The organism is Stenotrophomonas sp. GW821-FHT09E08 (assembly GCF_059416125.1).
This window is the reverse complement of the sequence record NZ_JBWKOO010000002.1, coordinates 424,232-481,902: the sequence shown is the minus strand read 5'-3', so window position 1 is coordinate 481,902 and position 57,671 is coordinate 424,232. Positions and strand designations below refer to the sequence as shown.

The window sequence follows — 57,671 nt, the reverse complement described above, 5'->3', positions numbered from 1 at the left end:
AAGTTCCAGGCCGCCCTGGCCAGCGACACCATCACCGCGCCGGCCAAGTCGGTGGCGCAGATGAAGCAGATCGTGGTCAACGCCTACGTCAATACCGGCCTGACCGCGCTGTTCCTGCTGGTGGTCGGTGCGGTGCTGGTGTATTCGATCAAGACCATCCTGGCGGCACGCCGCAATCCGCAGCGGACTGACCGTGAAACCCCGTACGTGGCACTGAAGCCGCATGAAATGGTGGACCTGTGATGAGTACCCAACTGGTTCCCGTCGGCCAGTACCAGGCGCACCGCCGCATCTGGCGGCGCCTGGTGCAGACCGCACGACTGTGCTGTGGCATTCCTGATTACGACAACTACGTCCGGCACATGCTGGAGAAGCATCCGGACCAGCAGCCGATGGACTACAAGACGTTCTTCCGCGAACGTCAGGAAGCGCGCTACGGCGGACGCAACGGCGGACGCTGCTGTTGAGGATTGGGTGCCGGGCTTGCAGCCCGGCGCCCGCAGAGGCAACGGCAACGGCAACGGCCGAAGCGTCGGCTCTGGTTTTCCGTGGATATGGATACCCGTGAAATGCATCCACGCATGGCGTGGATCTACCTGGTGCAGGCAAAAAGAAAGCCGCGCGTGGGCTCGGCTCTACACGGGGAGCGCGGGTTCACGGCACTTGCCGTGAACCCGCAACATGTCCGTCAGGTCAGAACTCAGGCACCGGCCATCCACTTCAGGATCAGGCCGGTTACATAGGCCAGCCCCGTGCCTGTGGCATAGCCGACCGTACCCAGCAGCACGCCTACCGGCGCCAGTGTCGGATGGAAGGCCGCTGCGACCACCGGGGCAGATGCCGCCGCACCGATGTTGCCCTGCGAACCAATCGCGAAGAAGAACAGCGGTGCGCGCAGCAGCTTGGCCACCACCCACAGCACCAGCACATGGGTCGCCATCCAGATTGCACCAAGCAGGAACAGCCACGGCCGATCCAGCAGCGACAACAGGTTCATCTGCATGCCGATGCAGGCGATCAGGAAGTACAGGAACACCGTGCCCAGCCGCGATGCACCGGCGGCTTCCAGGCGGCGCGCGCGGGTGAAGCTGAGCGTCAGGCCCATCGCGGTGGACAGCAGGATCACCCACACGAACTGGCTGTCCAGGCTGAACTGGCTGGCCCAGCTGACGTTGGACTTGAACCAGCCCGAAAGCGGCGCGGCGATCGCATGCGCAAGGCCGACGCCACCCAAAGCCACACCCACAATCACCATCAGGTCGGTCATGCTGGGAATGCGTGCGTTCTGCGCCTCGTAGGCACTGATGCGTGCCTTCATTTCGTCGATGGCACGGGTGTCGGCACCGTTGCGGGTGTCGATCTGCTGCGCGCGGTTGGCCATGAACAGCAGGATTGCCATCCACAGGCTGGCGCAGGCCACATCGACTACGGCGAACTGGCCGAAGGTGGTGGCATCGGTACCGAACACTTCGCGCATGGCGACCATGTTGGCACCGCCACCGATCCAGCTGCCGGCCAGTGCGGCCATGCCGGCCCAGGTGTCACCGGCCACCGTTTCCGGATGGATCAGCTTCATCAGCTGGAACGAGACGATGGCACCGAGCATGATGCCGGCGGTGCCGGCGCAGAACACGATCAGCAGCTTGGGACCAAGCTTGGCGATGCCCTTCAGGTCGATCGACAGGGTCAGCAAGACCAGCGCGGCAGGCAGCAGCACATCACGCGCGACCGGGTTGTACAACGACGTGTTGTGGCCATCGATGACACCGGCGGTGTTGTAGATGGCCGGAACGAAGTAACACAAGAGCAGTGCCGGCACCCAGGCGAAGATCTTCTTCAGCAAGGGCGTCGGACCACTGGCAGCCCAGAAGATCAGGGCGAGGGTGGCGGCAATCAGGCCCAGGCCAACGATGTCGTTGCTGATCAGGGCAGTAGCGGGTTCGGTCGGCATGGGATCCTCTGTCGATCGAAAGAGCGGGAAAAAAAGCGCCGCATGAAGCGGCGCAGTATGAGATTAACATTGTCTTCACGCCGGGTCATGCTGCAGTGCCGACCACGACCACATCCCCTCAGGGAGCCCACTCATGCAGCTTGGCGCCTTTTCGGTCAGCCTCTCGGTGAAGGATCTCGCGGTTTCCCGCACCTTCTACGAGGCCCTCGGCTTTTCAGTCACCGGCGGTGACCCGGCGCAGAACTGGCTGGTGATGCGCAGCAACGTCACGGTGATCGGGCTGTTCCAGGGCATGTTCGAAGGCAATCTGCTGACCTTCAACCCCGGCTGGGACCAGCACAAGCAGGAACTGCCCCGCTTCCAGGACGTGCGTGAGCTGCAGGCCGCACTGGATGCCAAGGGTATCGAACTGGCGGTCCGCACCGATCCTGATGGCCAGGGTACGGGCTATCTGCAGCTGGCCGATCCCGACGGCAACGTGATCTTGATCGACCAGCACGTGGCGCGGCCGGCGGGCGGTGACGCGGACAGCATGCCAACCTAGATTGGCATCTACCGGGACACGGCCAGCCATTGCCTGGGTAGGCGTCGACCTTGGTCGACGGACAGCATGCCAACCCAGGTTGGCATCTACCAGGGCATCTGGATCAGGATGGGCGCGAGGCGCTGAAGTCCAGGCTCGCCCGCGTGCCACGCGGTTCGCAGGGTTGCAGTTGCAGGGTCCAGCCCAGGTGCTCGCACAGCCGCGCGATCAGGTCCAGGCCGATGCCGCCGCGGTCGGTTCGCTCGCCCCGCGCCATCCGCGCATGGATCGCCGCGATCTCCTCGGGGCTCATGCCATGACCGGGGTCCTGCAGGGTCAGCACCGCCGACGCGCTCAGCCGCAGTTCGATATGCCCACGCCCACTGTTCTCGATGGCATTGCGCAGCAGGTTGCCGATCGCCGCCTGCACCACCGCCAGCGGCGCAACAATGTCCACCGGCGCCGCCTGGATACCGATGCTCAGGTCCTTGTCGCCCAGCAGGTGTCGATGATCGTCGACGATCTCCGGCAGCAACTGGTCCAGCGCGATGCGCTCGGCACGCGAGGCCAGGCGATCGGGATCACGGGCCAGTACCAGCAGCAGCTCGATCAGCTGCTCCACGCCCTGTGCGGTGCGCAGCACGCGCTGGATCTGCTGGCGCGCACGCTCGGGCAGGCCCGGCTGCTCCAGCGCCAGCTCGGCGGCACCGGTCATCACCGCGATCGGCGTGCGCAGCTCATGGCTGGCCGTGCTGATGAACACCCGCTCGCGTTCGACGAACTGCTCGTTGCGATCCAGGTAGTCGTTCAGTGCATCGGCAATCGTGTGCAGCTCGGAGCTGCCGCGCGGATCAACATCGATGCGCTGGCCCTGCGCCCCCGGCCGCAACGTGGCAATGTGCTGGGCCAGCAGGCTCAGCGGGCGCACCATCCGTTCCATGCCGAACGAGGCCATCAGTACGGTAACGAAGATCATGATCACGCCCGCCAGCATCACCCAGCGGGTCGCGAACTGCTCCAGGTCGTGGAAGTCGGAGATGTCCAGCGCCAGCGCCACCCGTCCCATCGACTGGGTCTCGCGCACCATCACCGCCATCTCGCGGCCCTTCACCATCACCCCGTCATGCAGTCCGGGATGCAGGGTGCGCAGGCTGTCGGGCAGGTTGATCGCATCGAAGCGGTAGAGACTGAGCGTGTCCGAATCCTGCCAGCGGTAATGCGGCTCGTGTTCAACATGCTCGACGATGCTGTCCAGTTCGGAATTGAGCAGCGCGCGCCACGCCGCGTGCTCGGCATGCTCATGCACGTAGTTGCCAACGCTGAACACCGCCAGTGACAGCAGCGCCAGGTACCCCAGCAACCACCACAGCACGCGCCGGTACAGCGGGCCGGGCTTACGCACCTTCATCAGGATCCTTGCCAGCGTCGCTGCCGGCGGTCACAGCCAACCGATAACCGACCCGCGGCAGGGTATGGATCAGCTTTTCGCCAAATGGCCCATCGACGCTGCGGCGCAGTTCGTAGACGTGTGAACGCAGCAGGTCGCCATCCGGCGGCTCGTCACCCCACAGGGCAAATTCCAGCTGCTGGCGGGTGACCGCACCGGGACTGGCCCGCATCAGCACCTCCAGCAGTTTGCGGCAGGCCGGGTACAGGTGCAGCACCTGGCCCTCACGCTGGGCTTCCAGGGTCGCAAGGTCCAGCACGAGGTCGCCGACCTGCAGCCGCTTGCGCGGGTTGCGCCCCTGTGCGCGCAGCAGCAGGGCCTCCAGCCGTACCTCCAGCTCAGGCAGCGCGAATGGCTTGGTCAGGTAGTCATCGGCACCGGCACGGAAGCCGGCGATCTTGTCCGGCAGCTCGTCGCGCGCGGTCAGCATGATCACCGGCACCTCCGAAGCGTGCTCGGCGCGCAGCCGGCGCAGCACCTCGGGGCCCTCCATGCGCGGCAGCATCCAGTCCAGGATCACCGCATCGTAGGGGTGGCTGCCGGCCAGGTGCAGGCCGGTGATGCCATCCGGGGCCACGTCGAGCACGTGCCCGCGCGACTCGAAATAGTCGAACAGGTTGGCCACCAGCTGGCGGTTGTCCTCGATCACCAACAGACGCATGCACGAAACATCCACGGAAGTTCGTAGCATGGTAGCGCTGCTCATGTCGGAATGCGGTCGCCCTGCCCCGTTCTGACGCTTTTTCCACCTTTGTCACCTCAAAGTGGCTGTTTTGCTCCCGGAGCCTGCCGTGCCCGTAGCCTTTCCCCGCCAATGGCGCCTGCCCCTGTTGTGGCTGCTGATCATCGCTGCGCTGGCAGCGGGTATCGGTCTTCGGCAGCCACAGCCACCGGACGAGCCGCGCTTCGTGCTGGCGGCCAGAACCATGGTCGAGAGCGGGCAATGGCTGTTGCCGCACCGTGGCGTCGAGCTGTATGCGGAAAAGCCGCCGGTATTCATGTGGCTGCAGGCGGCCGCCTATGAAATTGTCGGCAGCTGGCAGTGGTCGTTCCTGTTGCCGTCATTGCTGGGTGCCCTGCTCAGCCTGTGGCTGGTGTCCGATCTGGCACGGCGGCTGTGGACACCGCGGCATTCCGTCTATGCCCTGGCCGCGCTTTTCTGCACCCTGCAGTTCGGGTTGATGGCCAAGCGTGCTCAGATCGACATGGCGCTGGTCGGTATGACCACCGTGGCCCTGTGGGGGCTGATGCGCCATCTGTGCGAACGTCGCAACCTGCCTGCACTGTGGCTGGCGGGGTTTGCCGCCGGGCTGGGTACCGTGACCAAGGGCGTGGGCTTCCTGCCGCTGCTGATGGTGCTGCCCTGGTTCGGCTGGTGGCTGTACCAGCGCCGTCGCGGGTACACCGTGGACGGCCCGCATCCTGCCACGCTGCTGTGGCTGATTCCCGCGTTCCTGCTGGGCGTGGGAGTGTGGCTGGCGCCGCTCGGCTGGGCCCTGCTGCATTCACCCAGCGCCGAACTGCAGGCCTACGCACATGAACTGTTGTTCAAGCAGACCGGCACCCGCTACGCCAATGCTTGGCACCACCGGCAGCCGGTCTGGTACTACCTGCAGGTGATTCTGACGCTGTGGCTGCCCGGCAGCCTGCTGCTGCCGATGTTGTTCAAGCCCTGGTGGCGCCGCCTGCGTCGTGGCGACCGTCGGCAGTGGCTGTTGCTGGGCTGGGCCGTACTGGTGCTGGTGTTCTTCAGCGCCAGCCCGGGCAAGCGCGAGGTGTACCTGTTGCCGATGCTGCCGGCGCTGGCCCTGGCCGTAGCGCCGCTGCTGCCGGGCCTGCTGCGCCGCCTGTGCGTACGCCGCTACCTGTTCGGCTACAGCATGGTGCTGATGCTGGCCACCGGCGTGCTCGGCGTGATGTTGATGACCGAGCATCCCTGGGCGGTGGCCCAGTTGGAACGCCGTGCAATGCCAGACACCCTGCTGCCGGTGCTCGGTGATGGCCTGCTGACCTTCGCCATCGCCCTGGCCACGCTGATCGTGTGGTTGCGGGTACGTCGTGCTGCAACGCTGGTACTGCTCACCCACGGCATGCTGTGGATGCTCTACGGCCTGGTGTTGATTCCGGCGCTGGATCCCTACGCCTCGGCCTCAGCGCTGATGCGCAGGGTTGGCGCGAGGATCGGCCCGGACGCCGAACTGGCCCTGGTCGCCTGGCGCGAGCAGAACCTGCTGCAGGCCGATCGCCCGGTGCGCGAGTTCGGCTTCAAGCGACCGTGGGCAGAGCAGTGGCACGACGCCGGCCCATGGCTGGCCGAGGCACCGGGCAAGCGCTGGCTGCTGGTGCTGGACGACGCGATGAGCCCCTGCGTGGATCCGGCCAAGGTGATCGACATCGGTGTTGCCAATCGCAATCGTTGGCAGCTGCTTCCCGGTACCGCGTGGGACGCGGAATGCCATGCCGAACGGACCGGGTCGACCGCCGAAGAAGACTGAACGTTGGCCCGTGCCGGGCAAGCATTAACCCGGCACGAACGAGCGTCCGACCCTTCTCCGACATCCAGGTGACGAGCATGACCGCGGATTCCCGAACCGCCCCTTCCCAGCATGCCCGTCCGTCCCCTTGATTCGGTAGCGCCGCTTGCGACATCGCCACTGGCGTCACGATTTTCCGTAACTCACCTCTGGCTGCCTGTCGCAATCGGTCTGCCCGTGTTTACGCTGCTGATGGGATTCGGCGGTGATCAATGGGTGGCCGACCACCTGTTCCGTCTTGAGGGCGGCCATTGGGCGTTGCAGGACGCCTGGGTCACCCGCACACTGGTGCACAAAGCCGGCAAATGGCTGAGCACGGCAGCAGCCCTTGTGGCGATTCTGCTGTGCTTCCACCACTGGCGTAAGGGTCGCGATCGCACCCTGCGGTGGGCGCTGCTTTATGTCGTAATTGCCATGGCGCTGGGCACGGGTGTGATCTCCCTGCTGAAGTCGCTGGTGCCGATGGAATGCCCCTGGGACCTGCTGCGCTACGGCGGCCACCAGCCTTTCATCGGGCTGTTCACCGTGCGCCCAAGCGGCATGTCGCCCCAGGCCTGCTTCCCCGCTGGCCACGCCAGCGCCGGCTACGCTTGGCTGTGCCTGTACTTCTTCGCACTGTTGTGGCGTCCTGCCTGGCGCTGGGCCGGGTTGTGGATCGGCCTCGGTGCTGGTCTGGTGTTCGGCATCGGCCAGCAACTGCGCGGCGCCCATTTCCTTTCCCATGACATTGCCACTGCAATGATCTGCTGGCTGCTTTCGCTGGGCCTGTACCTGATCGTCAAACGCGTCCTGATCCGCCGTCAGCTGGACCGTCCCAACCGCCAGGAGGCGAACGCATGAGTGCATCGGTCCAACGCCCCGCCCGCCTCCCTGCGTTGGCGGGTCTTCTTCGCTGGCGTCCACAGCTGTCCACCGAAGCATTGATCACGCTGACCAGCCTGTTCTTCGCAGTAGCCGGCAACGGCCTGTTCTGGCACAGCGCGATGGCCAGCCATCCGGGCAGCCTGCGTTACGCGCTTTCGTTGCTGCTGTTGCTGCTGGGCGCGCACGGCCTGCTGCTGGGCATCCTGGTCTGGCGCTGGAACGCCAAGTTGGTGATCAGCGTGCTGCTGTTGGTGACCGCGTTCGCTGCGCATTACATGAGCCGCTACCACATCTATCTGGATGCGGACATGCTGCGCAATGTGCTGGCGACCGATCCCAAGGAAAGCCGCGAGCTGATGACGGTGTCGCTGCTGTGGCCGGTATTGCTGCTGGCAGTGCTGCCGATGGTGGTGCTGTGGCGCGTGCAGCTGCGCCGCCGCAGCTGGGGCCGCAGCCTGTTGTGGCGCATCGGCTTCCTGGTGGTGGCGGCGGTGACCGCACTCGGCGGTGCGCTGATTTCGTTCCAGGATGTTTCGGCACTGATGCGCAACCAGCGCGAAGTGCGTTACCTGGCCACCCCGGCCAACGTACTGCTCGGCCTGCCGCGTGCACTGCGCGGCGACAACCCGGTGCAGCGCGCACCGAAGCTGCCGATCGGCACCGACGCCAAGGCCACCCCACGCGCAGCAGCCAGCAAGCCGCGCCTGCTGGTGATCGTCATGGGCGAGACCGTGCGTGCGCAGAACTGGGGCCTCAACGGCGGGCGCAACACCACCCCGGAACTGGCACAGGCCAGCGTGGTCAATTTCCCCGATATGCATTCGTGCGGCACCAGCACCGAAGTCTCACTGCCGTGTCTGTTCTCGCCGTGGGGCCGCCACGACTACGACGAGAAGAAGATCCGCGCACACCAGTCGCTGCTGCACGTATTGAACCGCGCCGGCATCGCCCCGTTGTGGCGTGACAACCAGTCCGGCTGCAAGGGCGTGTGCGAGGGCCTGGACTTCCAGTCGCTGTCCGACGCGACCACACCGGGCCTGTGTGCCGATGGCCGCTGCATGGACGAGATCCTGTTGCAGGATCTGGCCGCCCAGGTACGTGCGAAACCGGGCGACCGGGTGGTGGTGCTGCATCAGCTGGGCAACCATGGCCCGGCCTACTTCGAGCGCTACCCACCGGCGTTCCGACGCTTCACCCCGACCTGCGACACCCGTGACATCGGCCGCTGCTCGCGCGAAGAAATCACCAACAGCTACGACAACGCCGTGTTGTACACCGATCACTTCCTGACCAGGACCATCGGCACGTTGCAGGGCATGCAGGACTACGACTCGGCGATGATCTACCTGTCCGACCATGGCGAGTCGTTGGGCGAGAAGGGCCTGTTCCTGCACGGCGTGCCTTACGCGATCGCCCCGGCCGAACAGACCCGGGTGCCGATGACGATGTGGTTCTCGCAGGGCTTCGCCAGCAGCCGCGGATTGAACCTGCAGTGCCTGCGCACACGTTCGGCAGCGTATACCGACCACGACAACCTGTTCCCGTCGGTGCTGGGTCTGATGCAGGTGAAGACATCGCTGTACGAGCGCGACCGCGACGTGTTCGCCAACTGCGAGAGTTAGGGTTTGTCGGCAGGGCTGCGCCCTGCACCCGCAGAGGCAACGGCAACGGCCGAAGCAACAGCAACAGCGGGGTTCCTGTGGGTAGGCGGGGTGGGTCCGGTGGCGGGAGACGCCGTGAACCCATCCATGGGGGCTTGGCCGCGGCATCCATGCCGCGGACACTCCCGCCACCGGACCCACCCCGCCTTCGACAGATTTCCGCTGCTGTTGGTGGGTGCCGACCGTTGGTCGGCACGGGGTCGGATCCGAATTTGAGCCTCGATTTCTGACAGGTCTCATCCACGCATGGCGTGGATCTACTGCCATCACCGAATTGCGTCTGGGGCAAAGCCCCCTGAGTCAGGGGGGCGGCCGCGAAGCGGCGGGGGTCTGGAAGCTGATAAGCGGGGCCCGCGTTTCGCGCAGCGAAGCGTGGGAGCGACAGCGCGCATGCGATGTCGCGGTCCCCGGGCGCCGCCCGGCCGACTTCCGCCACTTGCGGTGGCAACGCCTGCCCACTAGCCTTCGGCGGTCGTTCACCACCCAAGGACCGCCCGTGAAACACCGTCATCTCCTGCTGGCCTCGGCAATCGCCGCCGCCACGCTGGCCCTGGCCGCCTGCAAGAAGGAAGCTGCGCCAGGTACCGACACCGCCAGCAGCAGCGCCCCGGCCGGCGAAACCGCCGACCAGTTCGTGGCCCGCATCAATGCCGAATTCAAGGCCGCCTACCCGGAGATGACCTCGGCGCAGTGGCTGTCCTCCACCTACATCAACAGTGATTCGGAACGCATCGCGGCCAAGGCCAACGAGCGCTCGCTGACCCAGCTCAACAGCTGGATCGAACAGGCCGCCAAGTTCGATGGCAAGCCGATGAGCGAGGACAGCAAGCGCGCGATCCACCTGCTGAAGCTGATGTCCTCGATGCCGGCACCGCGTGACCCGGCCAAGCTGGCAGAACTGACCCAGATCGCCACCCGCATGGAAGGCAGCTACGGTGCCGGCAAGTACTGCACCGATGCCAACGATCCGAACTCCTGCCGCCAGCTGGGCGAGCTGGAGCAGGTGCTGGCGCGCAGCCGCGATTACGACAAGCAGCTCGACGCATGGCAGGGCTGGCACAGCACCACCAAGAGCATGCGCGGCGACTACCAGAAGTTTGTCGGCCTGGTGAACGAAGGTGCCAAGGGCATGGGCTTCACCGATGCCGGCCAGATGTGGCGCAGCGGCTACGACATGCCGCCGGAGCAGATCGGCCCGGAAACCGACCGCCTGTGGGAGCAGGTCAAGCCGATGTACGAGCAGCTGCATTGCTATGCACGCGGCAAGCTGGACAAGACCTACGGCAAGGACAAGGCCGAAGTGGGCAACGGCCTGATCGCGGCGCATCTGCTGGGCAACATGTGGCAGCAGGACTGGTCGAACCTGTGGGACCAGCTGGAACCGTACCCGGGTGCCGGCAGCCTGGACATCACCGCTGCGCTTGAAAAGCAGTACCAGACCAACCTTAGCGCGGCGCTGGCCAAGGCCGGCAAGGATGCCAACGTAGCGGCGCAGTACAAGGCGCAGCGCGAGGCCGAACTGCGCACCGCCAAGCAGATGACCGAGCGCGCGCAGGACTTCTACGTGTCGCTGGGCATGCCGTCGCTGCCGCAGTCCTACTGGGAAAAAACCCAGTTCATCAAGCCCGATGACCGCGATGTGGTCTGCCACGCCAGCGCCTGGGACATGAACATGGAAGGCGACGTGCGCACCAAGATGTGCATCAAGCCGAACGAAGAGAACTTCACCACCATCTACCACGAGCTGGGCCACATCTATTACGACCTGGCCTACAACCCGCTGCCGCCGCTGTTCCAGGGCGGTGCCAACGATGGCTTCCATGAAGCAATCGGCGACACCATCGTGCTGGCGATGACGCCCAAGTACCTCAGCTCGATCGGCCTGGTCGATGCGCCGACCGAAAGCCGCGAGGCGGTCATCAACAACCAGATGCGCATGGCGCTGTCGGGTGTGTCGTTCCTGCCGTTCGGGCTGATGATCGACCGCTGGCGCTGGGGCGTGTTCGATGGCTCCATCACCGCCGACAACTACAACAAGGCGTGGTGGGACCTGAAGGCCAAGTACCAGGGCGTGGCCCCGGCCAGCACCCGCGGCGAAGAGTTCTTCGATCCGGGCGCGAAGTACCACGTACCGGGCAACACTCCGTACACCCGCTACTTCCTGGCGCGCATCCTGCAGTTCCAGTTCTACAAGGGCCTGTGCGATGCCTCCGGCTACAAGGGCCCACTGCATGAGTGCACCTTCTACGGCAACAAGGAAGCTGGCCAGAAGTACTGGGCGATGCTGAGCAAGGGTGCCAGCCAGCCGTGGCAGGCCACGCTGAAGGAACTGACCGGCACCGACAAGCTCGATGCCGGCCCGATGATCGAGTACTTCAGCCCGGTCAACGAATGGCTGAAGCAGCAGAACGAAGGCCAGATGTGCGGCTGGCAGGCCAACGCGGCCCCGGCGACGAAATGAAAAAAGGGGCGGATCCGCGAGGATCCGCCCCTTTCTGGTAGTGCCGGCCGCTGGCCGGCAACTACGCGATGAAGACCCAACGGGCAGCCGGCCAGCGGCCGGCTCTACCGAAATGCCTGTCAGCTGTTCTTCTTCGCGGCCATCGCTGCGGCCAGTTCGGCCTTGAATTCCTCGAAGGTCTGGCCCTTTTCCTTCGCTTCGGCCTGCGCAGCATCACGCAGTGCATCCGAGTACACCAGGCGCACCGGCGTGCCGTTGCGTTCGTGCAGTTCGCCGGCCTGCATGATCAAGGCCAGCACCTGGGCAGCACTCTCGCTCTGGCCGGCAATGCGGCCATCCATGCCCAGCACCCATTCGCCATCGCGCCGGACGATACCGGCCAGCAGCGTGCGCTGCGGGTCGCGCAGTTCGGCATGCGGCTCCACCGGCGAGGCCTGCGCGGCTGCCTTGTTGGCGGCCTGCTTTTCCTGGCGACGGCGCTGGTCGCGGCGGATCTTGGAGCTGGTGGACATGATGCGGTACCGCTGCGAGGGGGGCGCAAGGATAACGCACCCCGCCCGCAGCACCGCTTCACGCCACCGCTCAGTCCAGCACTTTGCCGTGCCGCCAGTAGCCCATGAAGGTGATGGCCCGGCGGTCCAGCCCGCAGTCACGCACCAGATGGCGGCGGATCGCCATGACCGCACCCGCCTCGCCGGCCACCCAGGCATACAGCGGTCCGGCCACGCTGGCATCGGCCTGCTCCCACAGGATCTGCGCGTCGACATCGATCTCTTCCAGCGCATCGCCGGCAGCCACGCTCGAGGTCGCTGCCAGCCGTTCCTGGACCGCCTGCAGCAGCGGCTGGCCATAGGCGGCCTGCCCACGCGGCAACCACACCAGCTCGGCGGTGCCCGGCGCTTTCAACGGCACCGCGTCGCCGGCCTGGGCCACTTCCAGCAATGCCAACGTGCGCGGCGGATCAGGCATGGCCGCCAGTTCCTCCAGGATGCCCGCCACCGCAGGCAACGCCGTCTCATCGGCCACCAGCAGTACCTGGCCGACACCGGCCGGCGGCTTCCATTCCCAACCTTCGCTGCTGTCGGCACAGTCGGCATCGGGGGCCAGCAGCACGACACGGTCACCCGGCCGCGCATGCATGGCCCAGCGCGAAGCGGGCCCGGTCACGCCGTGGATGACGAAATCAACGTCGACCTCGCCCTGCTCGGCACGCAGCTGGCGGATGGTGTAGGTGCGCATCGGCGGCCGCAGCTCATCAGGCAGGGCCCGGTAGCGCGGATACCAGTCCTCGCCGCTGGGCACCTGTGGCACCTCCTGGCCGGGCAAGGGGAAGAACACCTTGATCCGCTGGTCCGGGCCTTCGGTCTTCATCCGCGCCACGTCGGCACCGGTGAACACCATGCGGTCCAGGGAAGGGGAAAGAACGCGGCGCTCCTTCAGCGCCACCTCGAACAGGCGGTAGGTCTGCTGCGCAGCCATGGGGGTACCTCATGCGACGACATCGGATTGGCTGGCTGTCGTGCATCCACGCACCGGCTGGCTGGAATGCCCAGCCTAGTCCGGTTGTCCGCGGCTGCAAGGATGTGCCGGCATCCCCGCCAACCCTACCCCTGCACGCTGCTCAATGGCCCGTGCAGGCTGCCTGCGCCGCGCGCTCGCGCTGGTGTTCCCAGTACCAGAACACGAAGCCGGCGCCGAAGAACGCGGCCTGGCCCAGCGCCAGGTGCAGCGGGCTGGCGCTGAGCAGCGGCGACACCACGCCGGCCACCACGGTACTGATCATCAGCTGCACGAACGCCTGCAGCGACGAGGCCAGGCCGCGCTGGTGCGGGTACATGTCCAGCACCGCCAGCGCCAGGATCGGGAAGATCAGCGCCATGCCCATGCCGCCCAGGAAGATCGGCATCACCGCCCACGGCAGTGCGAACTGCGGTGCCAGGCCGACGTAGCCGATGTTCAGCAGCACCGACAGCGCGCACAGGCCGAAACCGATGGCGACCTGTCGCGTAGGGCTGCTGTGCCCGGCCATGCGCCCGGACAGGAACGAGCCGGTGGTCATGCCGCCGATGGTGGGAATGAACAGCCAGGCGAAGCCGCCCTCGCCCAGGTGCAGGTGCTGCATCACGAACACCGGCGCCGAGGAGATGTACAGGAACACGCCACCGAAGCCGATGCTGCCGGCCAGCGCCAGGCGCAGGAAACGCGGATTGAAGCCAATGCGCACGTAGTCGCGCAGCAGCACGCGCGGTGACAACGGCACGCGCGCCTCGACCGGATGGGTTTCCGGCAGGTAGCGTGCAGTGGCCGCCAGCAGCACCAGCGCGAACACCACCAGGAACCAGAAGATCAACGGCCAGCCAGCGCCGCTGAGCAGGATCCAGCCACCGATGATCGGCGCGATGGCCGGGGCGATACCGAACAGCATCGACACCTGGCTCATCAGCCGCTGCGCGTCGTGGCCGTGGTACAGATCGCGGATTACCGCGCGGCCGACGATCATGCCCACGCCGGCGGACAGGCCCTGCAGTGCGCGGAACGCCAGCAGCGTGGTCAGGTCGGTAGACAATGCACAGCCCACCGAGGCGCCAACGAAGATCACCAGACCGCCGAGGATCACCCGCTTGCGGCCCCAGGCGTCGGACAGCGGTCCATGGGCCAGGCTCATCAGGCCGTAGAACAGCAGGTAGACGCTGATGGTCTGCTGCACCGCCACTTCGTCCACCGCCAGGCGCTGGGCCAGCTGCGGGAACGCCGGGAAGATGGTGTCGATCGAGAACGGACCGAACATGGCAAGGCCAGCAAGCAGCAGGGCCATGCGGCGGGTGGAAGGAGCAACAGCGGCGGTCATGGAGAGGCGTCCGGCAGGGCCATGCGCGGCACGCACGGCGGGCGCCAGTCCCCTGAAACAGGGACAGCGCCAGATGAATTCGGGTATCCGCCCATCATAGGTGGGGATTGCGCCCCGCGCCATGCACGGATGCACAAAACGCACGGCCGGGCCATCGGCCATTCAGGCGCAGCGGCGCCTCCCGGGAGCGGCCGGCCGGCGCGCAACGGGCTATAATCGGCGGGCAACACGGTGGGAGAAGCGGAACACCGCTGCCGAAGGCGCAACGCCCGTAATCGCTCAGGCCCGATACCACCCGTAACAGAACTCTGGAGAGACCGGTTCAATCCGGCGCCGAAGGGGCAAGAAGCAGCGGTCCGCCGCGCTTTCAAACTCTCAGGCAAAAGGACAGAGGGGCGCCCCGCAGACCGCCGACCGGCGGCTTGTGCCCGTGCGTGTGCCCTTTCCTGACGGATCCTTCGCCATGTCCCAGAACACCCCTTCCCTGCGTGAGCTCGAGCATCATTCGGCCTTCGTCGAGCGCCACATCGGCCCCAACGATGCCGAGATCGCGCAGATGCTCGGCGTCATCGGCCACGCCTCGCTGGATGCGATGACCGATGCCATTGTGCCGGCCAAGATCAAGTCGCCGGCACCGCTGGCGCTGCCGGAGTCGATCACCGAAGTGCAGGCGCTGGCGAAGATCCGCGCGATCGCCGACAAGAACACCGTACTGCGCAGCTTCATCGGCCAGGGCTACTACGGCACCCACACGCCGAACGTGATCCTGCGCAACATCCTGGAAAACCCGGCCTGGTACACCGCCTACACCCCGTACCAGGCGGAAATCTCGCAGGGCCGCATGGAAGCGCTGATCAACTTCCAGACCCTGTGCGCCGACCTGACCGGCATGGAAATCGCCAACGCCTCGCTGCTGGACGAAGCGACCGCCGCCGCCGAAGCGATGACCCTGGCCAAGCGCTCGGCCAAGTCGAAGTCGGACACCTTCTTCGTGCACGACGCCGTACACCCGCAGACGCTGGAACTGCTGCGTACCCGCGCCGAACCGATGGGCATCGTGCTGCGCGTCGGCACCCCGGCCGAAGCGCTGGAAGCGGAAGCCTTCGGCCTGCTGCTGCAGTATCCGGATACCTTCGGCCAGGTGGGCGATTACAAGGCGCTGGTCGATGCGGTGCATGCACGCGGCGGCCTGGTGGCGGTTGCCACCGACCTGCTGGCGCTGACCCTGCTGACCGCCCCCGGCGAATGGGGCGCGGACATCGTGGTCGGCAACAGCCAGCGTTTCGGCGTGCCGTTCGGCTTCGGTGGCCCGCATGCTGCGTTCATGGCCTGCCGTGACGCCTACAAGCGTTCGATGCCGGGCCGCCTGATCGGCGTCTCGATCGACGCGCAGGGCAACCCGGCCTACCGCCTGACCCTGCAGACCCGCGAGCAGCACATCCGTCGCGAGAAGGCCACGTCCAACATCTGCACCGCGCAGGTGCTGCTGGCGGTGATGGCCTCGATGTATGCCGTCTACCACGGCCCGGAAGGCCTGACCCGCATCGCGCGCCGCACCCACCGCCTGGCTTCGATCCTGGCTGCGGCACTGCGCAAGGCCGGCGTGCAGGTCGGTGGTGACTTCTTCGACACCCTGCATGTCACCGGCGTGCACGCCGATGAGATCCACGCCAAGGCCCGTGCCGCCGGTTACAACCTGCGTGCGATCGACAGCGACTCGGTCGGCATCAGCCTGGACGAAACCACCACCCGCGCCGACATCGTGGCCGTGGCTGCCGTGTTCGGTGCTTCGCTGGACGTGGACGCACTGGATGCCAGCACCGCCGACGCCCTGCCGGCCGGCCTGCTGCGCCAGTCTGAATTCCTGACCCACCCGGTATTCAACACCCACCACAGCGAGCACGAGCTGCTGCGCTACCTGCGCTCGCTGGCCGACAAGGACCTGGCGATGGACCGCACGATGATCCCGCTGGGCTCGTGCACCATGAAGCTCAACGCCACCGCCGAGATGATTCCGGTGACCTGGCCGGAGTTCTCGCAGATCCATCCGCTGGTGCCGGCCGACCAGGCGCTGGGCTACAAGGAACTGATCGACTCGCTGGAAGCGATGCTGGTCGAATGCACCGGCTACGACGCAGTGAGCCTGCAGCCGAACTCCGGCGCGCAGGGCGAGTATGCCGGCCTGCTGGCGATCCGTGCCTACCACCGTTCGCGCGGCGAAGACCATCGTGACATCTGCCTTATCCCGGACTCGGCGCACGGCACCAACCCGGCCTCGGCGCAGATGTGCGGCATGAAGGTGGTGGTGACCAAGACCGACGCCAACGGTAACGTCGACGTCGAGGACATCCGCCTCAACGCCGAGAAGTACAGCGACCGCCTGGCCGCGATCATGATGACCTACCCGTCCACGCACGGCGTGTTCGAGGAAGAGGTGGTGGAGATCTGCGAGATCATCCACAAGCACGGCGGCCAGGTGTACACCGACGGTGCCAACATGAACGCTCTGGTCGGCGTGGCCAAGCCGGGCAAGTGGGGTTCGGACGTTTCCCACCTGAACCTGCACAAGACCTTCTGCATCCCGCACGGCGGCGGCGGCCCGGGCGTTGGCCCGTGCGCGGTCAAGGAGCACCTGGCGCCGTTCCTGCCGGGCAAGCTGGGGGACCACGGCCCGGTCGGCATGGTCAGCGCGGCCAGCTTCGGCAGCGCCTCGATCCTGCCGATCAGCTGGATGTACATCGCGATGATGGGTACCGAAGGCCTGCGCAAGGCCACCCAGGTCGCCCAGCTCAACGCCAACTACATCGCCAAGCGCCTGGCTCCGCACTTCAAGACCCTGTACACCGGCCGCAACGGCCTGGTGGCACACGAGTGCATCCTGGACGTGCGCCCGCTGGAGAAGACCAGCGGCATCGGTGCCGAAGACGTGGCCAAGCGCCTGATCGACTTCGGCTTCCATGCCCCGACCCTGAGCTTCCCGGTGGCCGGAACGCTGATGGTCGAACCGACCGAAAGCGAATCGCTGCATGAGCTGGATCGCTTCATCGACGCGATGATCCAGATCCGCGAAGAGATCACCGCGATCGAAGACGGCCGCCTGGACCGCGAGGACAACCCGCTGAAGAACGCGCCGCACACTGCCACCGCAGTGACCGCCAGCGAGTGGACCCACGCCTACCCGCGTGAACTGGCTGCGTTCCCGCTGCCGAGCCTGAAGCTGCAGAAGTACTGGCCGCCGGTGGCTCGCGTCGACAACGTGTACGGCGACAAGAACGTGATGTGCGCCTGCATCCCGGTCGATGCCTACAAGGATGATGAAGTCGAGGCTTGATTCCTCGCTGCATCGGTAAAGAAAACGGCCCGCGCAAGCGGGCCGTTTTCATAAGGGCGTGTGGACCAAGGTCCACACCCACAAACTTCCGATCACGGATCCGGCATCTGCCCCAGGCTCAACTGCCACGACACGCCGAAGCGGTCCTGCACCCAGCCGTAGCGGTTGCTGAAGTCATAGTCGCCCACCGGCATCAACCAATGGCCGCCCTCGCCCAGTGCGCGTGCGGCACGTTCGAACTGCTCGGCGCCGGAACACTCCACGAACAGCGAGATCGATGGCGAGAAGGTGAAATCGTGCACATCCAGGCTGTCAAAGCACAGGTAATGGGTGCCGCCGAGCAGGAAGTTGGCCTGGCGCACCTGCCCCGGCACGCCGGCACCGGCGCCGTCCGGATGGCGCTGCATTGCCAGCAGGCGGAAATCGGCGAAGGCTTCGGCGTACAGGGCCAGGGCGGCCTCGGCCTGGCCGGTGAACATCAGGAAGGGGCGACTGCGCAGCATGCGGTACTCCTGGTCGACGGGCCGGTGACGGCCCACACGATCAGGATGGCACGGCGGATGTGCAGCCCCCGTGGTAGTGCCGGCCGCTGGCCGGCAGCATCAATCACGCCTCGCGCATGCGCCGTGCGATGGCACTGCCGGCGGCGATCGTGGCGGTCAGCGCCACCATCGACAGGAACTGCAGCCGGGTATGCGACTCGCTCAGCAGCAGGCCGAAGATCAGTGCCAGGATGCCCAGCGCACAGACGGTCAGCCATGGGAAACCGGCCATGCGGAACGGCAGGCGGGTGCCGAGGCGGTCGGCGCGGCGGCGCAGCACCAGCTGCGAGACCAGCGACAGCGTCCACACCAGCAGGCAGGTGGAACCGACGATGTTCAGCAGCACCGGCAGTACCCGGTCCGGGAACAGCAGTTCCATCACCGTGGCGGCAAAGCCGAACAGCACGCTGGCCAGCACGGCGATCACCGGCACCTGGCGCGGGTCGGTCCAGCCGAGCACGGCCGGCGCTTCACGACGCTGCGCCAGCGAATACATCATGCGCGAGGCGCCGTAGAGGTTGGCATTGAGCGCCGACAGCAGCGCGATCACGGCGATCAGGGTGATGGCCGTACCTGCGCCCGGGATGCGGGCGATATCCAGCACCGCAGCGAACGGCGACTTCAGCGCCTCGCTGGTCCACGGCACCACGGCGATGATCACGCTCAGCGAGCCGATGTAGAACACCAGGATGCGCCAGGCCACGGTGCGGATGGCACGGGCGATGCTGCGCTCGGGATCTTCGGTTTCGGCTGCGGCGACCGCCACGATCTCGGTGCCGCCAAAGGCAAAAACGACAACCAGCAGTGCCGCGCCAATACCGGCCAGCCCCTTGGGCGCGAAGCCGCCATGCTCGGTGAAGTTGCTCAGGCCCGGCGAGGTCACCTGCGGCAGCCAGCCCATCAGCAGCGCCACGCCGATGGCGATGAAGGCCAGGATCGCCGCAACCTTGAGGATGGCGAACCAGAATTCGAACTCGCCGAAGTTCTTCACTCCGAGCAGGTTGATCGCGGTGAAGAACAGCATGAAGGCCAGCGCAGCCATCGGCACCGGTATCACCGGCCAGACCGAGGCCAGCAGCCCGGCTGCGCCGACGGCCTCGGCGGCGATCACGATCACCAGCTGCACCCACCACAGCCAGCCCACGGTGGCGCCAGCGGTAGCGCCCATGGCGTCGGCCGCATATACCGAGAACGCACCGCTGGTCGGTTTGGCCGCCGCCATCTCGCCCAGCGCGTTCATTACGATGATCACCAGCGCGCCAGCCACCAGATACGACACCAGCACCGCGGGACCGGCCGCCTGCACACCCACGCCCGAGCCGAGGAACAGGCCGGCGCCGATGGCGCTGCCCAGCCCCATCATGATCAGCTGGCGGGGCTTGAGCGAGTGCCCGAGGCGGGACGGCGAAGCGGTCGGAATCGAGTTGGGCATCGGCAGGGCTGGCGGCGGCTACAGGGGCGACACCTTACCCTGTCCCATGCCCACGGGGATAGGCACAGCGCAGCAGGCGGCTCAGGCCAGCGCTGGCTCGCCGACGTTCCCACCAATACGGGCCCGGTAGGCTCGCGGCGAGAAGCCGGTTTCAGCCTTGAACTTGCGGGTAAAGGCGCTCTGGTCGCTGAAACCGCAGGCCTGGCCGATGCAGGCGATGCTGTCGTCGCCATGCAGCAGGTGCATGGCCATCTGGATCCGCAGCCGGGTCAACACCTGCTGCGGGGTCATCTGGAACACTTTGCGGAAACTGCGCTCCAGCTTGGACAGCGAGAAGCCGGTGATGTCCAGCAGGGTCTGCATGCGCACGTTCTCGGCGTAGTGCGCATTGAGGTGGGCCAGCGCCAGCCGCAGCTGCTCGTACTGGGCGCCCAGGCTGTCCTTCTGGCCAAGGTCCCGGGAAATGCCGATCAGGCCCTCGATCGCCCCGTCGACCACCAGCGGGCGCTTGCAGGTCAGGCACCAGCCCGGTTCGCGGTTGGCGAACAGGTGCAGCTCCATCAGGTTCTCGATCACCTCGCCGGACAGCACACGGGCGTCCTGGTCGACGTAATCCGCACTGAGGCCGGTCGGGTAGATCTCGGCCGCGGTACGGCCGATCACGTCCTTGCGCGCACGCAGGCCCAGCCGTCGCAGCATGGTCTGGTTGACGTAGGTGTAGCGGCCCTGGCGATCCTTCATGAAGAACAGCACGTCCGGAATGGCGTCGAACAGGGCTTCGATGTCGGCGGGTTCGACTCGCATGCGGCAAGCATACCCGAGCCGCCGATTTCCCTGCGCGTTCACCCCCAGGGGACTGGGGATTAACGCCACCCGCGCCAGTGTCCGGAGTCTGCCCCTACCCGCTCCAGGAGAACCTCCATGGCCGCCAGCAAGCCGACCGGCAAGCGCGCTCCCGCCACTCCCTCCGCCGACCGTGACAGCCGCGGCCAGGGCGATGAACTGCATCAGCTGGCAGGAGGCGCCCATCCGGTACTGACCAGCAACCAGGGCATCCCGGTCGTCGACAACCAGAATTCCCTGCGCCAGGGGCCGCGTGGGCCGACCTTGCTGGAAGACTTCCTGCTGCGCGAGAAGATCACCCACTTCGACCACGAACGCATTCCCGAGCGCATCGTCCACGCGCGCGGTTCGGCTGCCCACGGCTTCTTCGAACTGACCCGGTCGCTGGGCAAGGTGACCCGGGCGAAGATCCTCACCGAGGTCGGGGTGAAGACGCCGGTGTTCACCCGCTTCTCCACGGTTGCCGGCGGCGCAGGCTCGGTCGACACCCCGCGCGACGTGCGCGGCTTCGCGGTGAAGTTCTACACCAGGGAAGGCAACTGGGACCTGGTCGGCAACAACATTCCGGTGTTCTTCATCCAGGATGCGATCAAGTTCCCCGACCTGATCCATGCGGTGAAGATGGAACCGGACCGCGCGTTCCCGCAGGCGGCCAGCGCGCACGATACGTTCTGGGATTTCGTCTCGCTGATGCCCGAGTCGATGCACATGATCATGTGGGCGATGAGTGACCGCACGATCCCGCGCTCGCTGCGCACCATCGAAGGCTTCGGCATCCACAGCTTCCGCCTGCTGGATGAGGAAGGAAATTCCACCTTCGTCAAGTTCCATTGGCGTCCGAAGCTGGGGCTGCAGTCCACGATCTGGGACGAGGCGCTGAAGCTGCAGGCCGCCGACAACGATTTCCACCGCCGCGACCTGTTCGAGGCGATCCAGCGCGGCGACTTCCCCGAGTGGGAGCTGGCCGTGCAGCTGTTCACCGAAAAACAGGCCGATGGCTTCCCGTTCGACCACCTGGACCCGACCAAGATCATCCCCGAGTCGCTGGTGCCGCTGCAGGTGATCGGACGCATGGTGCTGGACCGCTGGCCGGACAACTTCTTCGCCGAGACCGAGCAGGTCGCCTTCTGCCCGGCCAACGTGCCGCCGGGCATCGATTTCAGCAACGACCCGCTGCTGCAGGGGCGGCTGTTCTCCTATCTGGATACCCAGCTGATCCGCCTGGGCGGACCGAACTTCAACCAGATTCCGATCAACGCACCGAAGTGCCCGTTCGCCAACCACCAGCGCGATGGCCACATGCAGATGCAGGTGCCGAAGGGGCGCGTGGCCTACGACCCCAGCTCGCTGCAGGAAGACAGCCCTCGCGAGACGCCTGCCGGTTTCCGCAGCCACGCCAGCGCCGATGATGGGCGCAAGGGCCGCACCCGCGCGGAGAGCTTTGCCGACCACTACAGCCAGGCGCGGATGTTCTTCCGCAGCCTGGAAAAACCGGAACAGGCGCACCTGGCCTCGGCGCTGGTGTTCGAGCTGTCGAAGGTGGAAACCGAGAAGGTGCGCGTGCGCACCGTCAGCCATCTGCGCAACATCGACGAAGGCCTGGCCAAGCGCGTGGCCGACGGGCTGGCACTGGGCACCCTGCCCGCCCCGGCACCGACGGCAACCCCTGCACAGGACCTGCCCGCCGCACCCGAGGTCCGCGTGATCGGCCGCAACAAGCCCCTGCTGCAGGGGCGCTGCATCGGCATCCTGTTCGACGAGGGCTCCGACACACGGGTGATCGCCACTCTGCGCAAGGCCGCCGAAAAGGCCGGCGCCAGCGTCAAGCTGATCACACCTAAAATCGGTGGTGCCACACTCAGCGACGGCAAGGTGCAGGCCGCCGATGGACAGCTGGCCGGTACCCCGTCGGTGGTGTTCGATGCAGTAGCGGTAGTGCTGAGTGCCGACGCCGGCAAGGCCTTGGCCAAGGAAGCGGCAGCCGTGGGCTTTGTCAGCGATGCCTGGGCGCACCTGAAAGCCATCGCCAGTGACGAAGGCGCACAGGCCCTGCTGAAGGCAGCGCGCGTCGGCAACGATGCCGGCACCGTGGAGGCCGAAGACATCAAGGCCTTCATCGCCGCTGCCGCCACCCGCCAGTGGGCCCGCGAGCCGAAGCTGCGCCTGCTGGCCTGACCATCCGACAGGAGAATCCCCATGCCCCGTGGTGACAAATCCGCCTATACCGACAAACAGAAGCGCCAGGCCGAGCATATCGAAGAGAGCGAGCGCGAACGTGGTGCCAGCGAAGGCACCGCCGAGCGCATCGCCTGGGCCACCGTGAACAAGCAGGATGGTGGTGGCAAGCGCAGCGGCGGCGCGCGCAAGGCAACGAAGAAGGTGGCCAGAAAGACAACGGCGAAGAAGGCTTCCGCAAGCAAGGCGCCTGCAAAGAAGGTGGCGAAGAAGACCGCTGCGAAAAAGACGCCTGCGAAGACGACCGCCACCAGGAAGACTGCTGCAAAGAAGGTGGTGAAGAAGGCCCCTGCGACTGTCCCTGCAAAGAAGGCGGCCGCCGCGAAGGCAACGCAGAAGAGCGCCTCACGCAGCACCGCAGCGAAGAAGGCCGCGAAGACCCGTGCAGCAAAAAAGGTGGTACGCAAGACCGCGGCGAAGAAGGCCGCACGCACCCGCGCCGGCAGTTAGCCGGTAGCGGGCAGCGCCCTCACCCAACCGGCCACCACTGCGGCGGCCGGTTCGGCACAGGCCTGCAACAGCAGATGCGGCCCTTCAAGGGCAACATGCCGCGCGTCCGGCAGCAGGGTCTGCAGCTCGGCTACGCTCGGCGGCCACAGCTGCCGGTCATGGCCCGCCTGCAGGCACAGCGTCGGCACCCCGATCTGCGGCAGCAATGCGCGTACGTCCACCCGCAGGGTCGCTGCGGCGCGCTGCCGCAACGTGGTCGCTGGAATCTGAGCCAACGCATCGCGCAGCATCGACGCCCTGCATGCGGGTCATCGCATGCAGGGCGTTATCCAACATCGCGCTGCCGTTGTCCTACGCCGCGCGTGCAGGCACGATGGGCATGCGCGCTCCCTGCTCCAGCTGGAATACCGACACCGACGTGGTCAGCGCATGCGCCTGCTCTTCCAGCGCGCGGCTGGCAGCGGTCGCCTCTTCCACCAGCGCAGCGTTCTGCTGGGTCACCTGGTCCATCTGCACCACCACCTGGTTGACCTGCTCGATGCCGGCCGCCTGTTCCTTGCTGGCGGCGGCGATGTCGCTCATCAGCTGGGTGGTACGCGAGCTCGCCTGGGCCACGCGGGCAATGGCGGCTTCCGATTCCACGGTCACGGCCAGACCACTCTGCACCTTGGCGGCGGCGTCCTCGATCAATTCCTTGATCTCCTTGGCAGCGACACCGGCACGCTGTGCCAGCGTACGCACTTCGCTGGCCACCACCGCGAAGCCGCGGCCCTGTTCGCCGGCACGCGCCGCTTCCACAGCAGCGTTCAGCGCCAGGATGTTGGTCTGGAAGGCGATGCCATCGATCACCGTGGAGATTTCCGAAATGCGCGCCGAAGACTGGTCGATCTCGCCCATCACCGTGGCCATCTGCGCCATGGCCTGCTCGGTCTCGCGCACGGCAACGCCGGCCGCATGCGCTTCGCTGTCGGCCTGACGTGCCAGCTCGGCGTTCTGGCGCACGGTCGAGGTCAGCTCTTCCATCGAGGCGGCAGCCTCTTCCAGATTCGCGGCCTGTTGTTCGGTACGGCGCGACAGATCGTTGTTGCCGGCCGCCAGTTCCTGTGCCGCGTTGTTGATGCTGTCGGCGGCCACCTGGATGCCACGCACGATTCCGGTCAGCTGCGTGGTGGTGGCATTGGCATCGTCACGCATGCGCGCGAACACGCCCTCGTACTCGCCCTCCATGCGCGCGGTGAGGTTGCCATGCGAGATGGCGCGCAGCACGTCGGAGACATCGGCGATGCTGGCCTGCGAACTGGCCATCATGCCGTTGAGGTGGTTGACCATCGCCTGGAACTGGTACTGGAATGCCGCGGCGTCGCCACGCACGCTGAAATCGCCAGCGCGCGCGGCACGGGCCAGTTCATCGATCTGCGCGTTGATCGCCATCAGGCTCTGCTTCACCGCCGCCAGGGTACGGGTCAGCGTGCCCTTCTCACCCGGGTACTCGGGCAGATCGCGGCTGAGGTCGCCGATGGCATAGCGCTGCATCACCTCGGCCATCAGCAGCTGCACCTGCACGTGCGATTCGACCAGGTGGTTGGTGGCCTGCACCATGCGGCCGAAGTCGCCGGGGAACGCACTGGCGTCCATCCGGTAACGGATCGCGCCGGCTTCATGCTGCTCGGCCATCTGCAGCTGCGCGCCGATGGCGGCCTGCACGCTCTGGCGCACGCTGGCCATGGCCTCGCCGAGCTGGGTCAGCTCGTCACGGCCACCCAGGCGGAATTCCTGGTCCAGTTCACCCTTGGACAGGCGCTCGGCCAGCTGCACTGCACGCGCCAGCGGGCCGGTCATGCTGCGACCGATCAGCACCGATGCGGCGATGCCTGCCAGCAGCGCCACCCCACCCAGCACCAGCAGCTGCAGCAGGCTGCGCTCGCCCAGGCGGATCGCCTCGGCAGCGGCCTCGCGGCTTTCCTTTTCTTCATAGGCCACGCCATCGGCCAGTGCCTTGTTCCAGCCATTGGCCGCTTCCTGCACCGGGCCCAGGGTCAGCGCTACGGCGCCGGGGAAATCGCCCTGTTCCATCAGTTCGCTGGTCTGCTTGTTGAGCGGACGGGCGATCGCGCGCTTGGCGGCGATGGTCTCGCCGATCACCTTGCCTTCGGCATCGCCGGGCAGGGCCTGGTAGGCCGTCCAACTGGCCTCGTAGCGCTTGACCAGATCGGCGATGCGCTGCTCGTCGTTGGCACGGTCTTCGCCCTGGCGGATCAGCATCTCGCGGCGCACGACCATCATCTGGTTGTTGGCATCAAGCATCTCCGACAGCAGCCGCACCTTGGCTACGCCGACCTCGACCACCTGCTCCATCGCACGCTTCTGCACCATGGTGGCGGTGGCACCGGTAGCGACCACGGCGGCAACCAGCAGCAACAACAGGCCAAAGCCAAGCCCAAGACGCCAGGCGACCCTGACGTTCCTCAAGTAGTTCATGGGGTGAATCCAAAACGGGGGGGATGCGCCCATATCGGCCCGCCAGCCCGGAATCTTGATCGCCTCCCGCTCGACCGCGTCGGAAGCCGTTCACCTTGGTGAGATCCGGCCTCCCGCTTCTGCGGCGGGAGGATGGCCCGGCGGCGCGGCCCCACTGCTCATGCTGGCATCAGTTTTCTTTCACGGCGGCTGCGCAGCCTCTACGGGCAGGGTGGAGGCGAGATCTGCCTGGAGATGCCCATGCCCGTATGCCGCCCCGCCCTGCTCGCCCTGTCGCTGCTGATGTCGCCCGCTTTTGCGCAGACGCCCCCGCCCGCCGGCCTGCCAGCACCCATCGCCGAAAAGGCCGGCCTTGACACGGCGGCGCACTCGCCCCTGCACGCCCAGGTGCTTCTGGACCGCGCCAATTTCTCTCCGGGCGAAATCGATGGCGAAGTGGGCAGCAATCAACGCCGCGCGGTGTCCGGCTTCCAGGCAGCGCACGGACTGACGGTCAGCGGCGAACTGGACGACGCCACCTGGAAGGCCCTGCAGGCCGACTCGGTCGGCCCCCTTGCCAGCTACACGCTGACCGCAGAGGACGTGGCCGGTCCGTTCGTTGCGGTTCCCAAAAAGCCCGCCGACCAGGCCAAGCTGAAGGCACTCGGCTTCAGCAGCGTGGAGGAATCGCTGGGCGAACGCTTCCATGCCGCACCGGAGCTGCTGAAGGCGCTCAATCCCGGTGTGGATCTGAGCAAGGCCGGCAGCCGCATCCAGGTGCCCAATGTTGCGCCCGCTGCATTGCCCAAGGCCGCCAAACTGGTGGTCGACAAATCCGACTCCACCCTGCAGCTGCTGGACGCGCAGGGCAAGGTGATCGCGCAGGTACCGGTGTCGTCGGGCAGCGAGCACGACCCGCTGCCGATCGGTGAGTGGAAGATCCTCGGCGTCTACCCGGACCCGCCATTCCACTACAACCCGAAGCTGTTCTGGGATGCCAGGAAGGGCGATCGCAAGGCCACGATTCCGCCCGGGCCTAACAATCCGGTCGGCCGGGTCTGGATCGACCTGTCCAAACCCCATTACGGCCTGCACGGCACGCCGGTGCCCGGCCATGTCGGCAAGACCGAATCGCACGGCTGCGTGCGCATGACCAACTGGGATGCGCTGCGCGTGGCTGCAGCGGTGGATACCTCGGTACCGGTCGTCATGCAGGAGTGAGCCGATGCGACTAGCGCAATTGATCGTACTGGGGCTGGTGATGGGCGTGGCAGCCGGATGGTGGCTGCAGCGCGATGGCGCGCCGTCCGATGACAGGGATGCCCGCCCCCTTGCAGTGGCGCAGACCTCCGCTGCGGCCGACAGCGCCCGTGCCGTACCCGTGGAGCAGGCGACAACGGCAATCGCCGCGCCCGCCCCAGCAGCAACGGGCGACACACCCTCCGGTCTGCTGCTGCCGGTACAGGGCATTGCACCGTCGCAACTGCAGGACACCTTCACCGACGCACGCAGCGAAGGCCGCGTGCACGATGCGATCGACATCATGGCTACTGCCGGCACACCGGTGCTGGCGGTGGCCGATGGCCATGTCGAGAAGCTGTTCGACAGCGAACGCGGCGGCCTGACCATCTATCAGTTCGAACCCAGCGGTCGCTGGTGCTACTACTACGCGCACCTGCAGCGCTACGCCGACGGCCTGGCCGAGAAGCAGACCATCAAGCGCGGCGATGTGATCGGTTACGTCGGCAGCACCGGCAACGCCAACCCCGCAGCCCCGCACCTGCATTTCGAAGTGCACGTGCTGGGCCCGGAGAAGCAGTGGTGGAAAGGCGAGTCGATCAATCCCTATCCATTGCTGACAAAAGGGGACGGAGGGGATTAAGTCGCAACCCGCATGGTCTGGTCGTGGCGCCTAGGCAGCGCGTGGACGCTGCCTGCGCAGCGCGATGGTGAAGATCACCAGTGCGATGCCTGGAACCAGCAGCAACAACGCCGCCACCTTCCAGAAAAAGAACGGCCACAACCACACATAGTCCAGGTCGGTCAGCTTCAGCACGTCCATCGGCGGCAGCAGTTCCACCGAGGCCGCGCGACCGGCCAGCGCCGGGTCGACCTCCAGCACGGTCAGCCGCAGCCAGGAACGACCGCGCGGCAGCGCATCCCCTCGGCCATAACCGAAATACGAGGCGGCAAATCCACCAGGTTCAACCGATTCCAGCGCGCGGGTGATGTCGGAGCACGGCGCGCCCGAGCGCGTGTCGGCGCGGAAGTCAGTCTGATCTGTCGGGGTTTCCGCGCGCAGGCGTACCTCAGGATCGATCACCGTGGCAGTACCGTCATCCGCATAACGCAGGCGCAGCCGAAGTTGGTCATCAATGAAACGGTAGACCGTGATCTCGGCCGTCGTACCCGGGTTCAGCACCAGAGGCAGCACCTGCGTGCGTGAGGCCACGTGATTGGCGATCGCGCCCAGCACCAGCACCACGCAGGCAAGCGCCCACAGGCTCCACAGCACCCACAGGGTGATCCGCACTACTGTCTCGCCCTTCACGCTGACATCCTGGTCATCGCGTCGCTTCCCCGCTGGCCTTGGCGACACAGTAACGAAAAAGCCCCGCTTTCGCGGGGCTTTTTCTTCCAGCGGTGCCGGGCAGAACCCGGCATCGCCGCATCACTCAGGCGAACGGATCCTGCAGGACCATGGTGTGGTCGCGGTCCGGGCCGGTGGAGACGATGCTGATCGGGCAGCCGGCCAGCTCTTCCAGCGAACGCAGGTAGGCGCGTGCGGCCGGCGGCAGGTCATCCCAGTTGGTGATGCCGTGGGTGTTTTCGGTCCAGCCCGGGAACTCCAGGTACACCGGGGTGCACTCTTCCCAGCCCTGCGCGTCCAGCGGCGCGTACTCGGTGCGCTTGCCGTTGTACTCGTAGGCGATGCAGACCTTCAGCTTTTCCATGCCGTCCAGCACGTCCAGCTTGGTGATGCACAGGCCGCTGATGCCATTGATGGCCACGGCGCGCTTCAGCGCGACGATGTCCATCCAGCCGCAGCGACGCGGGCGGCCGGTCGAGGCACCGTATTCGGCGCCGCGGTCGCGGATGCCCTGGCCGATTTCATCGTCCAGCTCGGTCGGGAACGGGCCGCCGCCAACGCGGGTCGCGTAGGCCTTGGCGATGCCCAGCACGTAGTCGATCGCGTCAGCACCGACGCCGGCACCGGCCAGCGCACCACCGACGGTGGTGTTGGAGCTGGTGACGTACGGGTAGGTACCGTGGTCGATGTCCAGCAGCGCGCCCTGCGCACCTTCGAACAGCACGCGCTTACCCTGCTTGCGCAGGTCGTGCAGGATGCCGGCCACGTCGGACTTCATCGGCTGCACGTACTCGCCGAAGGCCAGTGCTTCATCGAAGGTCTTCTGGAAATCGACGGCGTCGGTGTTCAGGTACTTGGTCAGCACGAAGTTGTGGTAATCCAGCGCGGTGCGCAGGAGTTCTTCCAGCTGCTTCGGATAATGCAGGTCGGCGATGCGGATGCCGCGACGCGCCACCTTGTCTTCGTAGGCCGGGCCGATGCCACGACCGGTGGTGCCGATCGCCTTGCCGCCGGCAGCGCGTTCGCGCGCCTGGTCCAGGGCGATGTGGTACGGCATGATCAGCGGCGCGGCCGGGGAGATCTTCAGGCGCGAACGCACTTCCACGCCGGAGGTTTCCAGCTCGGCGATTTCCTTCTGCAGCGCGGCCGGTGAGATCACCACGCCGTTGCCGATCAGGCACAGCGCATCGTCACGCAGGATGCCCGACGGGATCAGGTGCAGGACGGTCTTCTTGCCGTTGATGACCAGGGTGTGGCCGGCATTGTGGCCGCCCTGGAAGCGCACGACGGCGCCGATTTCCTCAGTGAGCAGATCGACGATCTTGCCCTTGCCTTCATCGCCCCACTGGGCACCCAACACTACGACAGACTGACCCATGACGGGCTCCTCGATTTTGTAGCGGCCATCGGGGCCGCGGACGGGTAAACCGTGGCGGGGCTGCCCAGCACCTGGATGGCGGCTCCAAACGGGGAGCAGCCGGCGATGGAAGGCCCAGACACAGAAAAAGCCGAACGGGGAGGCCCGTCCGGCTTTTGTGCATTATCCGGGTTTCCGGGGTCCGGTGCCACCTTTCCGACGGGCGGCTTCACCGGCCGGTCAGCCACCCCGCCCCGGTAGTGCCGGCCGCTGGCCGGCCCCCCCCCCCCCGGCACTACCCTTCTAATGCCGCGCCCACCACAGGAGGCTCAGGCCAGCCAGCAGCACCAGCCCGCCGAAGCTGCGCAGGGCCGGGCTGGGCAGGTCAAGCAGGCGCTCGGCCATGCGCTTCCAGGCGAACGGGGCGACGAACAGGAACAGGCCTTCCAGCACCGCCACCAGGCAGACGGCGGCGAACAGATCTTTCATGGGGGACTCCGGAAAAAGCACGGGGCCCGGCATCTGGCCGGGCCCCGTGGGGTACTGCCCTGCGACCTCAGCGGTCGTTCTTCAGGTACTGCAGGAACGGGTCGTTCTTGTCGAGCACGATCACGCCGTTGCCGTCGGTCATGGAGCCACGGTAGGCCTCCAGGCTGCGGTAGAACGCATAGAAGGACGGATCGGCCGAGCCGGCCTTGCCGTAGATGCGGGCCGCATCGGCATCGCCTTCACCGCGCAGGCGCTGGGCATCACGCTCGGCTTCGGCGATCAGCACGGTGCTGTCACGGTCGGCCTGGGCACGGATGGTCAGCGACTGCTCCTCGCCCTCTGCACGCAGCTTGGCAGCTTCCTGCTTGCGCTGCGCGCGCATGCGCTCGTACACGTCGTTGATCACCTGGCTGTCGGTCGGCAGGTCCACCTGCTTGATGCGCAGGTCGATCATCTGCATGCCCAGCCCAGCCACGGCCTCGTTGATCCCCTTCAGCTGCTCGGCGATCAGCTCGCTGCGGTCGCCGGAGACCAGCTGCTGCAGGGTGCGCGAGTTGATCTGGTTGCGCAGCGAGTCGGTGATGATCGGTGCCAGGCGGGCGTTGGCGATACGCGGATCGCCGCCGGTGGCACGGAAGTAGTCACCCACGTTGGAGATGTAGCCGATGGCGAAGAAGTCGACGCTGACGTCCTTCTGCTCGGCAGTGAAGTAGCGCGCCGGAGCGGTGTCGAGCACCTGGAAGCGGCGGTCGAAGACCTTCACCGTTTCCACCACCGGCACCTTGAAGTGCAGGCCCGGCTTGATGTCCGAACGCACCACCTTGCCCAGGTTCAGGACCATGGCAGTCTGGTCCTCACGGACCACGTACACCGAGCCGAGCAGGCCCAGCACCACCGCCACGATCACGGCGATCCAGATAGGACTCTTCATCGGCTGCCCTCCTCACGGCCGCTCGGTCGCCCGGTCGGGCGGCCCACCGGCCGGCCCGGATCACGGGAAGCTTCCACCGCTGCACCCGGCAGCGACGGCATCACCACGTCCGGGTTCGCTACTGCGGCCGGAGCCGACGTGCTGGGACGGGTATCGCCGGTCATCGGCACATAGATCAGCTGGCGACCATCGCCACCGATCACCTTGCGGTTCTCGCTCAGCACCTGCTGCACGGTCTCCAGCCACAGGCGCTTGCGGGTCACTTCCGGGGCGTCCTTGTACTGGGCCTGCAACAGACTGAAGCGCTGCGCGTCACCCTCGGCCTTGGACACCACGGCCTGCTTGTAGCCTTCTGCGGTGGTACGGGCACGCGAGGCCTGGCCTCGGGCTTCCGGCACGACCTTGGCGGCGTAGGCCTGCGCTTCGTTGATCAAGCGTTCCTTGACCTGCTGGGCACCGTTGACCTCGTCGAAGGCCGGCTTGACTTCCTCCGGCGGACGGGCGTCCTGCAAGGTCAGGCCGGTCACGGTCAGGCCGGTCTTGAACGCCTTCAGCAGCGCCTGCAGGCGCTCCTCGGCGGCCACGGCCAGCGGGCCACGGTTGTTCAGCACCGCGTTGAGGTCGGCGCGGCCGACTTCCTCACGGACCGCACTCTGCGCCGACTGCTCCAGCACCTGGTTGGCATCAACCGTGCCGAACAGGTACTGCTGCGGGTCGTCGATGCGGTACTGGACGTTCAGCGAGACGTTGACGATGTTCTCGTCGCGGGTCAGCACCGGTACCTGGATCGAGAAGGTCTTGATCTCGGTGGCGTTGACCTTGGTGACCGATTCGATCGGCCACGGCAGCTTGAAGTTCGGGCCGGGCTGCAGGATCCGCGAGAACTGGCCGAAGCGCAGCACCACGCCACGCTGCTGTTCGCCGATCAGCTGGAAGCTGGAGAACAGCACCAGCAGCACCACGGCCGCCGCGACCCAACGCAGGATGCCGCCGTCGAACAGGTCCTTCAGCGGCCCGGGCAGTCCGCCCCAGCCACCACCATTGCCACCACCGCGCGACCCGAACGGCCCGCGTCGATTGTTCTCGGGGCCTTGTCCGCCCTTGTTGCCGCCGGGTGTATTCCAGGCCATGCACGCTCCATCAAGATGTGGGCTGCGGCGCGGGCCCTTCCCGCAACGCCAGCCGTGAAACCATTACCGATCATACAAGATGGGGCGGACCGGCAGGATTGAAAGGGGCTCGACGGGGTAAGGTGGCGTTTTCCTCGAAGTCAGGCAGCGCCGATGGCCCCCACCACCCCGTTTACCGCCTTCCGCATCGAAAATGACGATGCCGGTTACCGCGCCGGCCTCGCCCAGCTCACTGTCGACGACCTCAACCCCGGCCAGGTGCTGATCCGCGCACAGTGGTCTTCGGTCAACTACAAGGACGCGCTGGCGGGCACCGGCAAGGGTAGGATCCTGCGCCGCTTCCCGCTGGTCGGCGGGATCGATGTGGCCGGCACCGTGGTGGCATCCACCGACCCGGCCTGGCGTGAAGGCGATGCGGTACTGGCCACCGGCTGCGGCCTCAGCGAAACCCGCGACGGCGGCTACAGCCAATATGTGCGGCTGGAATCGAGCGCGGTGATCGCGCTGCCGGCCGGGCTGAGTGCCCGCGAGGCAATGGTGCTGGGCACCGCCGGCTTCACGGCGGCGTTTGCCCTGCTGCGCCTGCAGGACAACCGGCAGACCCCGGAGCTCGGCCCGCTGGCGGTCACCGGTGCCAGCGGCGGTGTGGGCGCGCTGGCGCTGTCCATCTTCAGCCGCGCCGGCTACACAGTGCACGCGGTCAGCGGCAAGCCAGAGCAGTCGGACTTCCTGCGCGGCATCGGCGCCGCCGAAGTGCTGCCACGTGAGGCGTTGGCCGATACCGGCCCACTGCAGTCCGCCCGCTTCGGCGGGGGCCTCGACAATGCCGGAGGCGACATGCTGGCCAGCCTGCTGGCGCAGACCGTGCCCTATGGCAGCGTGGTCAGCGCCGGCCTCGCGGCGAGCCCGAAACTGGACATGACGGTGATGCCGTTCATCCTGCGCGGCGTGTCACTGCTGGGCGTGTCCTCGGCCAATGCACCGCGCGGGCTGCGCGAAGCGGTGTGGGCGCGACTGGGCAACGAGTGGAAGCCGCAGCACCTGGACCGCATCTGTACCGCCGAAGTCGGCCTGGACGGCCTGCCGGCGGTGTTCGAGCGGATGCTGGCCGGCGGTTCGCTGGGCCGCACCGTGGTGCGGATCGACTGAACGTCGCAGGCAGGCGACGGACGGCAGATGGGCCCCTCCCCCCGGTAATGAGCCCGCACTACACTGCGGGCATTACATGGGGAACAACATGGCACGCATTCTGATCGTCGACGACTCACCGTCGCAGCTGTTGGGGATACAGCGCATCGTCGAGAAGCTCGGGCACCAGATCCTGACCGCCACCGATGGCGCGGCCGGCGTGGAAACCGCCAAGGCCGAGCTGCCTGACCTGGTCCTGATGGACGTGGTGATGCCCAACCTCAATGGCTTCCAGGCCACCCGCACGCTTGCGCGCGACGAGGCGACCCGGCACATCCCGGTGATCCTGGTGACCACCAAGGACCAGGACACCGACCGCATGTGGGGCATGCGCCAGGGTGCCAAGGCCTACATCACCAAGCCGTTCTCGGAAGACGAACTGTCCGAGGTGCTGGAGCGGGTGTTCGCCGGGCAGGGCTGAGGCTTCCTGGCGGTGCCAACCGTGCTTGGCCCACCGCTCTGGTAGGTGCCAACCTTGGTTGGCACGCTTTTGTAGTGCCGGCCGCTGGCCGGCAACCACGCATCACCATCCAGGCCAATGAAATTGCCGGCCAGCGGCCGGCACTACCGGAAGGCGTGGGGGCCAGGAACCGCCCCCGCCGTATCACTCAGATCGTCTCGCCGAAGGCCTTTGCCAGGTTCCGGTACGCCTTCTTCTGCGCCTCGTCGGTCGCGGCCGGGGCCACGATCTCGATTTCAACAATCTGGTCGCCATCCGGGCTGCCTGGCAGCCCGCGGCCGCGCAGGCGCAGCTTGCGGCCGGCATCGGAATCGGCCGGAATCTTCAATTCCACCGCTCCACCCAGGGTCGGCACGCTGATGCTGGTGCCCAGCGCGGCCTGCCACGGCGTGACCGGCAGCGTGTAGAGGATGTTGCGGCCATCGACCTCGAACTGCGGGTGGGCAGCGTATTCCACTTCCAGCAGCAGGTTACCGCCGTGGTTGCCCTGCCCCGCCAGGCGGATCACCTGGCCCGGGCGGATACCCTTGGGCACGCGTACATCCAGCTGCTTGCCGTTGACGGTGATGCGCAGGCTGTCGCCGTTGTAGGCCGCTTCCAGCGGCACCGACAGCTTGGCGCGGGTGTCGCGGTTCGGCGCGTGGCCCTGGCTGCTGAAGCCCGGGCCCGGACCTGCACCGCCACGCTGGCGCGCGAACAGGCTCTCGAAGAAGTCGCTGAAGCCGCCATTGGGGCCACCGCCGCCGAACACTTCCTCGAAGTTGAAGCCACCGGCACCGCCGTAGTTCGGCGGTACGTTGAATTCCTCGCCCGGGCGATAGCCCTGTGCGCGCAGCTGGTCGTAGGCCGCGCGCTTCTCCGGGTCACGCAGCGCCTCGTAGGCCTCGTTGACCGCCTTGAACTTGTCCTCGGCCCCGGCCTCCTTGCTGACGTCCGGGTGGTACTTGCGTGCCAGCCGGCGGTAGGCGGTCTTGATTTCCGCCTCGCCCGCGCTCGGTTCCACCCCCAGGGTGGCGTAGTAATCCTTGAATTCCATCCAGCTACCTCGATCTGCTTCGGCCGCGCCGGTGGCGCCGCCCCGGGTTCATTCTACGCGCCGGCGATGCTACGCCGCCCCTGGTGCGGCCCCGGTGAGGCCGACTGATCCTGCGCAATGCGGCTGCCATCCCCATGCCCCACGCTGTGGCTGGAAGCCCCTGCCACAAAGCCTGAAGATGGGGCCTGCACACCGGGTTTCCAATGTCTTGACGCGTCTGTCCCATCCGGCCCACTAGCCTGCCCCTGCAAGGAGTTCCCCATGACCATCCATGTCGGCGACCGCATTCCGGAAGTGACCCTCAAGCGTATCCGCGAGGGCATCGAAACACTCGATACGCATTCGCTGTTCGATGCGCGCAAGGTGGTGTTGTTCGCCGTGCCCGGCGCGTTCACCCCGACCTGCTCGGCACGCCATCTGCCGGGCTTCGTCGAGAAATTCGATGCATTCCGCAAGCGCGGCATCGACGTCTACTGCATGGCGGTCAACGATCCGTTCGTGATGAAGGCCTGGGCCGCCGACCAGAGCGTGCCCGACGGCCTGCTGATGCTGTCCGACGGCAACGCCGAACTGACCCGCGCGCTCGGCCTGGAACTCGATGCCAGCGCCTCGGGCATGGGCATCCGTTCGCGCCGCTTTGCCCTATACGTGGTCGACGGCGTGGTCCGCGCAGCGTGGATCGAGCAGCCCGGCCAGTTCGAGGTGTCATCAGCCGATTACGTGCTGGAGCACCTGCCCACCTGATCTTCCACCGCAAGAGGAAACGGCCAGCCATGTCCACCAAGCCAGCCAAAGCTCCCAAGCCTGCCGCCAAGGTACCCGGCATCAGCGATCGCAAGACCCTGCGCGAGCGCGCCCGGCGCAACATCGAAGATGGGGCGATCACCGACAGCTACAGCGCCGATCGCAAGGCGGTGATCAAGCTGCTCAACGATGCACTGGCCACCGAGTACGTGTGCGTGCTGCGCTACTACCGGCACTACTTCATGGCCAAGGGCATGCTGGCCGACGCGATCAAAGCCGAGTTCCTGGAACATGCACAGCAGGAACAGGCGCATGCCGGCAAGTTGGCCGAGCGCATCGTCCAGCTTGGCGGCGAGCCGGACTTCAACCCCGATACGCTGACCGCGCGCTCGCATGCCGAGTACAAGGAAGGCAGTGACCTGCGCGACATGGTCCGCGAAAACCTGGTGGCCGAGCGCATCGCCATCGACAGCTACCGCGAGATGATCAACTTCATCGGCGACCGCGACACCACCACCAAGCGCATCCTTGAAGAGATCCTGGCGCAGGAAGAGGAGCACGCCGACGAGTTTGCGGACCTGCTGGATGGGTGGATCGGGGAATGATCCGGTAGATGCCCACCTTGGTGGGCGCTTCGCCGCGTGCCAACCAAAGTTGGCACCTACCAGAGCACGAAGGTGTCATTGGCGCTGGACCGAGCGCCAACCGAGGTCGGCACCTACCGCAGGACGTTGAACCGCACCTGCGTCCACGCGCCATCCGCCGCCAGCGCGGTCAGCGTATGTGTGCCCGGCTCGGCGAACTCGCGCTGCATCAACTGTGCGCCGTGGGTCTGCGCGATCCAGCGGCCATCCAGCAGCCAGTCCACCGTCTGCTCGCTGCCCAGCGCGCGCAGTTGCAGGCGCACGCCGTGTTCGGCATTGGGTGCGCGAGCCAGGGTGGCACCGTTGTTGAGACCGTCGATGTGCAGCGCCACGCTGGCATCGCGCCCGTCATCACGGCAATCCGGTGACAGCGCTGGCAACTGCGAGGCCTCGCGCGTGGCCTTGGGCAACCACGGCGACAGCAGCGCCGGCCAGCGCGCGATCTCCCGTGGCACTTCCTCATGTGGCACGCGGCAGTCCGCCGACACACGCAGGCCGGTGTGCGCGTCAGCGAGGTAACGCTGCCGGCCCGGCTGCCAACGTCGTGCTTCGCGCTCGGGGAAGGTTGGCGGTGCGGCACCATCCAGCAGGTAGGCCGGCATCCGCCGCTGGCACAACGCTGGAGGCAGGCCTTCGGCGCGTTCGCCGGTCGGCCAGCAGATCTCTTCCTCACTGACGCTGGACGGCATCGGTGCGGCCGCCGAGTCGCCACGCTGGCGCGGCAGGCTGTCGACCACTTCGAACATCAACGGCAACGCGGTGACCGCGCCGTACTGGCCGGGTAACGGTGTGCCGTCCGGCCGTCCCACCCACACGCCCACGGTGTAGTGGCGCGTGCTACCGATCGCCCACGCATCGCGATAGCCATAGCTGGTGCCGGTCTTCCAGGCTACGCGCGGGCGACCGCCAACATCGAAGGTGCCAGCGCTGTAGCCTGGGCGCGGGTTCGATTCCAGCATTTCGCGCACGATCCAGCTTGCGCCCGGCGAGGCCAGGCGCCGCTCGATCATCGGTTCGTCATCGGTGTAGCGCACACGTCCAGCAATGCCGTTGCGGTTGAGCGCGGCGAACGCGCCGACCAGATCTTCCAGCCGCGCACCGGTACCGCCCAGAATCAAAGACAGGTTGGGCGTGCTGCCCGGCGGGAAGCGCAGCTGGATGCCGGAGTGTGAAAGCCGCGCAGCAAAGCGCGCAGCCCCGACCCGCTGCAGCAGGTCCACCGAGGGCACGTTGAGCGACAGGCGCAATGCGCTGGACGCGCCGATCGGCCCATTGAAGGCCATGTCGAAATTGCCGGGTCGGTAGCTGCCGAAACTCTGTGGCGCATCAACCAGCAGGCTTTCCGAATGGATCAGGCCGTCATCCAGTGCCATCGCATACAGGAACGGCTTCAGCGTGGAGCCCGGCGAGCGCCAGGCCTGCACCATGTCCACGTGGCCGAGGCGCTGACGGTCTCCGAAGGACAACGTGCCGACATAGGCACGCGCCTGCAGGGTCTGGTTGTCGACCACCAGCAACGCGGCAGAGGTGCGCTCGGGCAGCGTCGAGAAATAGCTGGCCACGCGTTCTTCCAGCGTGCGCTGCAGGCCGATGTCGATGCTGCTCTGGATGCGTGCCTGTCCTGGATGCGCCGAATGCAGGCGCTGCGCAAGCAATGCGGCGTGCAGCGGCGGCCGCAGCGAGCGCGCCACCACGTTCTCGATACGCGCGTCTTCCACCTCTTCCGGCGTCCACGCCCCCAGTTCGGCCATGCGTGACAGCACCTTGTCCCGCGCTTTCTGCGCCGCTTCCGGATGACGGTCCGGACGCAGCCGGCTCGGCGCCTGTGGCAGCACTGCCAGCAGCGCGGCCTCGGCATGCGACAGCTGCGCCGCCGGCTTGCCCAGGTAGGCCCAGCTGGCCGCTTCCACCCCCTCGATGGTGCCGCCATATGGCGCCCGTTCCAGATACAGGGCCAGGATCTGCTGCTTGCTCAGGTGCGCCTCAAGCTGCACTGCGCGCAGCATCTGCTTGAGCTTGCCCCAGGGCGTACGCGTATGCGGGTCGAGGATGCGTGCGACCTGCATGGTCAGGGTCGAGCCACCGGACACGATGCGGCCACCGCGCAGCAGCTGGCCGCTGGCACGCAGGATCGCCAGCGGATTGATGCCCGGATGGCGCCAGAACCAGCGGTCTTCGTAGGTCAGCAGCGCCTGCAGGTACAACGGCGAGACGCTGTCGATCGATGCCGGATAGCGCCACACGCCCTCGGCGTCGGCGAACGCACGCAACGGTGTGCCGTCTGCAGCCACCACCAGGGTGCTGGTATCGCGCTGCTTCGGCAGCGGCGGCGGAAAAGCGAAATCCAGCACCAGCAGCAGCGCCAGCGTGGCGGCCGTGCCCCAGCGCAACCACGGCCACAGCGGCCGCAGCCGGCGGCGCAGGGCCGCCAGCCGGGTCTTCATTGCGTCTTTCATTGCAGGTTGCCAGCGGGACGGGCCGCGCCGTCGCGGCCCGTCCGCGTGGTCACGGCTGTACCACCGTGATCGTGGTCGGGTTGCTGCGGCCAACGCCGCGCAGCTGTGGCCGGTACATGTCCTCCACCAGCGGCGGCGGCACCGAGTAAGTACCCGGGGTCACCGCGCGCACCAGATAGAACACGTTGGCCTTGCTGCCACGCGAGAGCTTCAGCGCGGCCACATAGCGGTCGTCGCGGAACTCTTCGTGCTTGGTGTCGGCAGCTTCGCCGCGGTCGCTGATGGTGATGCCATCAACCACCACATCGGCCCACTGCTTGGCATCGCCCAGATTGAAGTTCTCGATCTCCAGGCCGGCCGGCAACAGGTCGGTCAGCAATGCATCGGGCATCGTGGTGTCGGCGGTAACGGTGACGCGCACGATCAGGGCTTCGCCCTCCTTCAGCGGACGCGGCGACCACGGCTTGCCATCGGTGCCGAAGTAGCTGCGCTCGATACCCAGCACGCGGTTGTCCGGTGCGGGCGCACTGCGCGGAATGCCGGCCACGTCGATGCTGGCGAACATCGGCGGCTGCCCCTGCGGGGTGAAGCGCACGCCACTGGCCAGTTCGCTGGCACTGAAGTTGCGGCCGAACAGCTTGCGCTCGCCGATGGTCTCGGTGTTGCCACCGATCACCAGTTCACCGGCCACCAGTGCCTTCTGGTTGGCGGCCAGGGCCTTGCCAAGACGGGCGATGGCCACCTGCTCCTGCGTACTCAGCCACATCCAGCCCGCATTACGGCGCGCATCCAGGCCACGGCCCAGATCAACCGCACGTGCATCCCAGGCCGGCTTGGCCAGCTTGTTTTCGTGGGTCAGCGCGATCATCAGCGCGTCATCACGGATCGCACTGCCGTAGTCGCCGAAGTACGACGGGCGTTCGCTGCTGGACTTGGCGAAGGCCGCGGCCAGTGCCGCCTGGCCACGCTTGGCATCGCCCTGCAGCGACAGCGCCACGCCCAGGTGGACCAGCGACAGGCCACCCACCGCCTTGCTGCGCTCGTTGTCGTACAACGTGCGCAGCGTACCCAGCGGCGCACGGTTGACCCGGGCCAGCACGTAACCCGAGTACGCCTGATTGGCGAACTTCAGCTTCTCGCGATCCTCCTGGCCGTAGAACTGGTTGCCACCGGACAGCAGGTCCTCGCTGAGCCGGTTCAGTGCCTTCTGCAGCACGTTGTCGGGCACCGCGAAGCCGGCGTCCTTGGCGTCGAGCAGGAACTCGGTGATGTACGGGGTCAGCCACGGGTTCACATAGCCGTCGTCACCCCACATCGAGAAGTTGCCGTTGGCCACCTGCATCGACGCCAGGCGGCCGAACGCGCCTTCCATGCGCTCGCGGCGGGTCTTGGCATCCAGGCCGTCGGCACCGAGCATCGACGATGTCGCCTGGTCCAGGATCAGCGCCGCATAGCCCTTGCTGGTGGTCTGCTCGGCACAGCCGTACGGGTAGTTCAACGCGCCCTGCAGCGCACTGGCGAACGGGATCGGCGGCAGCGGGCTGACCAGCAGGCGGGCATTGACCGACTCGGACATCAAGCCATCGGTCAGGCTGTTGTCGAGGCTGACCGCCGCCAACGGATCCAGCGTGCGCACCTGCGAACGCAGCACCTGCGGCCACGCCGCACGCACCGGCAGCTCGTAGCGGCGGTCGGCCTTGAAGCCGTTGCCATCCACCCGCACCCGCACCTTGGCCACGCTGTGGCCTTCGCGTGCAGACAGCGGGAAGCTCAGCGTGGTCTTGGCATCGGCATTCAACTGCACGCTGCGGCTGCCCTCGCCCAGGTTCAGCGGGCCTTCGCTTTCCACCTTCACGTTGAACTGGCCCGGCTTGCCGGTGAAATTCTGCACGTCCAGGGTCACGGTGCTGCGGTCACCCGGGGCGAGCACGCGCGGCATGCTAGCTTCGGCCAGGATCGGCGCGCGCACCACGGTTTCCACGTCACGCTTGCCGTACTGGTCATCGCTGTAGACCAGCGCAGACACCCGCAGTGTGCCGTTGAAGTCTGGCACCTTCAGGCGTATGCGGGCGATGCCCCTGGCATCAAGCTGCACCGGGCCGGAGAACAGGTCCACGGTCTGCACGCGCGCGGTCGGGCGCTTGGCCTGCGGCAATGCCTGCAGCGCCATGTCGCCACCGAACTTCAGCTTGCCGGCACCGCCGTCGAAGCTCTCGATCACCCGGCTGTAGATGTCGTAGGCATCAATGCCAAGGCGACGCTGGGCGAAGAAGTGCGCACCGGCATCGGGCACCGGGAAGCGGGTGATGTTGAGGATGCCCACGTCCACCGCCGAGACGGTGACGTGCGCCATCTTGCCGGCCAGCTGCGGCGCGCTGACCGTCACCGGCAGGTCCTGCTCCGGCCGCATCTGCTTGGGCGCGGCCAGGCCGACGGCTACGGTGCGCCCCTTGCGATCCATCGGCACATGCACCACGCCCACGGCACGGGCCGGAGTGATCTTGCTCGGCGCGCTGCCGCCGCGGAACACCAGTGCGGTGATGTAGACGTCGTGGCGCTCCCAATCGGCGGTGACCGGAATCTTGAAGGTCGAACCCGGCTTGGCCTCGATGTCCTGCACGTACAGCATGCGGTCGGTCTCGACCATCAGGATGCCCTTGCCGGCATGCGGCGGGGTCACCGTCACTTCCAGGGTGTCACCAGCCTTGTAGCCGGTCTTGTCCAGGCCCAGCTTGACCTTGTCCGGGCGTGCATCCAGGCCACGGTTGTCATCGCCCCAGCTCCAGCCAGCACGGAACGGGTAGCGACTCGTCAGGCCGGTGGACGGATCGAACACGTCCACCCGGTATTCGCCCCACTCCACCGGGAAATCGAAGGCGACCGCGCTGCTGCCGGCATCGACGGTGCGGGTCTCCTTGTTCTCGAAGCGGCGGGTGAAATCGTAGTCCCAGCGGTTGTCGTTGAAGGTCCAGTGGTAGTCGCGCAGTTCGCGCACCAGGGTGATCTTCAGGCCCTTGGCCGGCTGCGGTGTGCCCGCAGCATCCACGCGCATCAGCTCGAAGCGTGCGTTGCCGTTGGAGTCAGCACCATCCTCGGGGTTGAACAGCGGGCGCACGCCGACCAGCGCGTTGGCCGGCCACATCACCCGCTTCAGGGTGCGGGTGACGGTACGGCCACCGGTTTCATACAGGCTGCCGGACAGCACCACCGCGATCGGCGCCTTGGCCTTGGCCGCCTCTTCCGGCAACGCCACATCCTCACGCAGCTGGCCGTTGCCCGGCAGCGTGGTGTCGATCACGTCCTTGGCTTCGCGCGGCAGCTGCAGGGTCGGGTCACCGAAGAAGTAGCCCGGCAGGCCCTCGACCGGCTGCTGCTCGGCGGCCACCGCCATGCGCGCGGTGAAACGGTTGCCGTCCGCCGGCGCACCGTACAGGTAGGCACCATTGGCCTGCAGGCGCAGGTCCTCGCCCGGCTTCAGCGTCTTCTGCGCGCTGTCCAGGTCCAGCTTCATGCGCTCGGGCAGGAACTCCTCGATACGCAGGGTCATGCCCTGGATCGCCTCCTTGCTGGCCGGATCGGTGCGGAACTCGACCTGCCAGCGCCCGGTCGGCGCCTCGGTGGGAATGACCTGCTCGAAGTTGATGTAGCCCTGCTCGCCCGGCTGCAGGCGGGTCTCGCGGAAGGTCTTGCCGTCGGGCTGCTTCAAGCGCAGGAACACCGGCTGTGCCTTGACCGGCTTGCCGTCGTTGTCACGCAGCAGGGCGGACAGGCGCACGGTCTCGCCCGGGCGATACAGGTCACGGCCGGACCAGGCGTAAACGTCGAACCAGGCATTGTCACGACCGGCCACGGCAAATTCGCTCAGGTCCAGCGCAGGCTGGTTGAACGGCAGGAAGCTGGTGTCCTTGCCCGTGCTGGCGACCAGCACGTGGGTGGCATCCAGGGTGTAGTTCAGCAGCGCATTGCCGTTGCCGTCGGTGCTGCCCTTCAGCACCACCTCGCCCTTGGCGTCGAGCACACGCAGGTCGATGCTCTTCAGCGGCGCACCGTCCTTGAGGCCGGCGGTGTGCACGAACAGCTTGTCCTTGTAGGCGCGCGTATGCAAGCCGATGTCGCTGACCGAGAAGAACGCGGTATCGAACTCGCCTTCATAGTCGCCGGTGCGCTTGAGCAGGGCGAAGTACAGGCCCGGCTCCTGCAGTTCCTTGATGTCCTGGGTCGGCAGGTAGGTCAGTACCCGCTCGTTTTTCTTGCCGCCAAGGATGAAGCGATTGACGTAGACCGGCTCGGCCAGCTTGTTGATCGGACTGCGCTCGTAGTCGCTGCTCAGCTCCCAGCTGCCACGGCGGCCGCCGCGCTGGTACTGGCTGAAGAAGGTCGGCAGGTCCTTCTCGCGCACGCGCAGGAATTCGACGTCGACCTCCGGCACGTTCACCGAGACCACCGGCAGGCCGCGGCTGTCCTTGGCCGGCAGCACGCTGCCCTGCGAGGCGAAGCCAACCACCGGCTTCAGCTCGCCGCTGAACACCTTCTGCTTCAGCTCCTTGCCCAGGCGGCTGCCGTCGGCGGCCAGCAGGTCGGGCGAGACCACCAGGCTGAATTCCTTGCCGGCCTCGACGAATGGATAGCGCAGGGTCAGGCCGTCATCGGACAGCGTCCAGCTGCTGTCGTCGGTGCCGACCTTCTCTTCGAAGCGCACCAGCTTGTCGAAATCCTGGGTGCCCACCAGTGGGCGCGAGAACTCCAGCGCCAGCGACAGGCCTTCGTTCTTCTGGTCCGGGTAAGCGCGCAGCAGGGTGAATTCCTTCACCTGCTCGGCCTTGGTGGTGATGGCCTCACCGCTGCTCTTGGGCAGCTGCCCGCTGTCGTTGCGGCAGCCGGCCAGGCCCAGCACCAGGCCTCCTGCCAGCAATGCTGCCGTCCATCCCCACCGCATCCGCCGTGCCGGACCGCTCATGTCGTCACTCCTTGATCGAGGTGGCCATTATAGGCAGGCCGCGTCAAGGTGTTGACGCGAATTCGGCAGGAATGCATCGGAACGGTAGCGCCGGGCCATGCCCGGCAGGGTTGGTAGTCGCCAACCTTGGTTGCCGTTGGGCCCGTGCCAACCAAGGTTGGCACCCACCAACGCCACCCTACCCCGGCAGGTACAGGTCCACGTAATCGGTCACCGGCGTCGCCGCCAGCGCCACCGGGTCGAGCGACGCGGCCAGGATGCGCTGCTGCTGGGCGGTCGGGAAGCGGTGGGCCAGGTGCCGGCGGAACTTGTCCATCAGCAGCGGAATGCCCTCCCCGCGGCGGCGGGCGTGGCCCAGCGGGTACTCCACCAGCACCTCCGGCAGTTCACTGCCATCGTTGAAGCGCACGCTGAGGCCGTTGGCGATGCTGCGCTTGCCCGGGTCCAGGTAGTCGGCGCTGAGCTGCGGATCCTCGTGGCAGGCCATCTTCGCGCGCAATGCATCGATGCGCGGATCGGCGGCGACGTCGTCCTCATAGTCCTCGGCCACCAGCCGCCCATGCAGCAGCGCGATGGCGATCATGTACTGCACGCAGTGGTCGCGGTCGGCCGGGTTATGCAGTGGACCCTGTTTGTCGATGATGCGGATGCAGGCTTGCTGGGTCCGGATCGCGATGTGCTCGATGTCCTCGACGCGCCTGCCGGCCACGCGCAGCTGCTGGTGCAGCGTGATCGCCGCCTCCACCGCGGTCTGGCCGTGGAACTCGGCCGGATAGCTGATCTTGAACAGCACGTTTTCCATCACATAGCTGCCCAACGGTCTCTCCAGCGTCAGTGCCTGGCCATGCATGGACACTGCCTCGAAGCCCCAGGTCGGTGCACTGAGCACGCTCGGATAGCCCATTTCGCCCGTTGCCGCGATCAGCGCCAGGCGCACGCCACGACTGGTGGCGTCGCCGGCGGCCCAGCTCTTGCGCGAACCGGTGTTGGGCGCGTGCCGGTAGGTGCGCAGCGCCTGGCCATCGACCCAGGCCAGCGACACTGCATTGAGCATGCGTTCGCGATCCAGCCCGAGCAACTGCGCGACCACGGCGGTGGTCGCCACCTTGACCAGCACCACATGGTCCAGCCCGACCCGGTTGAAGGAATTCTTCAGCGCCAGCACGCCCTGGATCTCATGCGCCTTGATCATCGCCAGCAGCACGTCGTGCACGGTCGGCGGTGGGCGACGCAGGGCCTGCGCGTTGCGTCCCAGCCAATCGCAGACGGCGAGGATGCCGCCCAGGTTGTCCGACGGGTGGCCCCATTCGGCGGCCAGCCAGGTGTCGTTGAAATCCAGCCAGCGCACCATCGCGCCAAGGTTGAAGGCGGCCTGCACCGGATCCAGCACGTAGTGCGTGCCCGGCACGCGCGCGCCGTTGACCACGCTGATGCCCGGCACCACGGGACCGAGCAGCTTGCTGCAGGCCGGGAAGGACAGCGCTTCCAGGCCGCAGCCCAGCGTATCAAGCAGGCAGTGATGCGCGGTCTGGAACGCCAGTGGTGAGTCGATGCGCGCGTCGCGCACGTAGTCGACGATGTCCACCAGCAGCGCATCCCACGCTGCACGCTCGTTGGATGGGGTGTGGTTGCCGGACATCGTCGATCTCCTCTTCAGAAAAGCAGGTCAGGCCGCGCATCCCGGTAGTCGCCAACCTTGGTTGGCGCTGGAGATTGCCCGGGCGGTGCCAATGCCATGCCAACCAAGGTTGGCATCTACCGAAGCGTGTGATGCCAGCGCCGACCTGCTGGTTACTCGGCCGGCACCCGCACCTTGCCTTCCATCAGCACGCGGGCACTGCGGCTCATGATGGCCTTGCTTACTGTCCACTGCCCGTCAACGAGTGCCGCCTGCGCACCCACGCGCAATGTGCCGGAGGGATGACCGAAGGTCACCGCTTCGCGCTCGCCGCCGCCTGCAGCACGGTTGACCAGTGTTCCGGGAATTGCCGCTGCAGTGCCGATCGCCACGGCGGCGGTACCCATCATCGCGTGGTGCAGTTTTCCCATCGACAACGCGCGCGCGTGCAGGTCGATCGCCGACGCCGGGATAGCTTTGCCACTGGACGAGACATAGTCCTGTGCCGGCGCCACGAAGGCCACCTTCGGCGTGTGCTGACGGGTGGCCGCGTCTTCCAGCTTCGAGATCAGGCCCATGCGCACTGCACCGTAGGCGCGGATCTTCTCGAAGCGCTCCAGCGCTCCTTTATCCTCGTTGATCACCGGCTGCAGCTCGGTACCGGTGTAACCCAGGTCGGCGGCGTTGAGGAAGATCGTCGGAATGCCGGCGGTGATCATCGTCACCTCGAAGCTGCCCACGCCCGGCACTTCCAGCGTATCGACCAGATTCCCGGTGGGGAACATCGCGCCGGCATCGCCGTCGTCGGACGGATCAATGAATTCAAGCTGGATCTCGGCGGCCGGGAAGGTCACGCCATCCAGCTCGAAATCACCGGTTTCCTGCACTTCGCCATCGCGCATCGGCACATGGGCAATGATGGTCTTGCCGATGTTGGCCTGCCAGATGCGCACGGTGCACAGGCCATCGCGTGGCACGCGAGCAGGATCGATCAGGCCGTTGGCGATGGCGAACGGACCCACCGCAGTGCTGAGATTGCCGCAGTTGCCGCTCCAATCGACGAAGGCGGTGTCGATCGAGACCTGGCCGTACAGATAGTCGACATCGTGATCCGGCACAGAGGCGGTGGAGATGATCACGCACTTGCTGGTGCTGGAGGTGGCGCCCCCCATGCCGTCGGTCTGCTTGCCATACGGATCGGGCGAACCGATCACGCGCATCAGCAGCGCATCGCGCTCGGCGCCAGGCACCTGCGCGGCCTCGGGCAGGTCCTGCAGGCGGAAGAACACGCCCTTGCTGGTGCCGCCGCGCATGTAGGTGGCGGGAATACAGAGTTGCGGGAGAAATGCCATGGAACGGTTCCTTGCAATGAAAGACGGCCCGTTACCGGGCCGTCGGATGCCTTACGCCACCTTGGCGCCTTCCAGGAAGTCCTGTGCGAAACGCTGCAGCACGCCACCGGCTTCGTAGATCGCCACTTCCTCGTCACTGTCCAGGCGGCAGGTGACCGGCACGATCACGTCCTGGCCGTCGCGGCGGTGGATGACCACGCGCAGCTCGGCGCGCGGCGTGCGTTCACCGATGACGTCGAAGGTTTCGGTGCCATCGATGCCCAGGGTCAGACGGGTGGTGCCCGGCTTGAACTCCAGCGGCAGCACGCCCATGCCGATCAGGTTGGTGCGGTGGATGCGCTCGAAGCCTTCGGCAACGATGGCCTCCACGCCAGCCAGGCGCACGCCCTTGGCGGCCCAGTCACGCGAAGAACCCTGCCCGTAGTCGGCACCGGCGATGATGATCAGCGGCTGCTTGCGCTCCATGTAGGTCTCGATCGCTTCCCACATGCGCATGACCTTGCCTTCCGGCTCGACGCGCGCCAGCGAACCCTGTTTCACGCTGCCATCTTCATTGCGCACCATCTCGTTGAACAGCTTCGGGTTGGCGAAGGTGGCACGCTGCGCGGTCAGGTGGTCACCGCGATGGGTGGCGTAGGAATTGAAGTCCTCTTCCGGCAGGCCCATCTTCGCCAGGTATTCGCCAGCCGCACTCGAGGCCAGGATCGCGTTGGACGGCGACAGGTGGTCGGTGGTGATGTTGTCGGGCAACACCGCCAGCGCACGCATGCCGGCCAGCGAGCGCTCACCGGCCAGTGCACCTTCCCAGTACGGCGGACGACGGATGTAGGTGCTCTGCGGGCGCCAGTCGTACAGCGGGCTCACCGCTGCGCCGTGTTCGACGCGTACGTTGAACATCGGGTTGTAGACGCTGCGGAACTGCTCCGGCTTCACCGCCGCCTTCACCACCGCATCGATCTCGGCGTCACTCGGCCAGATGTCCTTCAGGCGCACCTCGTTGCCGTCGGTGTCCACGCCCAGCACATCCTTCTCGATGTCAAAGCGGATGGTGCCGGCAATGGCGTAGGCGATCACCAGCGGCGGCGAGGCCAGGAACGCCTGCTTCGCATACGGATGGATGCGGCCGTCGAAGTTGCGGTTGCCCGACAGTACCGCCGTGGCGTACAGGTCACGGTCGATGATTTCCTGCTGGATCTTCGGATCCAGCGCGCCGCTCATGCCATTGCAGGTGGTGCAGGCGAAGGCGACGATGCCGAAGCCCAGCTTCTCCAGGTCCGGCAGCAGGCCCGCTTCTTCCAGGTACAGCTGCACTGCCTTGGAACCGGGTGCCAGCGACGACTTCACCCAAGGCTTGCGCAGCAGGCCGCGCTCGTTGGCCTTGCGTGCCAGCAGGCCGGCGGCGATCACGTTGCGCGGGTTGGAGGTATTGGTGCAGCTGGTGATGGCAGCGATGATCACCGCGCCATCCGGCATCAGGCCCTGTGCCTGCTCGGCCTTGCCTGCTTCCAGCTTGGCTTCGTCGGCGATGCCGCGCTCGGCCAGCTCGGCGGTGGCCACGCGCTTGTGCGGGTTGGACGGGCCGGCCATGTTGCGCACCACGGTCGACAGATCGAAGCGCAGCACGCGCTCGTACTGTGCGGTGGCCAGGTCATCGGCCCACAGGCCGGTGGTGCGTGCATAGTTTTCCACCAGCGCCACCTGCGATTCCTCGCGGCCGGTCAGGCGCAGGTACTCGGTGGTCTGCGCATCGATGTAGAACATCGCCGCAGTGGCGCCGTACTCCGGGCACATATTGGAGATGGTGGCGCGGTCACCGATGGTCAGTGCCGCGGCACCCTCGCCGAAGAATTCAAGCCAGGCGCCCACCACGCGTTCCTTGCGCAGGAACTCGGTCAATGCCAGCACCACGTCGGTGGCGGTGATGCCGGGCTGCGGCTTGCCGGTCAGCTCGACACCGATGATGTCCGGCAGGCGCATCCACGAGGCACGGCCCAGCATCACGTTTTCTGCTTCCAGGCCGCCAACACCGATGGCGATCACGCCCAGTGCATCCACATGCGGGGTGTGGCTGTCGGTGCCCACGCAGGTATCCGGGAAGGCCACGCCGTCCTGCACGTAGACTACCGGCGACATCTTCTCCAGGTTGATCTGGTGCATGATGCCGTTGCCCGGCGGAATCACGTCCACGTTTTCGAAGGCCAGCTTGGTCCAGTCAATGAAGTGGAAACGGTCTTCGTTGCGACGGTCTTCGATGGCGCGATTCTTCTCGAACGCCTGCGGATCGTAACCACCGCATTCCACCGCCAGCGAGTGATCGACGATCAGCTGCACCGGCACCACCGGATTGACCTTGGCCGGGTCGCCGCCCTTGTCGGCAATCGCATCACGCAGGCCGGCCAGATCGACCAGTGCGGTCTGCCCGAGGATGTCATGGCACACCACGCGCGCAGGGAACCACGGGAAATCCAGGTCGCGACGGCGCTCGATCAGCTGCTTCAGCGAATCGGTCAGCGTCGCCGGATCGCAGCGGCGCACCAGGTTCTCGGCCAGCACGCGCGATACGTACGGCAGCGTGGCGTAGGCGCCGGGCTGGATCGCATCGACAGCGGCGCGCGCGTCGAAATAGTCCAGCGAGCTGCCGGGGAGGTTCTTGCGGTAATCGGTATTCATGGGCTGGCGGGATGCTTTGGGCGGGCCGGGTGCCGGCAGTGCGGCGGCGAAAGCATCCGGCCGGCACAGGGCCGGCCGGATGGATACAGCAGGTGGATCAGACGCGCTTGTCGATGGCGACGAAGTCGCGGTCTTCCGGGCCGATGTAATTGGCGCTCGGGCGGATGATCTTGCCGTCGATACGCTGCTCGACGATGTGCGCGCTCCAGCCGGCGGTGCGGGCGATCACGAACAGGGGGGTGAACATCGCGGTCGGCACGCCCATCATGTGGTAGCTGACGGCGCTGAACCAGTCCAGGTTCGGGAACATCTTCTTGATGTCCCACATCACCGTTTCCAGGCGCTCGGCGATGTCGTACATCTTCATGCTCGACTGCTCTTCGGACAGTTCGCGGGCGACGTCCTTGATCACCTTGTTGCGCGGATCGGACACGGTGTAGACCGGGTGGCCGAAACCGATCACCACTTCCTTGCGCTCCACGCGGGCCTTGATGTCTTCCTCGGCCTCATCCGGATTGTCGTAGCGCTTCTGCACTTCGAAGGCCACTTCATTGGCACCGCCATGCTTGGGACCGCGCAGCGCACCGATGCCACCGCAGATCGCGCTGTACATGTCGCTGCCGGTGCCGGCGATGACACGGCAGGCGAAGGTGGAAGCATTGAATTCGTGCTCGGCGTACAGGATCAGCGAGGTGTGCATCGCCTTCACCCACGAATCCTGCGGCTTCTCGCCATGCAGCAGATGCAGGAAGTGACCACCGATGGAGTCGTCGTCGGTCTCCACATCGATGGCGCGGCCGTTGTGGCTCCAGTGGTACCAGTACAGCAGCATCGAACCGAGGCAGGCCATCAGCTTGTCGGCGATGTCGCGCGCACCCGGATGGTTGTGGTCGTCCTTTTCCGGCGACACGCAGCCGAGCACGGACACGCCAGTGCGCATCACGTCCATCGGGTGTGCCGACGGCGGCAGTTCTTCCAGAGCGGCCTTCACCGCCGCCGGAATGCCACGCAGCGACTTCAGCTTGGCCTTGTACGAAACCAGCTCGGCGCGGGTCGGCAGCTTGCCGTGCACCAGCAGGTAGGCGATTTCCTCGAACTCACTGGTGTTGGCCAGGTCCAGGATGTCGTAGCCACGGTAGTGCAGATCGTTGCCGCTGCGGCCCACGCTGCACAGCGCGGTGTTGCCGGCAGCAGTGCCGGACAGGGCGACGGACTTCTTCGGCTTGAAGGTCGGGGTTGCGGTCGTATCGTTCATGTTTTCCCTCCGAAAACTGATGGTGCAGGGTACTGCTTATTTCTTGGCGGCGAACAGTGCATCGAGCTGCTGCTCGAAGGCGTGGTAGCCGATGCGGTCATACAGCTCTTCGCGCGTCTGCATGCTCTCCACCACATTGCGCTGATGGCCATCGCGGCGCACCGCCTGGTAGACATTTTCGGCGGCCTTGTTGGCCGCACGGAACGCCGACAGCGGGAACAGCTGGATGGCAACGCCGGCCGAGGCCAGTTCATCGCGGCTGAACAGCGGGGTGGCACCGAATTCGGTGATGTTGGCCAGCACCGGCACCTTCACCGCATCGACGAAGCGGCGGTAGGTGTCCAGATCATAGGCAGCCTCGGCGAAGATGCCGTCGGCACCTGCCTCGACACAGGCGATGGCGCGCTCGATGGCCTTGTCCACGCCGTCCACCTGGATGGCATCGGTGCGTGCGATCAGGAAGAAGTCCGGATCAGTCTTGGCATCGGCGGCAGCCTTCACGCGGTCGACCATTTCACCCTGCGAGACGATCTCCTTGCCCGGACGGTGGCCGCAGCGCTTGGCGCCAACCTGGTCTTCGATGTGACAGGCAGCCGCGCCAGCCTTGATCAGCGACTTCACGGTGCGCGCGATGTTGAACGCGCTCGGGCCGAAACCGGTGTCGATGTCGACCATCAGCGGCAGGTCGCAGACATCGGTGATGCGCCGCACGTCGATCAGCACGTCTTCCAGGGTGTTGATACCCAGGTCCGGCAGGCCCAGCGAGCCCGCGGCAACACCGCCACCGGACAGATAGATGGCGCGGAAGCCGGCGCGCTTGGCCAGCAGGGCGTGGTTGGCGTTGATCGCGCCGATCACCTGCAGCGGCGATTCGGCAGCCAGCGCCTCACGGAAGCGGGCACCGGCGGAGAATGGGGCGGAAGCGGTCATGCGGCAATCCAGGTTGAAGAACGGGAAAGTAGGCGCAAGCACCATGCCAAGCTGCAAGCGGTTGATTTCACGGGGATGACCGGCACGCAACGGCGAAACAAATGAAACATTGAAACAGATGTATCATGAAACACCCCGCCCGAATCCGCCGCCATGTACCTGCCCCGATCACCCCTGCGCCACGCCGATATCGACCCCGGCCGCCCGGTGATCTGGACCGTCAGCGTCTCGCGGCTGACCGGCCTGCTCGGCGACGTCATTCCCGAATTCGACCGCCGCGCACGCATCGAGCAGATCAACCTCGGCTTCGAGGAGGCGGTAGAGGTGATCGGCCAGCGCCTGCGCCGCGAGCACTGTGACGTAGTGATCGCCGGCGGCTCCAATGCGGCGTGGCTGCGTGGTCGGCTGGAGCTGCCACTGGTGCCGATCCAGGCCAACGGCTTCGACCTGATGGAAGCACTGGCGCGCGCGCGACGCATCGCTCCGCGCATCGGCCTGGTCACCCACGCCAGCGATGTACCGGTGTTCAGCAACTTCCAGCAGAGTTTCGGCCTGGATATCGAGCATCGCCGCTTCGTCACCCGCGAGGACGCGCGCGACTGCATCGCCGACCTGCGCGCCAACGGCATCGAGGTGATCGTCGGCACCGGCATGGCCATCGACCATGCCGAGCAGGCCGGCCTGCCCGGGGTGCTGCTGTATTCGGCCGACTCGGTGCGGCAGGCGTTCGAACATGCACTGGAACTGACCCAGACCCTGGCACGTTCCGGCAGCAACCGCCCTGCCCCGCGCCGGCGCCCGGCAGCGCGTGCCGATGCGCATGAACTGCTCGGCGACAGCGACGCGATGGCGCAGGTGCGCGCGCAGATCGCGCTCTACGCCCCACATGACAGCACCGTGCTGGTCAGCGGCGAGACTGGCACCGGCAAGGAACTGGTCGCGCGCCAGCTGCACGCTGCCAGCGGTCGTCGTGGACGCTTCGTGGCACTGAACTGCGGGGCGATCAGTGAATCGCTGCTGGAGGCGGAACTGTTCGGCTACAGCGATGGCGCCTTCACCGGCGCACGTCGTGGCGGCCGCGTCGGCCTGGTCGAGGCGGCAGATGGCGGCACTCTGTTCCTGGACGAAATTGGCGAACTGCCGCTGCCACTGCAGACCCGCCTGCTGCGGGTGCTGGAAGAACGTGAAGTGCTGCGTGTCGGCGCCACCGAACCGACCCCGGTGGACCTGCGCGTGGTGGCCGCCACCCTGCAGTCGCTGGAGCAGCGCGCGGCCACCGGAGGCTTCCGCCGCGACCTGTATTACCGCTTGGCAGCGCTGCGCATTGCCCTGCCCTCGCTGCGTGCGCGGCGCGGTGACATCCTGCTGTTGGCGCAGCACTTCTTCCGCCAGCTGCGCGGCATCGACGCGCCGCTGGATGAGGATGCACTGGCGGTGTTGACCGCTGCCGAATGGCCCGGCAACGTGCGTGAACTTCGCAATCTGGTGGATCGCCTGCGCATCCACTGGCAGCCCGGTGAAGGGCTGATTGATGCCGCGCGACTGCTGCAGCTGGCGCCCGAACTTGTGAATGAGGGCGTTGCAGCATTGCCGGTGGAAAGCAACGGCAAGCGCCCACCGCGTGCGCAGCTGGAAGCGCTGCTTCAGGAACATCGCAATGATCGCGAGGGCATGGCGCAGGCGCTGGGTGTATCGCGCACCACGCTGTGGCGCTGGCTGCGCGCTGAAGGCCTGTAGAGCCAAGCTCATGCTCGGCTGATCTTCCCGCAGAAACAGCCGAGCATGGGCTCGGCTCTACAGGGTGCGTGCCGTCAGCGTGCCCAGCGCGCCTCTATCGCAAACCGGCCGCTGCCCACTGCCGCAACCCATAACAGCAGCACCCCAAGCGGCACTTCACTCAGATAGAAGAACCAGCTCAGCCAATCCGGCACACTAAGCCCGGCAGGAATGCGCGCGATGCCATCGGTCAGCGCAGCAACCGCGCAGATCGCCGCCAGCAGCAGGGCCGAGGGGCGACTCAACAGACCCAGCACCAGCAGGCCGCCGGCGATCCATTCGATCGCCCCGAGCACCGGCGCACTGAACACCGGGAACGGAATGCCCGCATCAACCAACGTATGCACCATGCGCTCGCGCCCCGCGTCGGTAAACACCTTGTTCCAGCCGGACACGCAGAACATCACACCGGCAACGATACGGGCGAGCAGCAGCAGGTACGCTTCCACGCCGCGGCGGGTGGGAGGTACGGCGAACAGGCAGCGCCAGGAAGGCATGGCGACTCCGGAAATCGAGGGAATTCTTCGGAGTGTGCCGGTTGCTGACCTGCTCGCAGATGAAGCTGACCAGTCCGTTCGCGACAACGAGCTCTTGTGGAGTCGAGCCATGCTCGACTGCTTTACGCGCCAGAGCAACAGCAGCCGAGCATGGCTCGGCTCTACAAGGAGCTTGCATCAGCAAGCAGCAGCTCGATTTCCTCCACCTGCACCACCGGCACCTGCCACGGGTGATGCGGCGCAATGCCCTGTTCGAAGATGCGCTGAAGCCGCTGCGGATCACGCGGCAGGCAGAATTCCAGACGCACGCTGTCGACCACTTCGGTGCGACCCGCCTCACCCCGTACGGGCGTCGCACCCACGCGTGGACGGAACTGTTCAAACCCCGGCGCCGACCACCACATACCGTGTTCGTAGTCGCCGGCAGCCAGCGCGTCCACCGCCAGGATGCCCTGCTTCACCGCGTCCAGTGCTGCCGACGGCACGAACACCACCACACGGTACAGCGGCAGGCGTTGCATCAGGTTGCCTTACGGGTACAGCAGGCGCTTGCTCCAGCGCCCTTCGGCACCGGCTTCATAGCACCAGCGTTCATGCAGGCGGAACTGCGCGCCGTACCAGAACTCCATGCGGTCGGGGACCACACGCAGGCCGCTCCAACCCTCCGGGCGCGGCACGTCCTTGCCTTCGAAGCGGGCTTCGATCTCGGCCACGCGCGCGTCGAAGTCTTCGCGCGTTGCCAGCGTCTTCGACTGCTGCGAGGCCCACGCGCCGATCTGGCTCATGCGCGGGCGGCTGGCGAAATAGGCATCGGCCTCGGCGTCCGCCACCTGCTCGACACGGCCTTCGATGCGCACCTGGATGCCAGCCTCGCGCAGGCTGCGCCACAGGAACAGCAGTGCGGCCTGCGGATTGGCCTGAAGTTCCTGGCCCTTGTGGCTGTCCAGATGGGTGTAGAAGACAAAGCCACGCTCGTCGAAGGCCTTCAGCAGCACGGTGCGCGCCGAGGGACGGCCCTGCGTATCAGCAGTGGCCACGGTCATCGCATTCGGCTCGACCTCGCGACTCTGTTTGGCCTCTTCGAACAGGCCGGCAAACGTGGACAGGGCTTCGGCGTACAGGTCGCTCATGATTGCGTTCTTCTCACACGGATTGGGCTATTGTGGCTGCATGGTCGCTGCTGCGTATATGCCCCAGGTGAAAGGATTCCCCGAAACATTGGCCGAACAGGCGCTGGACGATGCGCTGGCCAGCGGTGCAGCAGTTCCAGTATTGGCGATCAGCGGCCTGCAGGGGAGCGGCAAATCGACGCTGGCGGCGCAGGTGGTGGCGCGCGCGCAAGCACGTGGCCTGAACGCGGCCACGCTGTCGATCGATGATGTCTACCTGACCCGCGCGCAGCGCCAGCGGCTGGCCCGCCAGGTGCATCCGCTGCTGATCACCCGCGGGCCGCCCGGCACCCACGACCTGCCGCTGGCCCACGCCGTGCTGGACGCGGTGGCCGCACGCCAGCCCTTTGCGATGCCACGATTCGACAAGCTGGCCGACGAGCGCCTGCCTGATGCTCAGTGGCCGCAGCTGCAGCAGCCATTGGACCTGCTGGTGTTCGAAGGCTGGTTCCTCGGCACACCAGCGCAGGATGACAACGCACTGGACAGCCCGTTGAACGCGCTGGAACGCGAGGCCGACGCCGATGGCCGTTGGCGCCGCTGGTGCAATCAGGCACTGGCCCGCGACTACCCGGCGTTGTGGCAGCGCTGCAACCGCCTGTGGTTCCTGCAGCCGCCGGATTTTTCGGTGGTGCCGCGCTGGCGCTGGCAGCAGGAGCAGAACCTGCAGGCGGCGCAGCCGGGCCGGCACGGCATGAGCCGGCCGCAGCTGGAGCGCTTCGTACAGTATTACGAGCGGGTCAGCCGGCAGGCACTGCATGCCCTGCCCGGCCTGGCCGACCACGTGGTGGTGCTGGACGGCCAGCGCCAGGTGCAGACGGTGCGCTGAAGGCGCCTATTCCACCAGGAATGTCACCCGCAGATTGACCCGCCATTCGGTGATTTCGCCGTTGCCATCGGTCACCACCTTGGTTTCGTTGATCCAGGCGCCCTGGATGCCCTTGACCGTCCCGGACACCTTCTTCAAACCACTGCGCACGGCATCCTCCACGCTCTTGGGCGAGGACGCATTGATTTCGATGACCTTGGCGACCGTCATGGCTGCTACTCCGTCAGGCGCGGGAAACCCCGCAGGGACCCCCACCGTGACGTGAAGAACGTAAAGGCCAAGGCACGGAGGTGTTAGGATCAGAGGGGCATGAATCCTGCTCCGAACCTGATCCTGATCGGCCCGATGGGCGCCGGTAAAACCTGCATCGGCCGCCGCCTGGCCGAGCGCTTCACGCTGGACTTCGTCGATGTCGACCAGGCCATCGTCGATGCCGCGGGCGCCAGCATCCCGACCATTTTCGAGCACTCGGGCGAAACCGGCTTCCGCAGCCATGAGCGCGAGGCGCTTGCGCGCGTACTGGAAGGCCGTGGCCAGCTGGTCTCCACCGGTGGCGGCGCCGTACTGGATCCGGGCAACCGTGCGCTGATCGCCCAGCGCGGATTCGTGGTCTATCTGCGGGTCAGCGTGGCCGAACAGCTGGAGCGCCTGGCCCGCGACAAGGGCCGGCCGCTGCTGCAGCGCCCTGACCGCGAGCAGGTGCTGCACGATCTGGCCGCACACCGCGACCCGCTGTACCGTGAGCTGGCCGACCTCACCCTCGATACCGACCCGTATACCGCTGCCGACGCGACCGCCCACCTGGTGGTCAAGCTGGCTACGCAATGGCAGCGCCAGGACCTGACCGCATGACCTCCCCCGCCCTGCTGCAGGTCGCCGTTGGCGGCGACCGCCCCTACTCCATCACCATCGGCGCCGGTGCCCAGGCCGACGGCGCTGCGCTGGCCTCGCACGTTCGCGGCCGCCACGTGCTGCTGCTCAGCGACAGCGAAGTGGCCCCGCGCTACCTGGCCGCCGTGAAGCAGGCGCTGCTGGCCGCACGCCCCGACCTGATCGTCGGCGAGCACGTACTGGCCGCCGGCGAAGCCTCCAAGACCCTGGCCGAATTCGGCCGCGCGATCGAAGCGCTGGCCGCACTCGGCGCCACCCGCGATGCCTGCGTGTTCGCCCTCGGCGGCGGCGTGGTCGGTGACCTCGCCGGTTTCGCCGCCGCCTGCTGGATGCGCGGCGTGGACTGCGTGCAATTGCCGACTACCCTGCTGGCGATGGTCGATTCGTCGGTGGGCGGCAAGACCGCGGTCGACATCCCGGCCGGCAAGAACCTGGTCGGCGCGTTCCATCCGCCGCGCGCGGTGATCGCTGATACCCGCGTGCTGGCCACCCTGCCGCCGCGCGAACTGCGCGCTGGCCTGGCCGAAGTGGTGAAGTACGGTGCACTGGGCGACGCGGTGTTCTTCGAATGGCTGCAGGAGCATGCCGATGCGCTGCTGGCCAGCGAAGACGCAGTGCTGGCCGAAGCCATCGCGCGCAGCTGCCGACACAAAGCCGCCATCGTCGAACGCGATCCGTTCGAGAAGGGCGAGCGTGCCCTGCTCAACCTGGGCCACACCTTCGGCCACGCCATCGAGACCGAACAGGGCTACTCCGCTCCCGGCCGCGATGCGTTGAACCACGGCGAAGCGGTGGCGGTGGGCATGGTGCTGGCGGCAAAGCTGTCCACCGACCTGGGTCTGGCCGACGATGCCGACCGTGCGCGCCTGCAGGCATTGCTGGAACGCCTCGGCCTGCCGGTGGCGATCCCGGCCGGACTGGACCCGCAGGCCCTGCTCGGCCGCATGCGGCTGGACAAGAAGAACGTGGCCGGCCGCCTGCGCCTGGTGCTGTGGCGTGGCATGGGCCGTGCCGAAGTGGTGCCGGACGTGGATGAGGCCGCGGTGCTGAAGGTGCTGGGCGCGGCCTGACCATCCTCTGGTCCGGTAGTGCCGGCCGCTGGCCGGCTGCTGCGCTCATGAAG

General features: G+C 66.5%; 48 protein-coding genes and 1 riboswitch (1 of these 49 cut by a window edge). Of the genes, 20 read left to right on the top strand and 28 right to left on the bottom strand.

Annotated elements, in window-relative coordinates; all coding sequences use genetic code 11:
* Together AC07M7_RS04590 and AC07M7_RS04585 are read left to right on the top strand one after the other, a co-directional pair.
* A protein-coding gene (locus tag AC07M7_RS04590; protein ID WP_136639988.1) for a carbon starvation CstA family protein crosses the window boundary here: on the top strand, positions 1-243 show its 3' portion. The gene continues 1,839 nt to the left of window position 1, outside the view; 243 of the gene's 2,082 nt are visible here — the last part of the coding sequence; its start codon lies off the left edge, out of view; its stop codon occupies positions 241-243.
* Complete coding sequence (locus AC07M7_RS04585) at positions 243-467, top strand: YbdD/YjiX family protein (protein ID WP_006383180.1); 225 nt, start codon at positions 243-245, stop codon at positions 465-467. The genes AC07M7_RS04590 and AC07M7_RS04585 overlap by 1 nt, the downstream gene beginning before the upstream one ends.
* Before the next feature lie 233 nt (positions 468-700).
* On the opposite strand, the gene AC07M7_RS04580 is transcribed toward AC07M7_RS04585, so the two are convergent.
* Positions 701-1,951 carry a DUF819 family protein gene (locus tag AC07M7_RS04580; RefSeq protein WP_495206832.1) on the bottom strand — a complete coding sequence of 417 codons (1,251 nt, stop codon included), beginning with the start codon at positions 1,949-1,951 and terminating at the stop codon, positions 701-703.
* Positions 1,952-2,084: 133 nt separating this feature from the next.
* Between AC07M7_RS04580 and AC07M7_RS04575 the strand changes: the two genes are divergently transcribed.
* A complete protein-coding gene (locus AC07M7_RS04575; RefSeq protein WP_495206831.1) occupies positions 2,085-2,495 on the top strand; it encodes a VOC family protein in 411 nt (136 codons plus the stop codon).
* 103 nt (positions 2,496-2,598) lie between these two features.
* Here the strand turns inward: AC07M7_RS04575 and AC07M7_RS04570 are convergent, their stop codons facing one another.
* Positions 2,599-3,882, bottom strand: coding sequence for a sensor histidine kinase (locus AC07M7_RS04570; protein ID WP_136639991.1), 1,284 nt, complete (start codon positions 3,880-3,882; stop codon positions 2,599-2,601).
* The gene (locus tag AC07M7_RS04565; RefSeq protein WP_136639992.1) at positions 3,869-4,582 is read right to left on the bottom strand and encodes a response regulator transcription factor; all 714 of its coding nucleotides are present in this window, start codon (positions 4,580-4,582) and stop codon (positions 3,869-3,871) included. Before AC07M7_RS04565 ends, AC07M7_RS04570 begins: the two co-directional genes overlap by 14 nt.
* A 112-nt stretch (positions 4,583-4,694) precedes the next feature.
* Between AC07M7_RS04565 and AC07M7_RS04560 the strand changes: the two genes are divergently transcribed.
* The 4 genes from AC07M7_RS04560 (at position 4,695) to AC07M7_RS04545 (ending at position 11,441) form a co-directional block, all read left to right on the top strand.
* Positions 4,695-6,416, top strand: coding sequence for an ArnT family glycosyltransferase (locus AC07M7_RS04560; protein ID WP_429001000.1), 1,722 nt, complete (start codon positions 4,695-4,697; stop codon positions 6,414-6,416).
* Positions 6,417-6,527: 111 nt separating this feature from the next.
* Positions 6,528-7,295, top strand: coding sequence for a phosphatase PAP2 family protein (locus AC07M7_RS04555; RefSeq protein ID WP_495206830.1), 768 nt, complete (start codon positions 6,528-6,530; stop codon positions 7,293-7,295).
* A complete protein-coding gene (locus AC07M7_RS04550) occupies positions 7,292-8,941 on the top strand; it encodes a phosphoethanolamine transferase (protein ID WP_495206829.1) in 1,650 nt (549 codons plus the stop codon). The genes AC07M7_RS04555 and AC07M7_RS04550 overlap by 4 nt, the downstream gene beginning before the upstream one ends.
* A 535-nt stretch (positions 8,942-9,476) precedes the next feature.
* Complete coding sequence (locus AC07M7_RS04545) at positions 9,477-11,441, top strand: M2 family metallopeptidase (protein ID WP_495206828.1); 1,965 nt, start codon at positions 9,477-9,479, stop codon at positions 11,439-11,441.
* A gap of 119 nt (positions 11,442-11,560) precedes the next feature.
* Here AC07M7_RS04545 and AC07M7_RS04540 read toward each other — a convergent pair whose 3' ends face one another.
* The 3 genes from AC07M7_RS04540 to AC07M7_RS04530 form a co-directional block, all read right to left on the bottom strand.
* On the bottom strand, positions 11,561-11,953 hold the full coding sequence (locus tag AC07M7_RS04540; RefSeq protein ID WP_046985107.1) for a hypothetical protein: 393 nt from the start codon (positions 11,951-11,953) through the stop codon (positions 11,561-11,563).
* Between the two features lie 70 nt (positions 11,954-12,023).
* Positions 12,024-12,920 carry a siderophore-interacting protein gene (locus AC07M7_RS04535; protein WP_046985106.1) on the bottom strand — a complete coding sequence of 299 codons (897 nt, stop codon included), beginning with the start codon at positions 12,918-12,920 and terminating at the stop codon, positions 12,024-12,026.
* Positions 12,921-13,062: 142 nt separating this feature from the next.
* A complete protein-coding gene (locus AC07M7_RS04530; protein WP_447782265.1) occupies positions 13,063-14,289 on the bottom strand; it encodes a multidrug effflux MFS transporter in 1,227 nt (408 codons plus the stop codon).
* Positions 14,290-14,587: 298 nt separating this feature from the next.
* Positions 14,588-14,690: riboswitch (glycine riboswitch) on the top strand.
* Between the two features lie 62 nt (positions 14,691-14,752).
* Here AC07M7_RS04530 and gcvP point away from each other — a divergent pair.
* Complete coding sequence (gene gcvP / locus AC07M7_RS04525; RefSeq protein WP_495206827.1) at positions 14,753-17,620, top strand: aminomethyl-transferring glycine dehydrogenase; 2,868 nt, start codon at positions 14,753-14,755, stop codon at positions 17,618-17,620.
* Between the two features lie 92 nt (positions 17,621-17,712).
* Here gcvP and AC07M7_RS04520 read toward each other — a convergent pair whose 3' ends face one another.
* From AC07M7_RS04520 to AC07M7_RS04510, 3 genes are all read right to left on the bottom strand, one after another.
* A complete protein-coding gene (locus AC07M7_RS04520) occupies positions 17,713-18,123 on the bottom strand; it encodes a VOC family protein (protein ID WP_495206826.1) in 411 nt (136 codons plus the stop codon).
* Positions 18,124-18,226: 103 nt separating this feature from the next.
* The gene (locus tag AC07M7_RS04515; protein ID WP_428709692.1) at positions 18,227-19,594 is read right to left on the bottom strand and encodes an amino acid permease; all 1,368 of its coding nucleotides are present in this window, start codon (positions 19,592-19,594) and stop codon (positions 18,227-18,229) included.
* Positions 19,595-19,675: 81 nt separating this feature from the next.
* On the bottom strand, positions 19,676-20,398 hold the full coding sequence (locus AC07M7_RS04510) for an AraC family transcriptional regulator (RefSeq protein ID WP_136639061.1): 723 nt from the start codon (positions 20,396-20,398) through the stop codon (positions 19,676-19,678).
* 117 nt (positions 20,399-20,515) lie between these two features.
* Here AC07M7_RS04510 and AC07M7_RS04505 point away from each other — a divergent pair, with 117 nt between their 5' ends.
* Entirely contained in the window at positions 20,516-22,612 is a 2,097-nt protein-coding gene (locus tag AC07M7_RS04505; protein WP_495206825.1) for a catalase, read from the top strand.
* A gap of 21 nt (positions 22,613-22,633) precedes the next feature.
* Positions 22,634-23,122, top strand: a complete 489-nt coding sequence (locus tag AC07M7_RS04500; RefSeq protein ID WP_495206824.1) for a hypothetical protein — start codon at positions 22,634-22,636, stop codon at positions 23,120-23,122.
* On the opposite strand, the gene AC07M7_RS04495 is transcribed toward AC07M7_RS04500, so the two are convergent.
* Complete coding sequence (locus AC07M7_RS04495) at positions 23,119-23,412, bottom strand: alpha/beta fold hydrolase (RefSeq protein WP_253079727.1); 294 nt, start codon at positions 23,410-23,412, stop codon at positions 23,119-23,121. The genes AC07M7_RS04500 and AC07M7_RS04495 overlap by 4 nt on opposite strands.
* Positions 23,413-23,473: 61 nt before the next feature.
* On the bottom strand, positions 23,474-25,600 hold the full coding sequence (locus tag AC07M7_RS04490) for a methyl-accepting chemotaxis protein (RefSeq protein ID WP_253079726.1): 2,127 nt from the start codon (positions 25,598-25,600) through the stop codon (positions 23,474-23,476).
* Between the two features lie 234 nt (positions 25,601-25,834).
* Here AC07M7_RS04490 and AC07M7_RS04485 point away from each other — a divergent pair, with 234 nt between their 5' ends.
* Both AC07M7_RS04485 and AC07M7_RS04480 read left to right on the top strand, forming a co-directional pair.
* Positions 25,835-26,800 carry a L,D-transpeptidase family protein gene (locus AC07M7_RS04485; protein ID WP_495206823.1) on the top strand — a complete coding sequence of 322 codons (966 nt, stop codon included), beginning with the start codon at positions 25,835-25,837 and terminating at the stop codon, positions 26,798-26,800.
* Between the two features lie 4 nt (positions 26,801-26,804).
* Positions 26,805-27,461: a M23 family metallopeptidase gene (locus tag AC07M7_RS04480; RefSeq protein ID WP_495206822.1), complete on the top strand. Its 657-nt coding sequence runs from the start codon at positions 26,805-26,807 to the stop codon at positions 27,459-27,461.
* Positions 27,462-27,491: 30 nt separating this feature from the next.
* On the opposite strand, the gene AC07M7_RS04475 is transcribed toward AC07M7_RS04480, so the two are convergent.
* The 5 genes from AC07M7_RS04475 to hflK all read right to left on the bottom strand — a co-directional run bounded on the left by AC07M7_RS04475 (position 27,492) and on the right by hflK (position 32,076).
* Positions 27,492-28,130: a hypothetical protein gene (locus AC07M7_RS04475; protein WP_495206821.1), complete on the bottom strand. Its 639-nt coding sequence runs from the start codon at positions 28,128-28,130 to the stop codon at positions 27,492-27,494.
* Between the two features lie 124 nt (positions 28,131-28,254).
* Positions 28,255-29,547, bottom strand: coding sequence for an adenylosuccinate synthase (locus tag AC07M7_RS04470; protein ID WP_025877044.1), 1,293 nt, complete (start codon positions 29,545-29,547; stop codon positions 28,255-28,257).
* 282 nt (positions 29,548-29,829) lie between these two features.
* A complete protein-coding gene (locus tag AC07M7_RS04465) occupies positions 29,830-30,015 on the bottom strand; it encodes a DUF2065 domain-containing protein (RefSeq protein WP_005410640.1) in 186 nt (61 codons plus the stop codon).
* Between the two features lie 67 nt (positions 30,016-30,082).
* Positions 30,083-30,946, bottom strand: a complete 864-nt coding sequence (gene hflC / locus AC07M7_RS04460) for a protease modulator HflC (protein ID WP_010482785.1) — start codon at positions 30,944-30,946, stop codon at positions 30,083-30,085.
* A complete protein-coding gene (hflK, locus tag AC07M7_RS04455; RefSeq protein ID WP_046985091.1) occupies positions 30,943-32,076 on the bottom strand; it encodes an FtsH protease activity modulator HflK in 1,134 nt (377 codons plus the stop codon). The genes hflC and hflK overlap by 4 nt, the downstream gene beginning before the upstream one ends.
* A gap of 153 nt (positions 32,077-32,229) precedes the next feature.
* Between hflK and AC07M7_RS04450 the strand changes: the two genes are divergently transcribed.
* Both AC07M7_RS04450 and pilH read left to right on the top strand, forming a co-directional pair.
* Complete coding sequence (locus AC07M7_RS04450; RefSeq protein ID WP_337303086.1) at positions 32,230-33,225, top strand: YhdH/YhfP family quinone oxidoreductase; 996 nt, start codon at positions 32,230-32,232, stop codon at positions 33,223-33,225.
* Positions 33,226-33,313: 88 nt separating this feature from the next.
* The gene (gene pilH, locus AC07M7_RS04445) at positions 33,314-33,685 is read left to right on the top strand and encodes a twitching motility response regulator PilH (protein ID WP_005410644.1); all 372 of its coding nucleotides are present in this window, start codon (positions 33,314-33,316) and stop codon (positions 33,683-33,685) included.
* 187 nt (positions 33,686-33,872) lie between these two features.
* Here the strand turns inward: pilH and AC07M7_RS04440 are convergent, their stop codons facing one another.
* The gene (locus AC07M7_RS04440; RefSeq protein ID WP_046985089.1) at positions 33,873-34,760 is read right to left on the bottom strand and encodes a DnaJ C-terminal domain-containing protein; all 888 of its coding nucleotides are present in this window, start codon (positions 34,758-34,760) and stop codon (positions 33,873-33,875) included.
* A gap of 261 nt (positions 34,761-35,021) precedes the next feature.
* On the opposite strand from AC07M7_RS04440, the gene AC07M7_RS04435 reads away from it, so the two are divergent.
* The gene (locus tag AC07M7_RS04435) at positions 35,022-35,504 is read left to right on the top strand and encodes a peroxiredoxin (protein ID WP_046985088.1); all 483 of its coding nucleotides are present in this window, start codon (positions 35,022-35,024) and stop codon (positions 35,502-35,504) included.
* A 29-nt stretch (positions 35,505-35,533) separates the two neighbouring features.
* On the top strand, positions 35,534-36,109 hold the full coding sequence (locus AC07M7_RS04430; protein WP_046985087.1) for a ferritin-like domain-containing protein: 576 nt from the start codon (positions 35,534-35,536) through the stop codon (positions 36,107-36,109).
* Positions 36,110-36,222: 113 nt separating this feature from the next.
* Here the strand turns inward: AC07M7_RS04430 and pbpC are convergent, their stop codons facing one another.
* The 7 genes from pbpC to prpB form a co-directional block, all read right to left on the bottom strand.
* Positions 36,223-38,604 (bottom strand): penicillin-binding protein 1C, encoded by a 2,382-nt coding sequence (gene pbpC / locus AC07M7_RS04425; RefSeq protein ID WP_253079617.1) that lies wholly within the window; start codon positions 38,602-38,604, stop codon positions 36,223-36,225.
* Positions 38,605-38,653: 49 nt separating this feature from the next.
* Entirely contained in the window at positions 38,654-43,561 is a 4,908-nt protein-coding gene (locus AC07M7_RS04420; RefSeq protein WP_495206820.1) for an alpha-2-macroglobulin family protein, read from the bottom strand.
* Between the two features lie 178 nt (positions 43,562-43,739).
* On the bottom strand, positions 43,740-45,200 hold the full coding sequence (locus AC07M7_RS04415; protein ID WP_046985084.1) for a bifunctional 2-methylcitrate dehydratase/aconitate hydratase: 1,461 nt from the start codon (positions 45,198-45,200) through the stop codon (positions 43,740-43,742).
* Between the two features lie 152 nt (positions 45,201-45,352).
* Positions 45,353-46,531 (bottom strand): 2-methylaconitate cis-trans isomerase PrpF, encoded by a 1,179-nt coding sequence (prpF, locus tag AC07M7_RS04410; protein WP_495206819.1) that lies wholly within the window; start codon positions 46,529-46,531, stop codon positions 45,353-45,355.
* A 51-nt stretch (positions 46,532-46,582) separates the two neighbouring features.
* Entirely contained in the window at positions 46,583-49,201 is a 2,619-nt protein-coding gene (gene acnD / locus AC07M7_RS04405; protein WP_426355430.1) for a Fe/S-dependent 2-methylisocitrate dehydratase AcnD, read from the bottom strand.
* Between the two features lie 97 nt (positions 49,202-49,298).
* Positions 49,299-50,456, bottom strand: a complete 1,158-nt coding sequence (gene prpC / locus AC07M7_RS04400) for a bifunctional 2-methylcitrate synthase/citrate synthase (protein WP_046985081.1) — start codon at positions 50,454-50,456, stop codon at positions 49,299-49,301.
* Positions 50,457-50,492: 36 nt separating this feature from the next.
* Positions 50,493-51,386 carry a methylisocitrate lyase gene (gene prpB / locus AC07M7_RS04395; RefSeq protein ID WP_012511842.1) on the bottom strand — a complete coding sequence of 298 codons (894 nt, stop codon included), beginning with the start codon at positions 51,384-51,386 and terminating at the stop codon, positions 50,493-50,495.
* 153 nt (positions 51,387-51,539) lie between these two features.
* Here prpB and prpR point away from each other — a divergent pair, with 153 nt between their 5' ends.
* The gene (prpR, locus tag AC07M7_RS04390; protein ID WP_482998692.1) at positions 51,540-53,123 is read left to right on the top strand and encodes a propionate catabolism operon regulatory protein PrpR; all 1,584 of its coding nucleotides are present in this window, start codon (positions 51,540-51,542) and stop codon (positions 53,121-53,123) included.
* 74 nt (positions 53,124-53,197) lie between these two features.
* Here prpR and AC07M7_RS04385 read toward each other — a convergent pair whose 3' ends face one another.
* The 3 genes from AC07M7_RS04385 to pdxH form a co-directional block, all read right to left on the bottom strand.
* Positions 53,198-53,659, bottom strand: coding sequence for a DoxX family protein (locus AC07M7_RS04385; protein WP_482998693.1), 462 nt, complete (start codon positions 53,657-53,659; stop codon positions 53,198-53,200).
* Between the two features lie 161 nt (positions 53,660-53,820).
* Positions 53,821-54,180: a YqfO family protein gene (locus AC07M7_RS04380; protein WP_088479627.1), complete on the bottom strand. Its 360-nt coding sequence runs from the start codon at positions 54,178-54,180 to the stop codon at positions 53,821-53,823.
* A 9-nt stretch (positions 54,181-54,189) separates the two neighbouring features.
* A complete protein-coding gene (gene pdxH, locus AC07M7_RS04375) occupies positions 54,190-54,789 on the bottom strand; it encodes a pyridoxamine 5'-phosphate oxidase (protein WP_495206818.1) in 600 nt (199 codons plus the stop codon).
* Between the two features lie 40 nt (positions 54,790-54,829).
* Between pdxH and AC07M7_RS04370 the strand changes: the two genes are divergently transcribed.
* On the top strand, positions 54,830-55,657 hold the full coding sequence (locus tag AC07M7_RS04370; protein ID WP_495206817.1) for a kinase: 828 nt from the start codon (positions 54,830-54,832) through the stop codon (positions 55,655-55,657).
* Positions 55,658-55,663: 6 nt separating this feature from the next.
* Here the strand turns inward: AC07M7_RS04370 and AC07M7_RS04365 are convergent, their stop codons facing one another.
* Entirely contained in the window at positions 55,664-55,867 is a 204-nt protein-coding gene (locus AC07M7_RS04365; RefSeq protein ID WP_012511846.1) for a dodecin family protein, read from the bottom strand.
* Positions 55,868-55,966: 99 nt separating this feature from the next.
* On the opposite strand from AC07M7_RS04365, the gene AC07M7_RS04360 reads away from it, so the two are divergent.
* Together AC07M7_RS04360 and aroB are read left to right on the top strand one after the other, a co-directional pair.
* Positions 55,967-56,509, top strand: a complete 543-nt coding sequence (locus tag AC07M7_RS04360) for a shikimate kinase (protein ID WP_046985075.1) — start codon at positions 55,967-55,969, stop codon at positions 56,507-56,509.
* Positions 56,506-57,618, top strand: coding sequence for a 3-dehydroquinate synthase (aroB, locus tag AC07M7_RS04355; RefSeq protein ID WP_253079608.1), 1,113 nt, complete (start codon positions 56,506-56,508; stop codon positions 57,616-57,618). Before AC07M7_RS04360 ends, aroB begins: the two co-directional genes overlap by 4 nt.
* Positions 57,619-57,671 lie beyond the last annotated feature (53 nt).

Coding starts and splice junctions, on each gene's coding strand:
- AC07M7_RS04585 (WP_006383180.1), top strand. CDS start 243: ATGAGTACCCAACTGGTTCCCGTCGGCCAGTACCAGGCGCACCGCCGC.
- AC07M7_RS04580 (WP_495206832.1), bottom strand. CDS start 1,951: ATGCCGACCGAACCCGCTACTGCCCTGATCAGCAACGACATCGTTGGC.
- AC07M7_RS04575 (WP_495206831.1), top strand. CDS start 2,085: ATGCAGCTTGGCGCCTTTTCGGTCAGCCTCTCGGTGAAGGATCTCGCG.
- AC07M7_RS04570 (WP_136639991.1), bottom strand. CDS start 3,882: ATGAAGGTGCGTAAGCCCGGCCCGCTGTACCGGCGCGTGCTGTGGTGG.
- AC07M7_RS04565 (WP_136639992.1), bottom strand. CDS start 4,582: ATGCGTCTGTTGGTGATCGAGGACAACCGCCAGCTGGTGGCCAACCTG.
- AC07M7_RS04555 (WP_495206830.1), top strand. CDS start 6,528: ATGCCCGTCCGTCCCCTTGATTCGGTAGCGCCGCTTGCGACATCGCCA.
- AC07M7_RS04550 (WP_495206829.1), top strand. CDS start 7,292: ATGAGTGCATCGGTCCAACGCCCCGCCCGCCTCCCTGCGTTGGCGGGT.
- AC07M7_RS04540 (WP_046985107.1), bottom strand. CDS start 11,953: ATGTCCACCAGCTCCAAGATCCGCCGCGACCAGCGCCGTCGCCAGGAA.
- AC07M7_RS04535 (WP_046985106.1), bottom strand. CDS start 12,920: ATGGCTGCGCAGCAGACCTACCGCCTGTTCGAGGTGGCGCTGAAGGAG.
- AC07M7_RS04530 (WP_447782265.1), bottom strand. CDS start 14,289: ATGACCGCCGCTGTTGCTCCTTCCACCCGCCGCATGGCCCTGCTGCTT.
- gcvP (WP_495206827.1), top strand. CDS start 14,753: ATGTCCCAGAACACCCCTTCCCTGCGTGAGCTCGAGCATCATTCGGCC.
- AC07M7_RS04520 (WP_495206826.1), bottom strand. CDS start 18,123: ATGCTGCGCAGTCGCCCCTTCCTGATGTTCACCGGCCAGGCCGAGGCC.
- AC07M7_RS04515 (WP_428709692.1), bottom strand. CDS start 19,594: ATGCCCAACTCGATTCCGACCGCTTCGCCGTCCCGCCTCGGGCACTCG.
- AC07M7_RS04510 (WP_136639061.1), bottom strand. CDS start 20,398: ATGCGAGTCGAACCCGCCGACATCGAAGCCCTGTTCGACGCCATTCCG.
- AC07M7_RS04505 (WP_495206825.1), top strand. CDS start 20,516: ATGGCCGCCAGCAAGCCGACCGGCAAGCGCGCTCCCGCCACTCCCTCC.
- AC07M7_RS04500 (WP_495206824.1), top strand. CDS start 22,634: ATGCCCCGTGGTGACAAATCCGCCTATACCGACAAACAGAAGCGCCAG.
- AC07M7_RS04495 (WP_253079727.1), bottom strand. CDS start 23,412: ATGCTGCGCGATGCGTTGGCTCAGATTCCAGCGACCACGTTGCGGCAG.
- AC07M7_RS04490 (WP_253079726.1), bottom strand. CDS start 25,600: ATGAACTACTTGAGGAACGTCAGGGTCGCCTGGCGTCTTGGGCTTGGC.
- AC07M7_RS04485 (WP_495206823.1), top strand. CDS start 25,835: ATGCCCATGCCCGTATGCCGCCCCGCCCTGCTCGCCCTGTCGCTGCTG.
- AC07M7_RS04480 (WP_495206822.1), top strand. CDS start 26,805: ATGCGACTAGCGCAATTGATCGTACTGGGGCTGGTGATGGGCGTGGCA.
- AC07M7_RS04470 (WP_025877044.1), bottom strand. CDS start 29,547: ATGGGTCAGTCTGTCGTAGTGTTGGGTGCCCAGTGGGGCGATGAAGGC.
- AC07M7_RS04465 (WP_005410640.1), bottom strand. CDS start 30,015: ATGAAAGATCTGTTCGCCGCCGTCTGCCTGGTGGCGGTGCTGGAAGGC.
- hflC (WP_010482785.1), bottom strand. CDS start 30,946: ATGAAGAGTCCTATCTGGATCGCCGTGATCGTGGCGGTGGTGCTGGGC.
- hflK (WP_046985091.1), bottom strand. CDS start 32,076: ATGGCCTGGAATACACCCGGCGGCAACAAGGGCGGACAAGGCCCCGAG.
- AC07M7_RS04450 (WP_337303086.1), top strand. CDS start 32,230: ATGGCCCCCACCACCCCGTTTACCGCCTTCCGCATCGAAAATGACGAT.
- pilH (WP_005410644.1), top strand. CDS start 33,314: ATGGCACGCATTCTGATCGTCGACGACTCACCGTCGCAGCTGTTGGGG.
- AC07M7_RS04440 (WP_046985089.1), bottom strand. CDS start 34,760: ATGGAATTCAAGGATTACTACGCCACCCTGGGGGTGGAACCGAGCGCG.
- AC07M7_RS04435 (WP_046985088.1), top strand. CDS start 35,022: ATGACCATCCATGTCGGCGACCGCATTCCGGAAGTGACCCTCAAGCGT.
- AC07M7_RS04430 (WP_046985087.1), top strand. CDS start 35,534: ATGTCCACCAAGCCAGCCAAAGCTCCCAAGCCTGCCGCCAAGGTACCC.
- pbpC (WP_253079617.1), bottom strand. CDS start 38,604: ATGAAAGACGCAATGAAGACCCGGCTGGCGGCCCTGCGCCGCCGGCTG.
- AC07M7_RS04420 (WP_495206820.1), bottom strand. CDS start 43,561: ATGAGCGGTCCGGCACGGCGGATGCGGTGGGGATGGACGGCAGCATTG.
- AC07M7_RS04415 (WP_046985084.1), bottom strand. CDS start 45,200: ATGTCCGGCAACCACACCCCATCCAACGAGCGTGCAGCGTGGGATGCG.
- prpF (WP_495206819.1), bottom strand. CDS start 46,531: ATGGCATTTCTCCCGCAACTCTGTATTCCCGCCACCTACATGCGCGGC.
- acnD (WP_426355430.1), bottom strand. CDS start 49,201: ATGAATACCGATTACCGCAAGAACCTCCCCGGCAGCTCGCTGGACTAT.
- prpC (WP_046985081.1), bottom strand. CDS start 50,456: ATGAACGATACGACCGCAACCCCGACCTTCAAGCCGAAGAAGTCCGTC.
- prpB (WP_012511842.1), bottom strand. CDS start 51,386: ATGACCGCTTCCGCCCCATTCTCCGCCGGTGCCCGCTTCCGTGAGGCG.
- prpR (WP_482998692.1), top strand. CDS start 51,540: ATGTACCTGCCCCGATCACCCCTGCGCCACGCCGATATCGACCCCGGC.
- AC07M7_RS04385 (WP_482998693.1), bottom strand. CDS start 53,659: ATGCCTTCCTGGCGCTGCCTGTTCGCCGTACCTCCCACCCGCCGCGGC.
- AC07M7_RS04380 (WP_088479627.1), bottom strand. CDS start 54,180: ATGCAACGCCTGCCGCTGTACCGTGTGGTGGTGTTCGTGCCGTCGGCA.
- pdxH (WP_495206818.1), bottom strand. CDS start 54,789: ATGAGCGACCTGTACGCCGAAGCCCTGTCCACGTTTGCCGGCCTGTTC.
- AC07M7_RS04370 (WP_495206817.1), top strand. CDS start 54,830: ATGGTCGCTGCTGCGTATATGCCCCAGGTGAAAGGATTCCCCGAAACA.
- AC07M7_RS04365 (WP_012511846.1), bottom strand. CDS start 55,867: ATGACGGTCGCCAAGGTCATCGAAATCAATGCGTCCTCGCCCAAGAGC.
- AC07M7_RS04360 (WP_046985075.1), top strand. CDS start 55,967: ATGAATCCTGCTCCGAACCTGATCCTGATCGGCCCGATGGGCGCCGGT.
- aroB (WP_253079608.1), top strand. CDS start 56,506: ATGACCTCCCCCGCCCTGCTGCAGGTCGCCGTTGGCGGCGACCGCCCC.